Source organism: Halodurantibacterium flavum, assembly GCF_042681825.1.
In the GTDB taxonomy this organism is placed as follows: Bacteria; Pseudomonadota; Alphaproteobacteria; order Rhodobacterales; family Rhodobacteraceae; genus Halodurantibacterium; species Halodurantibacterium flavum.
The window spans coordinates 1-41,719 of record NZ_JBHUGH010000034.1 but is presented as its reverse complement, the minus strand read 5'-3'; the positions used below and the strand labels follow the sequence as shown (position 1 = coordinate 41,719).

At 64.6% G+C, this 41,719-nt stretch carries 54 protein-coding genes and 1 pseudogene; 49 read left to right on the top strand and 6 right to left on the bottom strand.

The features are described 5' to 3' along the window. Positions 1 to 480: 480 nt before the first annotated feature. From ACFSGJ_RS18280 to ACFSGJ_RS18260, 5 genes are all read right to left on the bottom strand, one after another. Entirely contained in the window at positions 481 to 1,071 is a 591-nt protein-coding gene (locus tag ACFSGJ_RS18280) for a hypothetical protein (protein WP_390265218.1), read from the bottom strand. After that, positions 1,053 to 2,072: a hypothetical protein gene (locus ACFSGJ_RS18275; protein ID WP_390265215.1), complete on the bottom strand. Its 1,020-nt coding sequence runs from the start codon at positions 2,070 to 2,072 to the stop codon at positions 1,053 to 1,055. Before ACFSGJ_RS18275 ends, ACFSGJ_RS18280 begins: the two co-directional genes overlap by 19 nt. An 86-nt stretch (positions 2,073 to 2,158) precedes the next feature. Beyond that, positions 2,159 to 2,965, bottom strand: a complete 807-nt coding sequence (locus tag ACFSGJ_RS18270) for a DNA adenine methylase (protein ID WP_390265212.1) — start codon at positions 2,963 to 2,965, stop codon at positions 2,159 to 2,161. Between the two features lie 61 nt (positions 2,966 to 3,026). Next, entirely contained in the window at positions 3,027 to 3,362 is a 336-nt protein-coding gene (locus ACFSGJ_RS18265) for a hypothetical protein (protein WP_390265209.1), read from the bottom strand. A 2-nt stretch (positions 3,363 to 3,364) separates the two neighbouring features. Continuing rightward, a complete protein-coding gene (locus ACFSGJ_RS18260) occupies positions 3,365 to 4,306 on the bottom strand; it encodes a S24 family peptidase (protein ID WP_390265207.1) in 942 nt (313 codons plus the stop codon). Positions 4,307 to 4,392: 86 nt separating this feature from the next. Here ACFSGJ_RS18260 and ACFSGJ_RS18255 point away from each other — a divergent pair, with 86 nt between their 5' ends. Further along, positions 4,393 to 4,590, top strand: a complete 198-nt coding sequence (locus ACFSGJ_RS18255) for a hypothetical protein (protein WP_390265204.1) — start codon at positions 4,393 to 4,395, stop codon at positions 4,588 to 4,590. Here the strand turns inward: ACFSGJ_RS18255 and ACFSGJ_RS18250 are convergent. After that, complete coding sequence (locus tag ACFSGJ_RS18250) at positions 4,550 to 4,798, bottom strand: hypothetical protein (RefSeq protein ID WP_390265201.1); 249 nt, start codon at positions 4,796 to 4,798, stop codon at positions 4,550 to 4,552. The genes ACFSGJ_RS18255 and ACFSGJ_RS18250 overlap by 41 nt on opposite strands. A 154-nt stretch (positions 4,799 to 4,952) precedes the next feature. Here ACFSGJ_RS18250 and ACFSGJ_RS18245 point away from each other — a divergent pair, with 154 nt between their 5' ends. From ACFSGJ_RS18245 to ACFSGJ_RS18010, 48 genes and pseudogenes are all read left to right on the top strand, one after another. Then, positions 4,953 to 5,165, top strand: coding sequence for a hypothetical protein (locus ACFSGJ_RS18245; RefSeq protein ID WP_390265198.1), 213 nt, complete (start codon positions 4,953 to 4,955; stop codon positions 5,163 to 5,165). Further along, positions 5,162 to 5,455, top strand: coding sequence for a hypothetical protein (locus ACFSGJ_RS18240; RefSeq protein ID WP_390265196.1), 294 nt, complete (start codon positions 5,162 to 5,164; stop codon positions 5,453 to 5,455). Before ACFSGJ_RS18245 ends, ACFSGJ_RS18240 begins: the two co-directional genes overlap by 4 nt. Then, positions 5,455 to 5,712, top strand: coding sequence for a hypothetical protein (locus tag ACFSGJ_RS18235; RefSeq protein WP_390265193.1), 258 nt, complete (start codon positions 5,455 to 5,457; stop codon positions 5,710 to 5,712). Before ACFSGJ_RS18240 ends, ACFSGJ_RS18235 begins: the two co-directional genes overlap by 1 nt. Next, positions 5,709 to 6,602: a ParB/RepB/Spo0J family partition protein gene (locus ACFSGJ_RS18230; RefSeq protein ID WP_390265190.1), complete on the top strand. Its 894-nt coding sequence runs from the start codon at positions 5,709 to 5,711 to the stop codon at positions 6,600 to 6,602. The genes ACFSGJ_RS18235 and ACFSGJ_RS18230 overlap by 4 nt, the downstream gene beginning before the upstream one ends. Further along, positions 6,602 to 8,731: a transposase domain-containing protein gene (locus ACFSGJ_RS18225; RefSeq protein WP_390265229.1), complete on the top strand. Its 2,130-nt coding sequence runs from the start codon at positions 6,602 to 6,604 to the stop codon at positions 8,729 to 8,731. The genes ACFSGJ_RS18230 and ACFSGJ_RS18225 overlap by 1 nt, the downstream gene beginning before the upstream one ends. A 58-nt stretch (positions 8,732 to 8,789) precedes the next feature. Then, entirely contained in the window at positions 8,790 to 9,533 is a 744-nt protein-coding gene (locus ACFSGJ_RS18220; RefSeq protein ID WP_390265187.1) for an AAA family ATPase, read from the top strand. After that, on the top strand, positions 9,530 to 10,102 hold the full coding sequence (locus ACFSGJ_RS18215; RefSeq protein ID WP_390265184.1) for a hypothetical protein: 573 nt from the start codon (positions 9,530 to 9,532) through the stop codon (positions 10,100 to 10,102). Before ACFSGJ_RS18220 ends, ACFSGJ_RS18215 begins: the two co-directional genes overlap by 4 nt. Further along, positions 10,102 to 10,467 (top strand): hypothetical protein, encoded by a 366-nt coding sequence (locus ACFSGJ_RS18210; protein WP_390265181.1) that lies wholly within the window; start codon positions 10,102 to 10,104, stop codon positions 10,465 to 10,467. The genes ACFSGJ_RS18215 and ACFSGJ_RS18210 overlap by 1 nt, the downstream gene beginning before the upstream one ends. A gap of 1 nt (position 10,468) precedes the next feature. Beyond that, complete coding sequence (locus ACFSGJ_RS18205) at positions 10,469 to 10,777, top strand: hypothetical protein (RefSeq protein ID WP_390265178.1); 309 nt, start codon at positions 10,469 to 10,471, stop codon at positions 10,775 to 10,777. Continuing rightward, the gene (locus tag ACFSGJ_RS18200) at positions 10,774 to 11,433 is read left to right on the top strand and encodes a DUF3164 family protein (RefSeq protein ID WP_390265176.1); all 660 of its coding nucleotides are present in this window, start codon (positions 10,774 to 10,776) and stop codon (positions 11,431 to 11,433) included. The genes ACFSGJ_RS18205 and ACFSGJ_RS18200 overlap by 4 nt, the downstream gene beginning before the upstream one ends. Continuing rightward, the gene (locus ACFSGJ_RS18195; protein ID WP_390265174.1) at positions 11,430 to 11,588 is read left to right on the top strand and encodes a hypothetical protein; all 159 of its coding nucleotides are present in this window, start codon (positions 11,430 to 11,432) and stop codon (positions 11,586 to 11,588) included. Before ACFSGJ_RS18200 ends, ACFSGJ_RS18195 begins: the two co-directional genes overlap by 4 nt. Then, a complete protein-coding gene (locus ACFSGJ_RS18190) occupies positions 11,585 to 11,803 on the top strand; it encodes a hypothetical protein (RefSeq protein ID WP_390265171.1) in 219 nt (72 codons plus the stop codon). Before ACFSGJ_RS18195 ends, ACFSGJ_RS18190 begins: the two co-directional genes overlap by 4 nt. Further along, the gene (locus ACFSGJ_RS18185; protein WP_390265168.1) at positions 11,800 to 12,249 is read left to right on the top strand and encodes a phage protein GemA/Gp16 family protein; all 450 of its coding nucleotides are present in this window, start codon (positions 11,800 to 11,802) and stop codon (positions 12,247 to 12,249) included. The genes ACFSGJ_RS18190 and ACFSGJ_RS18185 overlap by 4 nt, the downstream gene beginning before the upstream one ends. Beyond that, positions 12,246 to 12,506 (top strand): hypothetical protein, encoded by a 261-nt coding sequence (locus tag ACFSGJ_RS18180; protein ID WP_390265165.1) that lies wholly within the window; start codon positions 12,246 to 12,248, stop codon positions 12,504 to 12,506. Before ACFSGJ_RS18185 ends, ACFSGJ_RS18180 begins: the two co-directional genes overlap by 4 nt. Then, positions 12,503 to 12,886, top strand: coding sequence for a helix-turn-helix domain-containing protein (locus ACFSGJ_RS18175; RefSeq protein ID WP_390265162.1), 384 nt, complete (start codon positions 12,503 to 12,505; stop codon positions 12,884 to 12,886). Before ACFSGJ_RS18180 ends, ACFSGJ_RS18175 begins: the two co-directional genes overlap by 4 nt. A 98-nt stretch (positions 12,887 to 12,984) precedes the next feature. Beyond that, positions 12,985 to 13,074, top strand: a pseudogene (locus ACFSGJ_RS18170) (peptidoglycan-binding domain-containing protein); the annotation flags it as partial. Positions 13,075 to 13,155: 81 nt separating this feature from the next. Next, positions 13,156 to 13,614 carry an N-acetylmuramoyl-L-alanine amidase gene (locus ACFSGJ_RS18165; protein ID WP_390265227.1) on the top strand — a complete coding sequence of 153 codons (459 nt, stop codon included), beginning with the start codon at positions 13,156 to 13,158 and terminating at the stop codon, positions 13,612 to 13,614. Positions 13,615 to 13,629: 15 nt separating this feature from the next. Continuing rightward, positions 13,630 to 14,007 (top strand): hypothetical protein, encoded by a 378-nt coding sequence (locus ACFSGJ_RS18160; RefSeq protein WP_390265159.1) that lies wholly within the window; start codon positions 13,630 to 13,632, stop codon positions 14,005 to 14,007. An 11-nt stretch (positions 14,008 to 14,018) separates the two neighbouring features. Continuing rightward, positions 14,019 to 14,351, top strand: a complete 333-nt coding sequence (locus ACFSGJ_RS18155) for a DUF2730 family protein (protein WP_390265156.1) — start codon at positions 14,019 to 14,021, stop codon at positions 14,349 to 14,351. Then, on the top strand, positions 14,348 to 14,665 hold the full coding sequence (locus ACFSGJ_RS18150) for a VpaChn25_0724 family phage protein (protein ID WP_390265153.1): 318 nt from the start codon (positions 14,348 to 14,350) through the stop codon (positions 14,663 to 14,665). The genes ACFSGJ_RS18155 and ACFSGJ_RS18150 overlap by 4 nt, the downstream gene beginning before the upstream one ends. 4 nt (positions 14,666 to 14,669) lie before the next feature. Continuing rightward, positions 14,670 to 15,260, top strand: coding sequence for a DUF3486 family protein (locus ACFSGJ_RS18145; RefSeq protein WP_390265150.1), 591 nt, complete (start codon positions 14,670 to 14,672; stop codon positions 15,258 to 15,260). Beyond that, the gene (locus ACFSGJ_RS18140) at positions 15,260 to 16,924 is read left to right on the top strand and encodes a hypothetical protein (RefSeq protein WP_390265147.1); all 1,665 of its coding nucleotides are present in this window, start codon (positions 15,260 to 15,262) and stop codon (positions 16,922 to 16,924) included. Before ACFSGJ_RS18145 ends, ACFSGJ_RS18140 begins: the two co-directional genes overlap by 1 nt. Beyond that, a complete protein-coding gene (locus ACFSGJ_RS18135) occupies positions 16,924 to 17,109 on the top strand; it encodes an antitoxin Xre/MbcA/ParS toxin-binding domain-containing protein (RefSeq protein ID WP_390265144.1) in 186 nt (61 codons plus the stop codon). The genes ACFSGJ_RS18140 and ACFSGJ_RS18135 overlap by 1 nt, the downstream gene beginning before the upstream one ends. 10 nt (positions 17,110 to 17,119) lie before the next feature. Then, a complete protein-coding gene (locus ACFSGJ_RS18130) occupies positions 17,120 to 18,745 on the top strand; it encodes a DUF935 domain-containing protein (RefSeq protein WP_390265142.1) in 1,626 nt (541 codons plus the stop codon). Then, on the top strand, positions 18,738 to 19,907 hold the full coding sequence (locus ACFSGJ_RS18125) for a phage head morphogenesis protein (RefSeq protein ID WP_390265139.1): 1,170 nt from the start codon (positions 18,738 to 18,740) through the stop codon (positions 19,905 to 19,907). Before ACFSGJ_RS18130 ends, ACFSGJ_RS18125 begins: the two co-directional genes overlap by 8 nt. A gap of 133 nt (positions 19,908 to 20,040) precedes the next feature. Continuing rightward, positions 20,041 to 20,574, top strand: a complete 534-nt coding sequence (locus ACFSGJ_RS18120; protein WP_390265136.1) for a phage virion morphogenesis protein — start codon at positions 20,041 to 20,043, stop codon at positions 20,572 to 20,574. A 103-nt stretch (positions 20,575 to 20,677) separates the two neighbouring features. Then, positions 20,678 to 21,769 (top strand): phage protease, encoded by a 1,092-nt coding sequence (locus ACFSGJ_RS18115; protein WP_390265133.1) that lies wholly within the window; start codon positions 20,678 to 20,680, stop codon positions 21,767 to 21,769. Beyond that, positions 21,766 to 22,143 (top strand): capsid cement protein, encoded by a 378-nt coding sequence (locus ACFSGJ_RS18110; RefSeq protein ID WP_390265130.1) that lies wholly within the window; start codon positions 21,766 to 21,768, stop codon positions 22,141 to 22,143. Before ACFSGJ_RS18115 ends, ACFSGJ_RS18110 begins: the two co-directional genes overlap by 4 nt. Positions 22,144 to 22,163: 20 nt before the next feature. Further along, positions 22,164 to 23,141: a capsid protein gene (locus ACFSGJ_RS18105; RefSeq protein ID WP_390265128.1), complete on the top strand. Its 978-nt coding sequence runs from the start codon at positions 22,164 to 22,166 to the stop codon at positions 23,139 to 23,141. After that, positions 23,141 to 23,506 (top strand): hypothetical protein, encoded by a 366-nt coding sequence (locus ACFSGJ_RS18100; protein ID WP_390265125.1) that lies wholly within the window; start codon positions 23,141 to 23,143, stop codon positions 23,504 to 23,506. The genes ACFSGJ_RS18105 and ACFSGJ_RS18100 overlap by 1 nt, the downstream gene beginning before the upstream one ends. Before the next feature lie 91 nt (positions 23,507 to 23,597). Beyond that, a complete protein-coding gene (locus ACFSGJ_RS18095) occupies positions 23,598 to 23,852 on the top strand; it encodes an Acb2/Tad1 domain-containing protein (protein WP_390265123.1) in 255 nt (84 codons plus the stop codon). After that, positions 23,849 to 24,277, top strand: coding sequence for a gp436 family protein (locus tag ACFSGJ_RS18090; protein WP_390265120.1), 429 nt, complete (start codon positions 23,849 to 23,851; stop codon positions 24,275 to 24,277). Before ACFSGJ_RS18095 ends, ACFSGJ_RS18090 begins: the two co-directional genes overlap by 4 nt. After that, on the top strand, positions 24,274 to 24,708 hold the full coding sequence (locus ACFSGJ_RS18085) for a Gp37 family protein (RefSeq protein WP_390265118.1): 435 nt from the start codon (positions 24,274 to 24,276) through the stop codon (positions 24,706 to 24,708). The genes ACFSGJ_RS18090 and ACFSGJ_RS18085 overlap by 4 nt, the downstream gene beginning before the upstream one ends. Then, the gene (locus tag ACFSGJ_RS18080) at positions 24,705 to 24,893 is read left to right on the top strand and encodes a hypothetical protein (protein WP_390265115.1); all 189 of its coding nucleotides are present in this window, start codon (positions 24,705 to 24,707) and stop codon (positions 24,891 to 24,893) included. Before ACFSGJ_RS18085 ends, ACFSGJ_RS18080 begins: the two co-directional genes overlap by 4 nt. 1 nt (position 24,894) lies before the next feature. Next, positions 24,895 to 25,830, top strand: a complete 936-nt coding sequence (locus ACFSGJ_RS18075) for a hypothetical protein (protein WP_390265113.1) — start codon at positions 24,895 to 24,897, stop codon at positions 25,828 to 25,830. A 10-nt stretch (positions 25,831 to 25,840) separates the two neighbouring features. After that, the gene (locus ACFSGJ_RS18070; protein WP_390265110.1) at positions 25,841 to 26,158 is read left to right on the top strand and encodes a hypothetical protein; all 318 of its coding nucleotides are present in this window, start codon (positions 25,841 to 25,843) and stop codon (positions 26,156 to 26,158) included. Then, on the top strand, positions 26,155 to 26,514 hold the full coding sequence (locus ACFSGJ_RS18065; RefSeq protein WP_390265224.1) for a DUF1799 domain-containing protein: 360 nt from the start codon (positions 26,155 to 26,157) through the stop codon (positions 26,512 to 26,514). The genes ACFSGJ_RS18070 and ACFSGJ_RS18065 overlap by 4 nt, the downstream gene beginning before the upstream one ends. Position 26,515: 1 nt before the next feature. Then, on the top strand, positions 26,516 to 29,830 hold the full coding sequence (locus ACFSGJ_RS18060) for a tape measure protein (RefSeq protein WP_390265221.1): 3,315 nt from the start codon (positions 26,516 to 26,518) through the stop codon (positions 29,828 to 29,830). Next, entirely contained in the window at positions 29,830 to 30,480 is a 651-nt protein-coding gene (locus ACFSGJ_RS18055; protein WP_390265107.1) for a hypothetical protein, read from the top strand. The genes ACFSGJ_RS18060 and ACFSGJ_RS18055 overlap by 1 nt, the downstream gene beginning before the upstream one ends. A gap of 1 nt (position 30,481) precedes the next feature. After that, on the top strand, positions 30,482 to 31,078 hold the full coding sequence (locus ACFSGJ_RS18050; RefSeq protein ID WP_390265105.1) for a hypothetical protein: 597 nt from the start codon (positions 30,482 to 30,484) through the stop codon (positions 31,076 to 31,078). Beyond that, entirely contained in the window at positions 31,066 to 31,506 is a 441-nt protein-coding gene (locus tag ACFSGJ_RS18045) for a DUF6950 family protein (RefSeq protein ID WP_390265102.1), read from the top strand. The genes ACFSGJ_RS18050 and ACFSGJ_RS18045 overlap by 13 nt, the downstream gene beginning before the upstream one ends. Further along, positions 31,506 to 37,832: a hypothetical protein gene (locus ACFSGJ_RS18040; protein WP_390265099.1), complete on the top strand. Its 6,327-nt coding sequence runs from the start codon at positions 31,506 to 31,508 to the stop codon at positions 37,830 to 37,832. Before ACFSGJ_RS18045 ends, ACFSGJ_RS18040 begins: the two co-directional genes overlap by 1 nt. After that, positions 37,829 to 38,296, top strand: a complete 468-nt coding sequence (locus ACFSGJ_RS18035; protein ID WP_390265096.1) for a hypothetical protein — start codon at positions 37,829 to 37,831, stop codon at positions 38,294 to 38,296. Before ACFSGJ_RS18040 ends, ACFSGJ_RS18035 begins: the two co-directional genes overlap by 4 nt. After that, positions 38,293 to 39,378: a hypothetical protein gene (locus ACFSGJ_RS18030; protein ID WP_390265093.1), complete on the top strand. Its 1,086-nt coding sequence runs from the start codon at positions 38,293 to 38,295 to the stop codon at positions 39,376 to 39,378. The genes ACFSGJ_RS18035 and ACFSGJ_RS18030 overlap by 4 nt, the downstream gene beginning before the upstream one ends. 12 nt (positions 39,379 to 39,390) lie before the next feature. Then, positions 39,391 to 39,642, top strand: a complete 252-nt coding sequence (locus ACFSGJ_RS18025) for a hypothetical protein (protein WP_390265091.1) — start codon at positions 39,391 to 39,393, stop codon at positions 39,640 to 39,642. Further along, a complete protein-coding gene (locus ACFSGJ_RS18020) occupies positions 39,642 to 39,911 on the top strand; it encodes a hypothetical protein (protein ID WP_390265088.1) in 270 nt (89 codons plus the stop codon). Before ACFSGJ_RS18025 ends, ACFSGJ_RS18020 begins: the two co-directional genes overlap by 1 nt. Further along, a complete protein-coding gene (locus tag ACFSGJ_RS18015) occupies positions 39,911 to 41,164 on the top strand; it encodes a hypothetical protein (protein WP_390265085.1) in 1,254 nt (417 codons plus the stop codon). The genes ACFSGJ_RS18020 and ACFSGJ_RS18015 overlap by 1 nt, the downstream gene beginning before the upstream one ends. Next, positions 41,161 to 41,553 (top strand): hypothetical protein, encoded by a 393-nt coding sequence (locus ACFSGJ_RS18010; RefSeq protein ID WP_390265083.1) that lies wholly within the window; start codon positions 41,161 to 41,163, stop codon positions 41,551 to 41,553. The genes ACFSGJ_RS18015 and ACFSGJ_RS18010 overlap by 4 nt, the downstream gene beginning before the upstream one ends. The last annotated feature ends 166 nt before the right edge of the window (positions 41,554 to 41,719 follow it).

The following is a 41,719-nucleotide window of genomic DNA, read 5'->3' as shown; positions in this document are numbered from 1 at the left end:
GTGTTGTGTGACACCAATACCTGCAGAGATGCGGGATTATGTGGGAATAGCCGGGGAGAGGTGAAAACTCCCAACAAAACAAGGGTATCAGAGGGCTATCGAGGCCGCGCCGATAGATGCTGCGAATGTCATGCAGGAGGCGTTAAAATGGCCCTTGAAGCCCTGGAAAACGCGTGGTGCAGGTTGACGTGGAAGAATGCGTGAGAGGCCCGCGAATCCTTGGAAAAAAGGACAAACAGCGCGTTCTGGGCGTCTGGCGCGCTTCAGCTCCATCATCCGAACATGCAAATCGGGCCGCAAGCTCCTCTCGGCATTTGCATGTTGAGTAAAAGGGATGAAAATCAATGCGTTGATGTAGGTCCGGGCCTGCAGAGCGCATCGACGAACATGCAAACGATTATTGGCGATGCGGGAGAGGAACTGTGCGTTCTAGCTCTGCAGACAAGAAGCCCGACGAGGTCTTCTCTGTAGTGAGGAGCATCACTTTCCGAGTTGTTCGAGGCTTACCGACTTTCCGAAACCCTCCTTCTTCGGGAAAATTTGCTTGATCTCGGCTTCGCCGGGAGCAGCCTCCCGTATGTGCTTACGAGCCTCATAGACAGCGATGTCCCGCTTGATGGCCAAGACGCTCCTGAAAGTTTTAGGTATGCGGTATGCTTCGGAGACGGCATGGACTGCACTGGCGAAAACTACGAGCTGAACTACCCGTCGCGCGGCATCAGGAAGGTAAATAGCCTGCCCTAGCACAACAGTGTCCAAGTTCACGACCGGGGTCATGGTAAACACGAGCAAAGCAGCGAAGACGAAAGCTACATAGGCAAGTGTGCGGAAGAGGGCTGCCGTGTTCTGACGGACGTCGTCATATAGCTCGTTAATCTTCTGAACGGATCGCCCTGTGCCACTCATGCTCGTAATGGCCAATGAGACTGTAGGAAGGATGCTCGCAGAGACCAGCCCTAAAAAGGTCACAAGCATACGAACGGGCTCACCCGCAAAAAGCGCCGGTGGAATCGCTGCCCCGCTCACTGCCGCACCAGCGAGCGTCAGCCATGTCAACCCTCGAAGCGACAATCAATTTTCCCTGCAGCAGCCCATTCCTTCAGGGCGTCAACGATCTTTAACATAGCATCTTCGGGGTCCAGGAGGGAGCCTTCTGTCTTCACATCTTTCATGACCGTAAGTTTGACCATTCCTCCCTTCTCGCGGCCATCGCCCTGAAGGCCAAGATCAGCCGGATCGAAGTTTCGCAGCGCCTCGTTGACGGCGGCTCTAGGTATTCGAACCTTGCTACGCTGACTTTTGATTACGACTTTAAGAAGGCCTTCGATGCGCCCTCCTGCAGGAATTTGCTGCTCCAAGCGTTCCAAAGCCTCGTCTGGCCACCCCATCAGCTTCAAAATATCAAAAACGGTGTGCCCTTCTTCTCTTGCTTGTCCAGCCTGCCTCTCATCATCAATCACCACTGACCGATTGTCGGCAGATGCATGCTTCGGGCGCGCCGAGATTGTCAGGTCTGATATCTCCTGCAGCCCCTTTTCCCCCTGTGCGCTGAATTGCGCATTGAGGATCACCTGCTGCCCAGGCTCGAGTTCTCCTGCATTTTGGAATAGCGCAGTCAAGTATCGCTCGAGTATCTGCCCCCGGACAGTATGGCCTTCGATGAGGCCCACATGGTTTTTGTTGACCGCGAAGTAAAGAACGCCCTTCAGAACACGAGCGGCAGGTCCTACGTCAATGTTCTGAAGCACAAATTCGTCAGTATCTTCATCGAGAGATTGAAGAACCGCCTGAATGTCTGCTCCGGCCTGAAGGTGGATGAGCTGCCCGCAGAAGACCGCCCCGTCCCAAGCTTCGGGTGAGGAAACCTTGTTCAGGATCACGTAGCTGCCATCTTGGTCGAGATCGATGATCCGAAGCCGCGCGTTCTCCCCAACTGTGTGATGCTCCCTACGCCGACGGAGCACATCAACCAGCATGTCCTTCAGCTCCATCCCGCGCAGCGGGCCTTCCGCCTTTAATTCACGGTATTGGATTGTCGCCTTCTTGTTTTTAGCCAAAGTTCTCGCCCCCACGTTCCTTCCTGTCTCTCTCACCTAACGTGGCACTATCTTTAGATGATTCGCTACGAGGCCGATCTCCCGAAGGGCGTCATCCGTGATTACCGACCTGATATCAGCAGCTCGGCCCGTGCGTTTCGGCTGCCAGCCTGTTTGCCGACGGTGTACGTTGTGCTCATCTCCTCGATCCGGGCCCAGGCGAACATGGCGCGGATCTCTGGCACGTCGTTGATGGACAGGATGAACTGCCCCTTGATCGCGGCCATCGCATCCGCCAGGCGCTGAAAATCCCCGCGGCCGAACATCTGCTTGCCGTAGTCGTCCTCGCATCCCCAGTAGGGCGGATCGAGATAGAAGAGCGTGTCCGCACCATCGTAGCGCGGGATGAACTCGCCCCAGTCCAGGCACTCGATCACGACGCCGGCGAGGCGGCTGTGAAGATCCTCCAGCATGGGCTCCAACGTCGTGAGGTTGAAGCGTGCGGGGCGGTCGATGGAAACGCCGAAGTTCCGCCCCGAGACCTTGCCGCCGAAGGCGGTGCGCTGAAGGTAGATGAAGCGCGCTGCACGTTCCAGATCCGTTAGCGTATCGGGATCGACGCGCACTAGGCGCTCGAACTCCGTCCGGGTGGTCAGCTGGAACCGCAGCGTGTCGAGGAACTGGGGATAATGACGTTGGAGGATGCGGAAGAGGTTAGCCACGTCCCGCCCGCGATCGTTGATCACCTCGGCGCGCGGCCGGGATTTGCGACGCAGGAAAATACCTCCCATGCCCACGAAAGGCTCGGCATAGGTCATGTGCGGGATCGCCTCGATCTTGGCACAGATGCGCCCTGCGAGGTTTCGCTTTCCGCCTAGCCAAGGTGCCACGGGGGAGACGGGTTCAACGGGATGTAAACCGGTGTTCAAGGGCGTGTTCCTGGCGCTGCGCTGTCAGGAACAAAATACGAACATTTGCGCGGCGCAGCAATCAGTTAGGAACCAGAAGTTCGGTGTAGCAGGCGTGGACAGCTTCGTCGCGGAAATCATCTATAGAACGCTGTCGTATCTCCGGATCGGAATATCGGTGACGACCGTAGGCTTTGACGACCATACCGCGCAACAGGTCAGAAGACGAAACGGTCTCCATCATTTCGACCATGGGGACGCCGGCCTGGTGGCTGCGCATTATTATCTCCGCCCACCGCCCAAGGGTCGCGCAAAATTCGTCGTCAGACAGCTCTTCTGAATGCGCGGGGAGGGCCAAAAGTGACATGGCGAGTGCCGCGAGCGCAGGCACTAGCTGGAAAGGTCGTTGCATCTGCATGATCACTCCCTGTTTGTGTGGCCCCACCACGCTACGCGCCCGATGACAGTTACCTCAGACATCTGCTTTTTCTCAGTAGGATGAAGCTTGTTTTCTGAGATTAGAAGTAGTTCGTCCGATCCAGCCCTCTCGATCCGCTTCACCCGCGCATCTCCATCATCGACAATTGCATAGATCGGTGCTGGCCGGCGGTCATTGTATGGGCGGGCCCGCATTGGGGGCACATTTTTCGCAGTATCAATCAGAATTAGATCGCCAGCGCAAATAGTAGGCTCCATGCTGTCGCCGATTACGCGTGCCAGACGGGCCTTATTAGGGGAAATGCCAAGCTTTCGCAGCCAGTCTCGCCGGAAGGCCAAATGCTCGACAACTTCTTCAGAGGAATTGTCCGCGCCTGCACCTGCCGCCAACCAAGCTTCATGAAGCGGAATCTCGGCGTACTCCTCGTTCACGGCAGGAGATAGAGAATCTTGCTCCACCTGGCGGGGCGGGCCAACGTAAAATTCCAAGCCTAGAACATCGCACAGTGCGACCAGGTTTTCCATGGTCGGCAGGCCATACCGCTCCCTGCCCATGTTCGAGATCAAGTAGCGATTACCCACGGCGCGTTCAGACGCCTCGACGGCGCTCAAGCCCTTTGTTTTCAACTGGGCTTTGATGATCTCAAGGAGCTGGTCCTTATCCATGTTGGCAGATGTGCCAACAAACGCGCAGCAGCGCAATCCCCCGCTTGACATGTGGCACATTTGCCAACCATAAATGGTGGCATGAAAGCCAATAATGATATCGCGGCGATCGCAACCCTGACGAACGCTCTTGCGGGGCACAGGAACTGGGCGATCAACACGGTCAGCCTGCGGGCGACCGGCAAGGGGACGTATGTCGCTGATCTGACAGCGGGCCGTGTCGGCCTGACGATCAGGCGCCGTGACCGCATCATTCAATGGTTCTCCGACCATTGGCCCTCTGACCTTGAGTGGCCGCGTGGCATTCCCCGTCCCCCCAAGTCCAGAGAGAAGGAGGTTGCGTGATGGAGCGTGACGATGTGAGTTCGGTCTTCACCGGCATTCTGGGTGCTGAAGATCCGTGGGGCGCGTTCATCGCCTGGCTTGGCGAGCGGCGTGAGGAAAACCGCCGCCAGGGTGGAGATGACGAGGTGTTCCTGGGCGTGATGGTCATGCAGGCGCTCATGCTGAACCTGCCTCTCGGGGACGGAGGTCGGAAATGACCTTCAAAGCCCCCTTGGCGAGCAATTCGTTCAGGCCCGGCCGTGCTTCCTTTCCGACGGCAATGGCCTCCAGTGCCTCGATGATTGCGGCGGTGGAAACGTCTTTGCCCGAGCGGATGAGGTCGAGCACGACCGCGCCGATGACACCTCGCGCGATTTCGGGGTTTTCGCTCATCTCGTGCATCCGCAGGTGGGCACGTTCGGTCATTGCGGCCGCCTTGGCCGCAGCATCTGGTTTGGTCATTCGAACAGTCCTTGATCTGTCTGTTAGGTCTTGGGCTCAGGTGGCGGGAGGTGCGGTCAACACCTCTCGTCACCGCCATGATGACGGCGGCCCACACTCCGACAAGACACAACGGTTTGTGGGTGAAGCCACCGAAATCCGCGCAGCGTCTGCCCCCGTTGCGCGTGATCCCGTCGGCCCGCGCGTATTGCAGTCGCTGCGCGCGGGCTGGCGCCGGACGGTCCATGTCATGCGCTGGCTCGACGATCACTGGATCGGCGACCTGATCGGCGTGATTGCGCTGTTCGGCTGCCTCTATCTCTTTCTGCTTCTGACATGGGTGATTTCATGAGCGCAGACTATCGCGTGCGGCCCCTGCTTCTGGGTTGGGGTGTCATCAAGGCGGGCATCCGTGTCAGCCCCGTCTTCAAGACCCGTGGGGAGGCCGAGGGCTGGCTTGAGCGCCATCTGGCGGGCCGGGCCCCTGCAAGCCGCAGCTGCATGAGCTGCGCCGCGCCTTTCGACAGCGCGGGTCTTCATGACAGGCTTTGTCCGCGCTGCGGCCTGGCGGGTCACAACCTGCATTCCGATGCCAGCGCGACCGCCTGGCCCGGGCGTCATGAGCGCAGGGAGACTGTGTGATGGCCGAGCCGACCACTCCCAAGCGCCCCATTAGCGAAAGGCAGAGATTCACGGAGCATTTGCTGGCCGCGAGTATGAAAGCGGACGAGTTCGCGCACCGCGCCCGAATGGCTGCTGCTGAGGCAGCCAAGGATGGCGAGAGCTTCACGTTCTTACACGCGATGACCACAGAGAGCTACGAGGCTGTCCAGTTTTGGTTCCAGGCCGCTCAAAAGGCTCTGAATGAGGGCAAAAATGGTCTGGGAGACAGCAAATGAGCCGTGCTGTCCTTATCCATACAATTACCGAGCTTCCGCTTGATGCCATCGACGTCACGGATGACCGCCTGCGCCCGGTGAGCGATGTCGATGTCGAGGGAATCGCCGTTTCGATTGCCGAACACGGGTTGATCTATCCCCTCGCTGTCCGTCGCCTGCCGAAGCAGCGTTTCGAGCTGATCGATGGCGGTCATCGTCTTGCTGCACTGAAGCGGCTGGGTGTGAGCACGGCACCGGTCCGCTGCTATGAGGGTCCGGTTGCCGCGATCCGGTTAATCGAGATCGATACGAACCTCGCGCGCGCCGACCTGTCGGATCTTGATCGCGCGATTCACATGGCTGCCCGGAAGCGTGAATTTGTTGCAGAACACCCTGAGACTGCGCAGGGCAAAGCGGGCGCTGTGGCACGTTGGAATGCAACGGCCGAAATGGCCGTTGCATCGTTCGTGACCGCAACAGCCGAAAGAACGGGACTTCCTGAGCGAAAGATACGGAAGTTTGTCGAAGCGGGCTCGGCGCTGGACAAAGTGACAGCCGAGCGCCTGCGGTCTGCGCCGAAACGGATATTTCTAAACGACATTCTCGCGCTTGCGAAGGCTGAACCCGCGCGCCGTTCGGAGGCGGTTGAGGCGTTCGCATCCGGGGCGGTTCCGAAAATCTCCAAGGCCCTGAAAAAGTCCGCTGTGGCCCCTGTGAAAGACCCCGTTGACGAGCAGTTGAAGGTCCTGCTTTCGGCCTGGTCCCGGGCGGGGGCTGCGGCCCGGCGCCGGTTTACCGAGGAACGGTATGCCGATCTCGCGCCGCTGGTTTCGGATGCCAGCGCGAAGCATGGCGATACCATCGTCTATTTCCAGCCGCCCCTGCCGATGGGCGACCGGGGGGTTGCGTGATGGTGGCACCGGCCCGGGAATGGTGGACGACCGACGCGCTGGCTGCCAGCGGCTTGCCGGATGTGCCCGGTACGCGCCAAGGGGTTGACGCGCTGGCGGCCCGGCTGCAGTGGCGCGCGCATCCCGAACAGGCCCGACGCCGTGCCGGCCGCGGTGGCGGCTGGGAATATCACTGGAAGCTTTTGCCGCTGCGCGCCCAGACGGCGCTGCTGAAGGCGGCCGCGGCCCCTGCCGCGCCGGAGGTCAAAGCCGAGGCGCGCCCGTCCCGCGATGAGATCTGGGCGTGGTTCGACGGATTGCCCGAGAAGGTCAAGGAAACGGCCAGCGCGCGTCTGCGCATCGTTCAGCTGGTCGATCAGCTGACCGGACCCATGGGTCGGCACCTCGCTGTCGAGGCCGTTGCCCGGCAGGAGGGCAAAGGGACGCGCACCCTCTGGCTCTGGCTGTCGATGATCGATGGCGTGGACCCTGCCGACCGGCTGGCATATCTCGCGCCGCGCCATAGGGCGGCCAAACCCCGGCGCGAACGGGCTGAATGCAGCCAGGAGTTTCTGGACTGGCTGAAGGCGGACTATCTGCGGCTTGGTGGTCCGAGCTTCAGCAGTTGTTATGATCGCGTTGTGGCGCTTTGCGAAAGCCGTGGCGTCGGGTTTCTCGCGCCCAGGACGGCGCGCCGCTGGATCGAGGACAACATTCCGCGGGTCACGCGGATCTTCGCCCGCGAAGGAGAAAAGGGTCTGGCGCGCTGCTTTCCGCCCCAGATCCGCGACCGCAGCACGATGAGCGCCATGGAAGGCGTCAACGCGGACTGCCACAAGATCGACGTCTTCGTCCAATGGCCGGGGATCAGCAAGCCGGTGCGGCCGCAGATCGTTGCGTTCCAGGATCTTTATTCCCGCAAGATCCTGTCCTGGCGCGTCGACCTCGACCCGAACAAGGTCGCGGTCATGTCGGCCTTCGGTGAGATGATCGAGACCTGGGGCATCCCGGAGCATTGCCTGTTCGACAACGGCCGGGAGTTCGCAAACAAGTGGCTCACGGGCGGGGCGCCCACCCGGTTCCGCTTCAAGGTCCGGGATCAGGACCCGCTGGGCGTGCTGCCGATGATGGGCGTAAAGATCCACTGGGCCACCCCCGGTCACGGCCAAGCCAAGCCGATCGAGCGCGCCTTCCGCGACCTCGCTGACCGGATCGCGCTCGATCCGAGGTTTGCCGGCGCCTATGTCGGCAACCGCCCCGATGCGAAGCCCGAGGATTACGGCAGCCGGGCCATTCCCCGCGACGAATTCCTGCGCGTTCTGGACGAGGGTATCCGGGTGCATAACGCCCGGCAGGGCCGTCTGACCGAAACGGCCAAAGGGCGCAGCTTCGATGAGACATTCGCCGAGAGCTACGCGCAGAGCCGCATCCGGAAGGCCACGCCGGAACAGAACCGGCTTTGGCTGATGGGGCAGAAGGTCTGCAAGCTGCATCGCGGTCATGGCAGCCTGACCCTCTTCAAGAACGGCTACTGGGCCGACTGGATGAACGAATATGCCGGTCAGGAGGTGGTCGCGCGGTTCGACCCCGAGAACCTGCATGCGGGTATTCATGTCTATACTCTGGCCGGCGCCTATCTGGGCCAGGCCGGGTGTCGCGAGAAGGTCGGTTTTTTCGATCTGGTCGGCGCGCGGCTTCAGGCGAAAGCGGAGCGTCAACGCCGCCGCGCCGAAAAGGACATCCTCGACGCGATGCGGCCAGTCTCGGTACGGGATTACGCGGCCGAGCTCGACAAGGTCCCGGAGGCGGAGACCCCGCTTGTTGCTGCCAAGGTCGTCGATCTCGATGCCGCCCGTATCCGCCAGCCGCTGTTCTCCCGCGAGATGCCGGTGCCGGCCGCCGATCCGGTGGCAGAAGAACGGCACGAGACCTTTGTGCTGGAGTTCCGGCGTTCGGAAACCGCGTCCCCCGAGCCTGCCGAAACCGACAGCGACCGGTTCCGCCGGGCCCTTGCGATCGAAGAGCGGTCCGAGGCGGGCCAGCCGATCGGCGCGGCCGAAGCCGAATGGCTGCGCACGTATCAGATGACCCCCGAATACACCCGGCAACGGATGTTGTTCGAGGATTTCGGCGAAGCGGGACTGGGATGAACACGCCGCCCGGGCATGCAGGCCCGGACGGCGCAGATAGAAAGGCAACGAGCAAACCATGACAGATGAACGACCCCTTTTCAACAGCGTGGCGCCCTTGCGGAATGTGGGCGCCCTGGTCGAGCTGATCGACCGGGTCCAGAAGCGCGGCTATGGCCTGCCCGGCATGGCGACGTTCTATGGCCCGTCGGGTTACGGGAAGACCACTGCTGCGGTCTATGCGGCCAACCGGTTCCGCGCGTCGCTGGTGCAGGTGAAGTCCGCCTGGACGGCCCGCAAGCTCTGCGCCTCGATCCTGCAGGATCTCGGTCTGCCGGCCGCCCGCACCATTGCCGACATGATCGACGATATCGCGGCGGAGGCGGCCAAGTCGGGCCGCGTCCTGATGATCGACGAAGCCGACCACCTTGTGGCGCGCAACATGATCGAGATCGTGCGCGACATCTATGAGAGCTCCGGCGCGCCGGTCATCCTGATCGGCGAAGAGCTTCTGCCGCAGAAGCTGTCGCGCTGGGAGCGGGTCCATGGGCGGATGCTGGACTGGGTGGGCGCGCAGCCGGCGGACCTGGGCGATGTCCGGCATCTGGCGGGGATCTATTGCGGCGGCATCTCTCTCGACGAGGAATTGCTGAGCCATGTGCTGCGCGACTCGAACGCCTCGATCCGGCGCATCTGCATCAACCTCGACCGTGTGCGTGAATTCGCGCTGACCAAGAACCTCAAGGCCGTCACCCGAAAGGACTGGGGGAAGAACAGTTTCTTCACCGGCGATGCCCCCGCCCCGCGGAGGATCTCGCCATGACGGCGCGCAAGGCCGGGCGCCGGCCGGCCTCCACTCCGTCGGTCGGGCGGCAGGAGATATGGGAGGCGATCCGCCTTCAGGCCGGGGGTTTCACTGCGGCTTCACTGTCCACCGCGAGCGGCGCGAACCGGAAGACGATCGAAGACTATCTGCGCTGCCTGCATCCGGCCGGAGTGATCGAGCGGGCGGGCGAGGATGGCTGGCGGTTGGCCGACGATCGGGGCCACCATGCGCCGCGCCTGAACCGGGCCGGCAAGCCGGTCGTCCAGGGTGCGGGGACCGAAAACATGTGGCGCAGCATGCGGATGCTCGCGACCTTCAGTCCTCGTGACATCTCGGCGCATTCGTCCACGCCCGAGGTGCAGGTCACCGAACCGACCGCGAAGTCCTATTGCGGGATGCTGCTGCGCTGCGGGTATCTGCGCGTAATCCGGAAGGCATCGCCCGGTGTACGGCAGGCAACCTATCGCCTGATCCGGAACAGCGGACCCAAGCCGCCGCAGGTTCAGCGGGTCAAGCGGATCTATGATCCGAACACCGGCGAAGTGCACATGCCGGGGGAACGCTGATGGAAGGTCCGGTCGAGATCGCCCGCGCCTCCTGGGGGGCCGACATTCCGGCATGGGTTTTGCGGCTGGCGGAAGAATGTGCCCGCAGCAGCCAGAACAAGGTTGCGGCGCAGATGAACCGCTCGGCGTCGCTCGTCTCTGCGGTTCTGCGCGCGAAGTACAAGGGCGATCTGGACGCCGTGTCGGAGGTCGTTCTGGGCGTCTTCGGTGGTGCGACGGTGGACTGCCCTGCGCTCGGCACTGTCCCTGCCAACCTTTGCCGCGACTGGAGGGCGAGAAGCACCCGGTTCGAGAACGTGAACGCCCTGCGCGTGCGCATGTACCGCGCCTGCAACAGCTGCCCCAGAAACAGGAAGGAGGCCTGACGTGACCTTGCTCGACATTCTCGAAAACACGGAATTCACCGACGCGGGCACGGCTTTGTTCACGGAACTCGCCAGCAACTCCGCGACTGACGAAAGCGCACTTGTGGTGCTCGCGGCCGCGGCCGCCCTTCTTGCCCGTGGTGCGGTCAACGACGACGCGCTTCTGGTCAGCTGCTGCGAATTCGCCGAGGTCGCGGAAGAGATGCATCGCTCCCTGATCAACCGTCAGCGTCGGGCCGCCAAGGCACCCGTCCTGAGGCTTGTAGGCCGTGACGGCCATATTTCCACACCGAAAGGAAACCTCGCATGAGCACTTATCCTCCCGCGCCCATCCCCTCCGGCCGCGTCGAGATCAATGGGGTTGAGCATATGCTCGGCCCCGATGGCGCAAAGCTGCCGGTGTCCATTGTGAAGCCGCAGCATGTGCTCGAAGATGATCTGGTCCGCCAGGAAATCGGACATGCCGTGGCGCTCTCCCGGCAGATCGGCCGGTTCATCGCGCATTTCCATGAGAACCTCGGCGCCTTCGAGGCGCTGATCGCCGAGCGCTACGGAGCGAAGATCGGCGGAAAGAAGGGCAACAAGACATTGATGTCCTATGACGGCCTCTACAAGGTCACCGTCCAGGTGGCTGACAACGTGGTCTTCGGTCCGGAGCTGCAGGTCGCCAAGACGCTGGTGGACGAATGCCTGACGGACTGGAGTGCGGGAGCGAATGACGAGTTGAAGGCGGTCATCGCGCGCGCATTCAACACCGACAAGGAAGGTCAGATCAACCGCGCCGCGCTTTACAGCCTGCTGCGCCTGGAGATTTCCGATACGCGCTGGCAACAGGCGATGCAGGCCATCCGCGATGCCATGCGGGTGGTGGGATCGAAGAACTATGTGAGGTTCTACCAGCGCACAGCCGCCGACGCAGCCTGGGAGCCGATCACCATCGATCTGGCCAAGGCAGGTTCAGCATGACCGCTCGCGAATGGAAAGATCATGACTGGCCCGCGGTCCTTGCCGCCCTGCAGGACCTGCTTGACCATTCGGTTCGTGAAGAACCGGGTGCCCGGATGTTTCACATCGCGCTGCAGGAGGTCATCGACGGTCTGCCTGAGGAGGCCTTCCAATGAAACTCCGCGCTGACATGCCGGTATGGAAGCGGGTCGCGATCATTGAGGAGGCGCTGGCCGATGTGCTGGACCGTGGCGAGACGATGGAGGTGGGCGGTGGCCCAGAAGGCGCGGCGGATCGCTGCGTCTATGTGATCGCCGGGATCTATTCGGACCATCGCGTCGGCCACAGCCTGACCGAGATGGCCAGGGAACTGGAGGCCCTGCTGTCATGACGGCCGTCCGGTCCCTGCAACGCACCGTGCATCTCGCCTGCCGCCAGCTCGGCCTTGATGCCGACATGCGCCGGGATCTGCAGCTGGCCGTAACAGGCCGTGCCAGCATGGCCGACATGACCGAGGCGGATCTGAAAAAGGTGATCGAGGCCCTCGTGAAACGGGGCTTCAAGCCCTCGTTCAAGCCCGGCGCGCGCGGCCGCCATGCCCCCGCACCGCGTGCCGATCTGCGATACGTGCATGTGCTCTGGCGGCAACTCGGTGCCGCCGGTGCCTTGAAGCGTCCCGATCGGGGCGGCCTCAACGCCTTTGTGCGGTCCCGGTTCGAGGGCAAGTGGCAGTCGGTGCCGATCGACATCGACGCGCTGCGCGATGCGGGGCAGATCAACGATGTAATCCGGGCGCTGAAGGACATGTGCGTCCGCGCGGGGATAAGCCTCCCATGAAGCGCCCGCGTCCCCACGTCACGGATCACGCGATGCTCCGCTATCTGGAGCGTGTGGTCGGGATCGACGTCACAGCGCATCGGCGCGATATCGAACGCCTGGTGGCGCAGGCAGTGGAATTGCAGGCCACCGCCCTCACCAAGGATGGCTACCGGTATGTTATCAACGATTTCCGCGTCACGACTGTCATGCCGGCGCATTCCGAACTGCGGATCATGCGTCCCTTTCGTCACCGGGACGGCTGGGGGGATGGATGAGCAGACTGCCGCGCCCGCCAGCCCATGTGGAACCTTATGTTCGGATTCTCGGTCATGAGACTGCCGTTGCATTTCTGATGTATTTCGGCGGGGGCGAGCTTTATCTGCCGCGCAAGTCGGGCGGTAAATCACCTGTAGAACCCGTTCTCGGGAAAGAGGCCGCCAGCGCGCTTGCGCAGGCGGCCGATCGTCTTCCCAAGCGGGTTCCCACCGCCAAGCCGTGGTTGGCCGAAGTGATGCGCGCCGAGGGCTTGTCTGCCACCGAAATCGCCCGCAGACTGCATGTCACGGATGTGGCCGTTCGGCGCTGGCTGAAAGCCGCGGACCGACGTTCCGGGCCGTCCGGCGCCCGCGATCCGCGGCAATTACCCCTCATCTGATTTTCCCCGCAAACCGTTGTGCCTAGTCGCTTTGCGGCTATCGCGCGACGATCGGTCATCATGTTCGGGGGACGGCCCCGACCAGCCGGGGACCTGCGATGACCGCGAAACCGATCACTCTCATTCAGTCGGGCCTGAGCGCCCTGGGATATGATCCCGGCCCGTCGGACGGACTCTTTGGTCCGCGCACGCGGGCAGCTGCCGAGGCATGGCTCTCTGCGGGCGGGAAGCCTCTCACGCCGGCTGCCGCCGAGCCCGCAAGCACCGCGATGATCTACCAGGGGGCGGCGCGTCATCCGGTAACCGCGATCGTCATACATTGCGCTGCGACACGTCCCGCGTGGATGGACGACCGCCCGTTCGCGGAGCAGGTCGCCGAGATCCGGCGCTGGCATGTCACCGACAACAAATGGCGCGACATCGGGTATCACTGGTTGATCGGCCGTGGCGGCGAAATTCGGCCCGGCCGCGCCGAGACCGAAGTTGGCGCGGGCGTTGCGGGCTACAACAGCGGCGTCATCCATATTTGCCTGATCGGCGGCCATGGCTCGTCGGGAAGCGATACGTTCTCCGCTCATTTCACGGCGGCGCAGGATGTCAGCCTGCGCCAGCTCATCCAGGGCATCTCAATGCGCACGCGGATCACCCGGATCAGCGGCCATAACGAGCATGCCGCGAAAGCCTGTCCGGGCTTTCACATCCCCACCTGGCTGCGGCAGGCAGCCTGACCCCGAGGTAAAACAATGTCGTCATCCTTCTGGGTAGCGTTGCTGCCCCATCTCATGGAACTCATCGGCGCGCTCGCGACGATGGTGCTGGTCTGGCTCACGGCGGAAATCCGTCGCCGCTGGGGGATCGAGATTGAGGCGCGCCATCGCGAGGCGCTGCATTCAGCGCTGATGACCGGCATCCGCGCCGCGCTTTTCCGCGGGCTGACGGGGCCAGACGTTGTCCAGGCGGCGATCGAATATGCCGGCGAAAGTGTGCCTGACGCGCTCCGGCGGCTCCGTCCGGCGCCTCATGTCCTGAACGATCTGACTTCGGCGAAGCTGCGCGAGTTGCTCGATGGCCCGCGCTGGGTCGAGCTTGATGCTGGTGACACCGGTGAGCCCGCCCGCTGATGGAAGCTGAAGTGCTCAATATCAGCCCGCTCGTCGTCTGGACGGTGGCCCTGTCGCAACTGCTGACCTTCGGGCTCACCGTCTGGAACCTGCTGGCCTCCGGCAGCCGGGCAAATGCGCGCACCCTCGATCTGCACGGGGAGACGCTGCGGGCGCTGGAGGGGCGCCTGAGTGCGGTCGAGTTGTCCTTGCGGGAAATCCCGACCCGCAGCGACCTGCACGCGCTGGACAAACAGATGACCGAACTGGGTGGCGCACTCAAAGTGATGGCCGAACGGCTTCGACCGGTCGAATCAATCAGCGAGCGCCTGCAGGAGGTGTTGCTGCAGGAGGGACGGAAATGAAGGAACAGCTGTCGAGCCGCATGGATCAGCTCATCCGGGAAGATGCGCGCCTGATCATCCTGCGCGCGCTTGCCGATCAGACGGATGAAACGCTGCACAGCGGCTACCTGGTCGAGGAACTGCGCAGGTTCGGCATCCGCCGGGACCGCGGCTGGGTGCATGATGAACTGGCCTGGCTCTCCGAGCGGGGAGCGGTAACGACGATCTCGGCAGGTTCGGTCGTGGTCGCTACACTGGCAGAGCGCGGCGCGCGTCATCTCGAACGCGAAATCGCCCTCGACGGAATCAAGCGCCCGTCGCGACCGGGGGGCTGACGCGATGTCCAGGCGCCCCGGGCGGGGCCGGCTTTCGTCGATCGAGCTCCTGCCCCCCGAATGCGACGCGATCATCCAATGGGCCGCCTCGGAGCTTTCGGCCCGGGAGAAGCCGCAGACGGAGATTTATGCCGAATTCGTCAGCCGCTGCGAACGCCTGATGGCGGAGCATCGGGGCGAGCTTGAGTTCACGATCCCGGCCTTCAGTTCGTTCAACCGCTTCTCGATCCGGCAGGCGCGTCTGACCCGGCGGCTTGACCAGACCCGCGCCATTGTCTCGACGCTGGCCGACAAGTTCGACCCGGCCGATGCCGATAACCTGACGATCATGGCGGCCGAGACCGTGAAGGCGCTTGTGCTGCAGATGCTCGCCGAAGCGGACGAAGACACTATCGATCCCAAGAGCGTCATGCAGCTGGCCGCTGCTTTCCGGCAAGCGGTCCAGGCGCAGAGCATCAGCTCGGACCGGCGCCGCAAGGTCGAAGCGGATTTTGAGGCCAAGGTCGACAAGGCTGTCACTACCGTGGCCCGCACGCGCGGCATAACGGCCGAGACGGCCGAGGCGATCAAGGCGCAGATCCTGGGGGTCGGATAATGTCCGCCCCGATTACGGAAAAGGAATGGGCCCGGCTGCGCCGCGAGTCTGTCGATGCGATGGCATCGGTGGTCGGTCAGGTGGGCCTGCCTAACGTGCTCCTGCCCTATCAGGCGCAGACGGTATCGCTGCTGGATTCCGTGCGCGATTGTTCGGCGCTGTTCGTCGAAAAGTCCCGCCGGGTCGGACTGACCTGGGGGCTTGCGGCCTATGCCGTTCTGCGGGCCGGGCGTGAACGCGCGGCCGGTGGCATGGACGTTATGTATATTTCCTATTCCAGGGAGATGACGCGCGAGTTCATCGACGCCTGCGCCATGTGGGCCCGGGCCTTCAACGTTGCGGCGATGGCGGTCGAGGAATGCCTCTTCGACCAGGGCGACGACGATGGCGACAAATCGATCCAGACGTTCCGCATCCGCTTCGCCTCAGGCTTCGAGCTGCTGGCGCTGTCTTCGGCGCCGCGCGGTCTGCGCGGCAAGCAGGGCGTGGTGATCATCGACGAGGCCGCCTTTGTCGACAGCCTCGCCGAGCTGATCAAGGCCGCCATGGCCTTCCTGATGTGGGGTGGCCAGGTGGTGGTTTGCTCGACCCATGACGGTGTCGACAACCCCTTCAACCAGACCATTCAGGAGATCCATGCCGGACGGGTGCCATACCGGCATCTGCGCATCGATTTCGATCAGGCGTTGCGGGACGGGCTTTATCAGCGCATCTGCCTGGTCAAGGGCGAGGACTGGGCCCCCGAGGCCGAAGCCGGGTGGCGGCAAAAGATCATCGCCTTTTATGGCGAAGGCGCGGATGAGGAACTCTTCTGTGTGCCTTCAGCCTCATCGGGTTCCTGGTTGCCCGGGCCTCTGATCGAGGCCCGCATGACCGAGACCCTGCCCGAACTGCGCCTGGAACTGCCGGGCGACTATCTGCATCTGCCCGCGCAGGATCAGGCGCGGCTGGTAGACCCGTTCATGGCGCAGCTGCAAGAGGCGCTGCGGCCCCTCGATCCCGACCTGCAATATGCGTTCGGGTTCGACTTCGGGCGGGTGGCCGACCTTTCAACCGGCTGTTTGCTGGCCATTGAAAGGCGCCTTAAACGCCGGGAGGTGCTCTGGTTCGAACTGCGCAATGTTCCCGGCGACGAACAGAAGGCGATCGTCAGAGCTGTGCTGGAACATGTCAGGACCCGTCTGGTCGGGGCGGCCTTCGATGCGACCGGGATGGGCTGGACCGTCGCGGAGGATATGGGGCGCCAGTTCGGCCTGCGCGAAAGCGAAGACGATCCGGGCCTGATCTGGGCGATCAAGTTCTCGGAGGAATGGTATCGCCTGCAGATGCCCCCGTTGAAGGATGCGTTCGAGAGCGACCTGATCGCGATCGACGCGGATGTGGAGCACCTCTCGGATCTGCGGCTCGTCAAGATGATCCGCGGCATGGCGCGCGTGCCGGAGATACGGACCGGTGAGAAAGGCAAGCGCCGACATGGGGACTATGCCATCGCGCTGGCGCTGGCGCATTTCGCCTCTCGCATGCGCTGGGTCGAGTACGGCTATCGGGCCGTCGCGGCGCAATCACGCGACATCGGCCACAATGGTGGGCCGCCGATGTTCGAGGAAGAGGCGCGCGGCTGGTGGAGCCCGCCCCTCGGCACGGGTTTGCGGGGGTTCCTCTGATGCAGGATCGCCGCCCCGTCCGACAGCGCCTGACCGCCCATTACACCTCCGAGGAAATCGCGGTCTGGATGCATCGCGCCCATCCGCAACTGGGTGACCAGTCGCCTCGTCATCTGATCCATCAGGGGCGCGCGGAGGAGGTCCACCGGGTAATCGACCGTCTCGATGACGGGGCCTATATTTAAGGAAGCGGACATGGCCAAGACACCGGGAATTCTTGATCGCTGGGGGCGCCCGATCCGGCGCGAAGCGATGACGGAGGAATTTTCCGCAGCGACGATCGGTGGGGTGCGCTCGCCCCTGACCAGCTATCCCGGTGACGGGCTGAACCCGATCCGGCTGGCGCAGATCCTGCGCGAGGCCGATCATGGCGATCCGGTGCGCTACCTGGAACTGGCCGAAACCGTGGAAGAGCGCGACCCCCACTATCTGGGCGTCTTGGGCACCCGGCGGCGGGCCGTCAGCCAGATCGATATCACGGTCGAGGCCGCCTCGGACGATCAGGCCGATGTCAGGATCGCCGATATGGTGCGCGACTGGGTCGGCCGGGATGAGCTGAGCGACGAGATGTTCGATATTCTCGACTGTATCGGCAAAGGGTTCTCCTTCACCGAGATCATCTGGGACACCTCGGAGGGACAATGGCAGCCGGCGCGGCTCGAATATCGCGATCCGCGGTGGTTTCGCTTCGACCGGCGCGATCTCACGACGCCGCTGCGGCTCGATGACAGCGGGCGCGAACTGCCCCTTGAGCCGGGCAAGTACATCAACGCGCGTATCCGGGCAAAATCCGGTGTGCCGCTGCGCAGCGGGCTCGCGCGTCTCGCGCTCTGGGGCTGGATGTTCAAGGCCTTCACGCTGCGGGACTGGGCCATATTCGTGCAGACCTATGGCCAGCCGCTGCGCCTGGGCAAATGGTCCGCCGGCGCGAGCGAAAAGGACAAGGACACGCTCTTTCGGGCTGTCGCCAATATCGCCGGGGATTGCGCCGCGATCATCCCGGAGTCGATGTCGATCGAGTTCATCGACACCGGGCAGGTCTCGGCCTCGGGTGATCTCTATCTCAGCCGCGCCGACTGGCTCGACCGTCAGATATCGAAAGCGGTTCTGGGTCAGACGGCGACCACGGATGCGATCGCCGGCGGTCATGCCGTCGGGCGCGAACACCGGCTGGTGCAGGAGGATATCGAGACGTCCGATGCACGGGCGATCAGCGCGGTCCTCAACCGCGACCTGATACACCCTTGGGTGCAGCTCGAATTCGGGCCGCAGAAGCGCTATCCCCGATTGCTGATCGCACGGCCCAAAGCCGAGGACCTGGCGGGGCTGACAAGCGCGCTAGACAAGCTGGTGCCGCTGGGGCTGCGTGTCGAGCAATCGGTCATCCGGGACAAGCTGGGGCTGCCGGAACCTGCGCCCGGCGCAGAAATCCTCAGCGTATCCGCCCCGCAGGTGTCGCCCCCGGGCCCCGGTTCGATTTTTGAACGGTTTTCCGGCGATTTTGAAGGGGGTGCGGCCCGTCCGGCACCTGCGACCGCCCTGAACGCGGAACGGCCCTCAGCGGCTCGCACAGAGCCGCCCGCCCCGGAGGCCATCCTGGCAGATCGCATGGGCGCGGAAGTCCAGCCGGAAATGGGCCGGATGCTGGAGACGATCGAGGCGATGCTGACTGCGGCCGGTTCGCTGGAGGAATTCCGGGAGATGCTGCTGGCCGCGTTCCCGACGCTCGACAGCGGGGGTCTTGCTGCGCGGCTGGCTCAGGGGATGATGGCCGCACATCTGGCCGGCCGTATCGCGCTGAACGAGGAAAGCGATGGCTGACCCGGCCCTGCGCGCCGTCATGGCGCGCCCCTTTGCCGAACAGGTCGCAGCCTATCGGCTCCGGCTCGGCAACCTGGTGCCGACCGCAAGATGGGATGACATCAGCCGCAGCGCCCACGACCGGGCGTTCATGGTCGCCGGCGCCGCCAAGGCCGATCTGCTGGCGGATCTCGCGATGGCCGTGGACAAGGCGATCTCGGAGGGGCGCGGGCTTGACGAGTTCAGGCGCGACTTCCGCGGCATCGTCGAGCGTCGGGGATGGCACGGCTGGACTGGCGAAGGCACCGCCGGCGGCGAGGCCTGGCGCACACGCACGATCTACCGGACCAATGCCTCGACCACCTATGCCGCCGGCCGCAGCGCCCAGCTGCGCGAGGGCGGCTACGAGTTCTGGGTCTACAAGCACGGCGGATCGCGCGACCCGCGCCCCGAGCATCTGGCCCTCGACGGGGTGACGCAGCCGCCTGATCACGAGTTCTGGCAGAAATTCGCACCGCCGAACGGCTGGGGCTGCAGCTGCTACGTTCTGGGGGCGCGGTCGGCACGCATGGCGCGGCGGCTGGGCGGCGATCCCGAAAAAGCGCTTCCCGAAGGCTGGGACCGGATCGACGCCCGGACAGGAGCGCCCCGGGGGATTGACCGGGGCTGGGATTATGCGCCCGGGCTGAGTGCCGTGGACGCGATCCGCGATCTGCGTCCCAAGCTGGATCACCTTCCTGATCGCCCGTCGATCGATCTGATCCAGGACTGGCTGGAGAGACCCGCCTTTGCCGATTGGCTGCGCGATCCGGACGGGAACTGGCCGCTCGTCCGGATACCGGAGGCAGACGTGAAGGCACTGGGGCTCGCCCCCTCGGTCAGGGTTGCCGACATGTCATCGGAAACCGTCCGCAAGCAGCTGAGGGAGCATCCGGAACTGACCCCGCGCGACTACGCGCAAGCCCAGCAGGTCGTATCCGATCCGAGCCACAGGGTTCAGGATGGACCGAGATCGATGGTCTATATCAAGGAAATTGCCGACGCGGAAACAGGCGGCTACGTTCTCGTGGTCAAGGCGACAGGTACAGGCCGGGGTCTTTTCCTGACCAGCTTCCGGCGCCTGAGCCGCGACGCGGCCGAGCGGGACCGCACGATCCGCCGTCATCTGCGCAAGGGCGTGTGATGCAGGTGGCTGGGACGCAGGCGGCGGGGCCCCCCACCCGGCGAACCGGAAACCCCGCATGGCGCTCCGATCCGAAGATCGTGCTACGGCCGGGAGAATATTACCGTGTCGCACCTGCAAGGAAAACATAGCCATGATCGCATTCGATATCAATGAGCGTGAGGTCGAGGCCGCTCTGAAGCGTATCGGGGAGGCACTGACGGACATGACCCCGGTTATGCAGGACATCGGCGAATTGCTGGTGTTTTCGACGAAAGAGCGGTTCGTCGCAGGGGTCTCGCCGGACGGTGAGCCTTGGGCACCGAAATCCCAGACCACGCTCGACGCCTATGCGCGGCGCCGCGATCCCGAGGACCCGCGGCCGCTCTTCGGCCCAAGCCGCCGCCTCTCATCGGAAATCCATTACAGCGCCAGTGCGGACAGCGTGGAATGGGGCTCGTCGCTGATCTATGCGGCGGTTCAGCAGTTCGGAGCCGAGCAGGGCGCCTTCGGGGCCCGGATGGGGCGCACACAGCCTTCGGAAAAACGTCCGAACCCACAGGACTATTTCTTCCCGATACCTTGGGGCGACATCCCCGCCCGACCGTTCCTGGGCCTCTCGGAGGACGATCAGGCCGGCATCCTTGATACAGTCTCGGAATGGATCGAACGGCTGGCTGGGGCTTGACCGGCGCCGGCCTGCGGCTCAGGGTGCCGGAATATCCCCTGCCGAGGCTCCCCACAAACCGTAGTGCCTAGAACGGTTTCGCGCATCGGGCGACTTTCGCCCCATGAGCAAGACGTGTTCCAATATCGCCCTGATGCAGGTCATGCCGGTGCCCGATGCCCCCGAGGCGCAGGCACCGGACTGGATACACCTGCTGCCCGCCGGCGAGACGATCGCCACCCATGACGGGCGCGGGCCCTATCGCATGACCGATGCGCAGGCGGTGATCGCCGCCTCGCTCCAGGGATCGGCCAAGCTGCCGATCGACGAAAATCATGCCATCGATCTCGCTGCCCCTCGCGGCGAACCCGCGCCCGCCCGCGGCCATATTGTCGACCTGCAGGCGCGGGCCGACGGTATCTGGGGGCGCGTGGAATGGACCCCGACCGGCCGGACACTGATGGCAGAGCGCGCCTATTCCGGCATCTCGCCGGCCATCGCGCATGACCGCCAGATGCGGGTCATCGGCGTGTTGCGTGCATCGCTGGTCAATCGCCCCAATCTGCGCGGCCTGACCGCGCTTCATCAGGAGGAAAACATGTCCCTGACCCGACGCCTGGCCGAATTGCTCGGTCTGGACGCGGAGGTCGGCGAGGATGCGCTGGTCCAGCGCATCACCGCGCTCCATCAGCAATCCGCCGCGCCCGCGCCCGAACTCACCGCGCTGCAATCGCGCATGGGTGAAATCGGCGTCGCCCTGGGCGTGCCCCAGGATGCCGATCCCGAGGCGATCGTGGCGGCCGTGCGCAAGGTCGCCGGCGGCGATGGCGATGCGATCACCGCCCTGCAGGCAGAGCTCACCAGCGCGACCACTGCCCTCAACGCCGTGCGGGACGCCTATGCCCGCGACAAGGCGGAAGCCTGGGTGGATGGCGAGATCCGCAAGGGCCGGGTCGGCATCAAGCCGCGGCGCGACTACTACATCTCGCTGCACATGAGGAACACCCAGGAAGCGATCGAGGTGGTGGATGCCCTGCCGCTCATGACGCTCGGCGGGCATCCGGTGCCCGAGGTGCAGCCCGAGATCTCGACCTCGCTGCAGAGCCAGCAGGATCTCATCACCCGTGCCCGTGCCTACCAGGCGAAGCTTGAGGCGGCAGGCATGTCCATCGACTGGCCTTCGGCCGTCGTCGCAGTCCGGGAGGGCAAGCAGTGATCCCCGTCTTTATCCGCGCATATCACGCGGCAACCGCAATCCTCGGCTGCCGCATCGTGGCCTTTTCGGCGCCAACCACCAGCCAGAGCATCCGGCAAGCCAATGCCGCCTCCGGCCCGCTCCTCGGCGTATCTGACCGGATGGGTGCCGATGCCGGAGGCATGTGCGATGTGCATCGGTCGGGCCTCGCCGCGGTGCAGCTCGGGGGAACGGTGGCTGCGGGCGATCCGCTGACCACCGATGCGGACGGTCGCGCGATCAAGGCCGTCAAGCCCGGCACGGGCGCGGTCCAGGTCATCGGCTCGGCCGATCAGCCGGGCGTCGCGGGCGACATCATCGATGTCTGGCTCTCGCAGTCGGTCATCCATTCCTAAGTTCTGAAAGGTCAGGTTTCATGTCGAGCCCAAATCGTCCCTTCGTCGTTGATCCGGTCCTGACCGCGATTTCGGTCGGATACCGGAATACGACAGCCATGCGGATCGCCGACCAGGTGCTGCCGCGCCGCCCGGTCTCGGGCGAGAAGTTCAAATGGACCGAGTACCCGATCTCGGAGGCGTTCAACACGCCGGATGCCCGCGTCGGACGTCGCGGCCGCGTCCAGCAGCTCGAATTCGGGGGCAAGGAGCAGACCTCTTCGGTCGAGGATTTCGGCCTGGAGACCCCGATCCCGTATTCCGACATCGAGGCGGCCGCCACCGCCCGGGCCCAGAACCTCTCGGCCTATGATCCCGAGGCCCATTCGGTCTCGATGCTCACCGATACGCTCGAAAACATCCGCGAAGTGCGGGTGGCCCAGATCGTGCACGACCGTGAGACCTATGCGCCGGACAAGCGCATCGTCCTGTCGGGCGGGTCCCGCTTCTCGGATTACGCGAACTCCGATCCCATCTCGGTTCTGAAGGCCGGCATGGAAGGCACCCTGATCTTTGCCCCCAACACGCTGGTCATGGGGCGGCAGGTCTGGTCGAAGCTCTCGTCGCACCCGGTGATCGTCAATGCGGCCAAAGGCAACCTCACCAACCAGGGCATCGTCTCGATCGAGCAGTTCATCGAGATCTTCTCGGGCGAGGGCCTGCGCCGCGTGCTGATCGGCGATGCCTGGCACAATACCGCCCGCCCGGGCCAGCCGGTCTCGCTGCAACGCGCCTGGGGCAAGCACATCGCCATGCTGCACCTCAACGACACGGCCATGGTCGAGGGGGGCGGCATCACGTTCGGGCTCACCGCCGAATACGGCTCGCGGGTTTCGGGACGAATTCCCGATCCCGATGTCGGCCTGCAGGGCGGTGTGCGCGTGCGGACCGGCGAACGGGTGAAGGAGCTCGTCGTCGCGCGCGACGTAGGCTACTTCATCGAGAACGCGGTGGCCTGATGGGACGCGCACCGAAATCCAAGGATACCGAGGCCGTCAAGGATGCCGCCGCGCCGACCGAAGGCGCGACGGCCAAGACGGCGCAACAGCCGGACGTTGCAGGGCCGGCTGCGGCCGGGGGGCAGGAAACGTCCCCCGGACCCGATCCGCGTCCCGCTCCGAAACCTGATCCAGACCTCGGCTCTGGCGACGCGCCCGCCGCCCCCGGCCGCCGCCTGTTCACGGCCACGACGACCATCCTGCATGACGGCGAGCTCGTCCTGGCCGGAACGTCCGTCGGCCTGACCGCGGAAGAGCATGGCGCGCTTCGGACGGCCCGCGCCGTGGAAGGCGACTGGGACGACGCGGAACCTCTGCCCGAATAGCCCGGTCGATCCTCCCCGTACCGTGCTTTCGCCCCCTCGGGGCCTGCCCGGCGGCGGTTATCGCCGCCGGGACCATCCAGAGGACGATGCCATGACCAGATCCGATGTCACACCGATACCAGGTTATCGCGCCCAGTCCGAGGCAGCACTGCAGCTCGTGCGGGCGAACAAGGAACTCGAAGAGCGGGTTCTCCGGCTGCTCGACATGCTCCGCGACGATCCGGCGGTGAAAGTGGACCCGCGCTGGCTGGCCCTCGGGCGGAGCGGCATCGAACAGGGGTTCATGGCCGTCAACCGCGCCATCATGCAGCCGGGCCGCGTCGAACTATCCGGGGATGACGTATGACTTACGCCACGCTTCAGGGGCTCACGGATCGCTATGGGCAGGATCTGATCGTCATGTTGACGGATCGGTCAGACCCGCCCGCGGGAACGGTGGATGCCGATGCCGTCACCCGAGCTCTCCTGGACACGGACGGCGTCATCGACGGCTATCTGCGGGCGCGATACGTCACGCCCCTGCCGGAGGTGCCGCCCCAGATCACGGACATCGCGCTTTCGATCGCGGTCTACAAGCTCCACCGGTACTCGCCGGAGGCCAAGATCAAGGATGACTACGAGGGCGCGATCCGGGCCCTGCGCGAGATCGCGGCCGGCACCATCGTGCTCACCGCCGCGACAACCGAACCCACGCCATCCGGCGGCACCGGTGCGCGCATCACCGATCGGGAGCGCCCGCTGAGCGCCGAGAACCTCAAGGGCTTCATATGATCGAGGCTGTCGTTCAACGTCTGGATGCCCGGGTGCCGCAGCTGCGGGGCCGGGTGAAAGGCGCTGCGGATTTCGCGCGGCTCATGGCCAGCAACACGTTCCGCGACGCCCAGGGCGGCGCCTATGTGCTGCCAATGTCCCTGCGGGGTGGTGCGCCACAGGCCGCAACGGGTGCCTTCGTTCAGCCCCTCGACGAAACCCTGACGGTGGTTCTCGTGCGACCCTCGGTCGATCCGCGCGGCCCGCGCGAGCCGGGCGAACTGTCGCAACTGATCGAAAGCGTGATGGAAGCGCTCGCCGGTTTCCGCCCGCCGCATGTGCCCGGACCTTTGCGGGTGACGCAGGGACGCATGCTGAACGTCGGTGCCGGCGTCCTTGTCTACCAGCTCGATTTTGCCGTCACCCGCCATCTGAGGATCAGCCCGACATGAGCAAGCCCAAATCCGAAGCCCCGCCTGCCCCGACACACCCCCGCGAAGGCGGCAGCTATGTGCGCCTGCCCGACGGCACCCTGACCCGGCCGCAGGCCCGGGGGCAGGAACACCCTGTCAGACCGGGCGCCGCGCCCGCACCCGCCGGAAAGCCGGCATTGAAGACCCCTTTGAAGGACGACTGATATGGCCATTTTCTGGAACGAGAAGGTGTTTCTCTGCGCCATCGAACCCGGCTACGGGCAGGCGCCGGTGCTGAGCGCCTCGGACGCGATCCTTGCGACCAACATCCGACTGACCCCGATGGAAGGTCAGGATGTGAGCCGGGATCTGGAACTTCCCTTCATGGGCGCAGAAGGCACGATCCCGGCCGATATCCATGTCCGGATGCAGTTCAACGTCGAGCTGGTGGCGAGCGGCGCCGCCGGTCAGGCGCCGGCGGCCGGCAAGATCCTGCGGGCCTGCGGATGCGCCGAGGTGATCGTCGACAATACCTCGGTTACCTACACGCCCGTGTCCCGGGCGCACGAGAGCGCCGCCATCCATCTCTGGATTGGCGACACGCGCTACGTCCTGAAGGGCAGCCGCGGCACGGCCGTCCTGCGCGTCAACGCGTCGGGCGTCCCGATGGCCGAGATCGACATGACGGGCCTCTTTGTCATGCCGAGCGAAGTGCAGCCGGTCGTGCCGGATCTCGATGACCAGATCGATGCGGATGTCCAGGTTGCCACCAGCGCGAACACGCCCGTCTTCACCATCGGCGGGGCCCCCTTCGTCATGCGCAGCTTCGCGCTCAACCTCGGCAACCGTGTCGAGACCCGGTTCCTGATCGGTTCCGAGAGCGTTTTGATCACCGGCCGGTCTGAAATGATCGAGACCACGGTCGAGGCCGTGCCTCTCACCACCTTCAACCCCTTCGCGCAGGCGCAGACCCGGGCAAAGCTGCCTGTCGCGCTGCAGCACGGGACCGCCGCCGGCCACCGAGTCGGCATCACGGTCCCGCGCGCGCAGATGCAGCGACTGGCGGGGCTGGAGGAACAGCAGGGCATCAAGGAATGGCCGTTGCGCCTCGTGCCACTGCACGACGAGGGCAACGACCAGTTCGCGATCACCTTCACCTGAGAGGACCATCATGCTCAAGATCAGCAAAAATCCCGAATTCACCCATAAGGTCCGGGTCCGCGTTCCCGTGGACGGCGGGTATTCCGACCAGGAGTTCAAGGCCCGTTTCCGGGTGTTGCCCTGGGACGAGGTCGAGAAGCTGGACCGGAACCCGACCGAGCAACTGCGCCAGATCTGGATCGGCTGGGAAGATATCGCGGACGATCAGGGCGTGCCGGTGCCCTATTCGGATGCAGTGCGCGACCAGCTGGCGGCCCTTCTCTATGTCCGGGTCGCTCTTCTCTCGGCTTATAGCGACGCAATTTCGGGCGCGCGCCGGGGAAACTGATCCATGCGGGCCGGCTTTGGGCAAGGGGCGATCTCGGCCGGGACGATGAGCGCCCGGGCGAAGCCGAACGGGATGCCCTGCGCTGGGGCCTGCCGCGCATCCCGGGCCGCAGGAGACCACCCGAGCCGGACGGGCTCTGGCCGGACCATGTCGATGCCGCATTGGCCTTTCTCGCGATCTCCGGGCAGTGGCGTGGCCTCGCCCTTGCCGACGGATCGGTCCGCTGGATCGGCCTTGACTACACCGCCGCACAGGCCGGGCTCGCGCTCGCCGGCCTGACGGTAACCCCGGAACTCTGGTCTGAAATCCGCCTGATCGAGGCAGGCGCTGTCGAGGAACTGAACCGTCGTGGCTGAAATGCGGCTCTCGCTCGTACTGAACGCCCAGGCCGAACAGGCCCGCCGCGAACTGGCTGCCACGGCGCAGGCGGTCGCGGGCGTCAGGACGCAGGCCGAAGGCGCGAGCGGAGGCATTGCCTCGGTCGGCAGCGCCGCAAGCTCTGCGGCTGCCGGTCTCGGCACGATGGCCGCCGCGAACGACAATCTCGGCCGCGCCACAACCTTCAGCCGTCAGGGTGCCATTGGCCTCGGCGAGGCGATGCGCGAGACCGGTCGCGCGGCGCAGGACAGCATGGCGGGCGGCGCGGACGTGGCCGCCGAGGCCATGAACGAACTGACTGCCGCAATCCGGGCGCAGATCGAGGCGCTGCGTGCCCAGGGAACGGCCGCCACGGGCGGGGTGGGCGATCTGACTCGGCTGGCGCGCTCGGCCGCGACGGCCGGCGCCGCCATTCTGGCAGGCCTCGGCATCGGGCGGATGCGGGACATGGCCGATAACTGGTCGGACCTGCAATCCCGGATCGGGGCGGCGATCCGGGACATGGAGGCCGCGCCGGAGCTGATGCAGGACATGCTGCGTCTGGCCAACGACACCTATTCAAGCCTCGATCAGACCGTTTCCGGCTTCGCGTCGAATGTCGGCATCATGCGTGACCTGGGCTACAGCACCGCCCAGACACGGGATTTCACCGAGGCGCTCAACCACAGCCTCGTCATCACCGCGACAAAGGGGCAGCAAGCCGCATCGGTCCAGATGGCGCTGTCGCGCGCGATGGCGACGGGGCGGCTGCAGGCGGACGGGCTTGAGACCGTGCTTGCCAATGGCGGCAGGGTGGCAGAGGCGCTGGCAACCGAGCTTGGCACCACCGTCAGCGGCCTGCGCGATCTGGCCTCGCAAGGGCGCATCACCGGCGACGTGATCGCCCGCGCCATGCTGGGCGCCCTTTCCGATGTCCGTCGCGAGGCGGGCGAGATGCCCAGCACCGTCGCCGACGGCTTCCTGCGCCTGCGCAACAGCATCACCGCCCTGGTCGGCACGGTCGATCAGGCCCTTGGCGCCTCGGCGGCGGCCGCCGATCTGCTGAACCGGATCGCGGAAGGCATCGGCGAACTCGCGCAGGCGGATTTCGAGGGGCTGATGCTCAGCATGGCGACCGGCGGCGAAACGCTCGCGCAGGTCCTGCTGGTCGTTTCCGCCACGCGCATTCCGGCCACGGTTGCCGCGATCCGGGCGCTCAACGTCTCGACCATGCTGATGACGACGCAGTTCACGGCCGGCGCGATCGCGTCCCGCGGCCTGACCGCCGCCCTGGCCGCAAAGGCGGTAACGGCCCGGGCGCTCGCCGGCGCCATGGCGATGCTCGGGGGGCCGATCGGACTGGCCGCAGCCGGCGTGACCGCGCTTGGCCTCGCCCTCTGGAACACGCGGTCGCGCGCGGGCGAGGTAGCGCAGTCGATTGCCGAACTGGCGGGCACCCAAGGCGAGCTCAACCGGGCTACGGACGAGTTTTATCGCAGCATGAACCAGCAGAGCCTTGACGCCATGGCAAGGCTGGCACAGGCGAATGTCGCGCAGATCAGACAGGCGTTGGAGGCGGCTCAGAGAGAGCTCGAGAACGCCAGTTTCTACACGAACTTTTTTGGCCTTTCGCTCGGCGAAACCGATCGGATGCGTGAGGCGAGGGAAAACGTTGCGGCCCTATCTGTTCAAATGGCTGACGCGGAAGCCCGCTCTTCGGCGGCCGAGCATGCAGCTGCCAACTTCAGCCATCGCATGTCGGATGCCGCCGACTCGGCGCGGGTTCTGTCGGCCGAGCAGCAGAAGGCGCTTTCGACATCGAATGAGATGCTCACCTCCTACCAGCGCCGGGCGGAACTGGCGCGGATCGAGCTTGATCACGGCCGCTCAAGCGTCGCCTGGCAGATCACCCAGATGAGCCATGAGCGCGAGGCGCTGGCCGCGCGTCTCGATGCGCTCGACATCACCCGCCAGCAGCGCGCGGCCGTCCTCAATGCCTGGGAAGCGGCGCTGCGGGCTGAAGGGGGAACCCGCGCCTGGGATGCCGCCATGGCGACGCTGCTGGAACGGACCCGCGAAACCTATAACGAACTGCGGGATATCGAGGCGGGCGAACCCGGTGGTGGCTGGCTGGACCGGGCGATCAGCAAGGCCCAGACCCTCGCAGGTGCTCTCTGGGAAGGCGTGTCCGCCCTGGGAGCGCTTGCGGATGTCGAGCTCGATGACGCCGGGAACCCGCTGCCGGACGGCATAAGCCGGCGCAATCGCCCCCGCCGGGCGCCGGTCGGGATCGGGGGCATCGACTGGGGAACCGCGCGCAGTCAGCGCGGCGGCCGCGGCAAGAGCGAAGCCGAGCAGCAACGCGAGGCGGTCCGCGACCTGGTCGCAAGCCTCCGGCAAGAACTGGATGTCCTGCGCGAGCTTGACCCGGTGCGCCAGGAAATGATCCGGCACCGGGACACCCTCGCCGCCGCCACGGGACGGGAAAAGGAAGAAATCGAGGGTCTGATCCGGACGCGGCTGGAGGAAGCCGCAGCACTCGAAGATGTCCAGCGGCGCATGGAAGACGTCCGCGATCTCGGCCACGACGCGATCGGCGGTCTCATCCGGGACATGCGCGCGGGGGTCAACGCGGGCAACATGCTGTCGAACGTTCTCGACCGCATCGCGGACAAGCTGGCGGATGTGGCGGCCACCGATCTTTCCAATCTGCTGTTCGGCGCGAGGGGCGCAACGAATGGCGGATCGGGGCTGTTCGGCGGGTTCCTGGGCAGCCTCTTCGGGATCAGGATGAATGCGCTTGGGGATGTGATCGGCGCGCCGACGCTCTTCGCCTATGGCGACAGGCCTGGCCAGTTGGGCGTGATGGGCGAGGCGGGTGCCGAGGCGATCATGCCGCTTACCCATGCCATGGGCGCAGGCGTGGGTGCGCTGGTCGGCAACCGGGAAACAACATTGCCACTGACGCGCCTGGCCTCCGGCAAGCTCGGCGTCAGCCTGCCTCCGGAGATGGCCGCACCGACCCCGTTCGCGCGCGGCGGCGCCTTCGGCTATGTGCCGCCGCCCCCGCTCGGGCGCCCGCTATCCGGTCCGGCTTCCGGCGCACAAGGCGACCTGACGCGACGCGACACGATCGAGTTGCGCATCAGCGTCGACGACGATCTGCGCCTGCGTGCTGCCGTCGAGCGCACCAGCGCCAGCGTCGCGGCCGCGGTCGTTCAGGACGGGGTTTCCGAGGCGTTTTCGCATTACGACCGCAACATCCTTCCGGAGCGCGTTCATCAGATTTCCTCAGATCCCTGGAGGGTCGGCTGATGCTGACATTTCCGCTTTCCACCGATGACTTCCTGCGGCGGCTGCCGATCTCCCGCATGACCTTCGAACTGCAGGAGGCGATGGAGTTTTCCGAGACCGATCAGGGGGACCTGATCACGGCGGATCTAGGAACCCGCCTCTGGCAGGGCGAAATCACCCTGGGCAGGATCACCAGCGACGAGGCCGCCGACGCGATCACGCTGATCGACGTCCTGCGTTCTGCCGGTCGCAGCTTTGCGGCGTTTGACACAAACCGGCCCGGTCCGCGCAACGATCCCGACGGTGCGCAGCTTGGCACGGCGACAGTAACGGTCTCGGCACTCTCAGCCCGCGAGTTGCGGTTGAGCGGCCTGCCGGCGGGATATGTGCTGCGTCGGGGTGACTATCTGGGCTGGGATTACGGCAGCAACCCAGTCCGTCGCGCCCTGCACAAGGTCGTCGATCTGGCGGCCATGGCAGACCCGGCTGGAACCGTCTCGTTCGAGGTCGTCCCGCATCTGCGGGCAGGCGCCACATCACTAGGCCCGGTCCGGCTGCTGCGTCCGTGGTGCACGGCCATCATCCTTCCGGGCTCGACCAATCCGGGAACCGTCAGTTCGACGATCACTGAAGGCGCGTCGTTCAGATGGCGTCAGACCTTGAGGTACTGACATGCCGACATTGTTCACCCCTGAAACGCAGCAGTATTTCGCGACCCGACGCGCGATTATGGCGCGGGTTCTTATCTGGATCGAGGCACTCAATCGCGAAACGGGTGTTCAGGAAGCCCTTGGCCTTTGGAACGGGGACGATCACCGCGACTTCGTGATCGGCGGCCAGGTCCGGACCTATTACGGCGCGGGCGCACTGCTCGCCGTCGATCCGATCACCAGCCGCACGGGGCTCCAGGTGCGCCTGCATCGTGTGGTTCTTTCGCCGCTGGCCCCGGAAGTGCGGCAGGTAATCCGAGGATATGATCCGCGTTTCGCGCCGGTTGAAATTCACAGGGCGGTCTTCGACGCGGAAACGCATGGCCTGGTGGATGAGCCGCATCGACGTCTCAAGGGCTATATCGACAAGATCTCGGTCTCGACGCCTCCCAAGGGATCGGGGGCAAGGGTGGAGCTTCAGATCGCGTCGGCCGCGCGGGCCCTGACGATACCGGTTTCGCGCAAGCGCTCGCATGAAGCCCTCAAGGCGCGACGCGACGATGATTTCAGACGCTTCTCGGCCATGGCCGGCACCATCGAAACGAGATGGGGGCGCTGATGGAGGGCTCGGCACTCCCACGGTTGCCCGACTGGCAGGCCCGACTGACGGCGTTCGTCATGGCCTGTCGCACCGAAGAACTGGTCCCTGGCCGCTTCGACTGCATGCTGTTCGCCGCCGGCGCGGTGATGGCGGTGACCGGTGTGGATCTCGCAGCTCCCTGGCGCCGTCGCTACTCGACCTTCAGGGGTGGGCAGCGCATCCTGCGCCGCGCCGGTCATGCCGATCATGTCGCCTTGCTCGACGCACATCTGCCCGTAATCCATCCATCCCGCGCTGTTCCGGGGGATCTGGCTGCGGTGCCGGGCACTGACGGTCTTCCTGCCATCGGCGTGATCCAGGGGGCGGCCATTTTCGTCCTGGGTGAAGAGGGCGGTCTGGCACTTGCCCCGCTGCTTTCCGCGCGCTCTGCCTGGAAGGTCGGCTGATGGCAGCGGCGGCAGGCTTCATCCTTGGGGCAGTCGGCTTCGGGGCGCCGGCACTCGGATCGGCCATGTTCGGCGGCTGGGCCGTGGGTGCGGCGTTTGCCTCGACCGCGCTTGGCGGGATCGCCGTCAAGTTGATGACCTCCGTGGCGGTATCGGCCCTGTCGAATGCACTCCGGTCCCAGCAGCGTCAGATGCAGGCGGGGATCACCACCTCTACCACACTGACGGGAGAGGAACATCCGGAGTCGATCATACTCGGGTGGACCGCGACCGCGGGCTCGGCCGTCTGCCCGCCAATGTCCCATGGCCGCGATAACCGTTTCCTGACGCATGTGATCGAAATTTGTTCGGCGCCGGGCGCCGCACTGTCGCGCCTGATCGTCAATGGCGACTATGTCGAACTTGGCACTCAGCCTCATCCGGAGTTCGGGTTGCCGGTGCTGGGCCAGTACAACGGCCTTATCTGGATACGCTTCTACGACGGCAACCAGACCGCGGCGGACCCGATGCTGCTGGCGAAATACGGCAATCATCCGGATCGGCCATGGGACCACAAGATGGTCGGCCACGGCATTTGCTACGCCATCCTGACCTTCTGCTATCATCGCGAACGGCTGACGCAGGTGCCGCGCTACCTCATCGAGGTCGACGGAATCCCGCTCTATGACCCGCGGCAGGACAGCTCAGTTGGGGGGCTGGGGCCGCAGCGCTGGAACAACCCGGACGGCTGGACGCGAACCCGCAACAACGCGGTAATTGCCTATAACATCATGCGCGGCATCCGGTTGCCAGGCGGCGATGTCTGGGGCGGGTCGATCGATCCGCAGGACCTGCCACTCGATAACTGGTTTGCGGCGATGAATGCCTGCGATCTGCCGGTCGCCCGTGGAGATGGTACGGCCGAACCACAGTTTCGCTGCGGTGTGGAGGTCGCACTGTCGGAGGTGCCGGCCGAAGCCCTGGAGAAGGTGCTACGGGGCTGTTCCGGGCGCATCGCCGATATCGCCGGAATATGGAAAATCCGCGTCGGCGCGCCCGGTCTGCCGATCATGCAAATGACGGACGGCGACATCGTTGTCAGCCGCGAACAGACCCACGATCCGTTCCCTGACCTCGACAGCACCCATAACGGCATCGAGGCGCAATACCCTGATCCCGACGCGCTCTGGCAGGTCCGGGATGCCCCGGCGCGCTACAACGCGAACTGGGAGGCGGCGGACCGGTTCGGCCGCAAGGTGGCCAGCGTTCAGCTCCCCGCGACGCCCTATCCCCTGCAGGTCCAGCGCCTGATGCGTGCCTGGATCGAGGATGAACGTCGCTTTCGTGTACATGGGCATGTGCTGCCCCCTTCTGCCCAGTCGATCGAACCCCTCGACTGTCTCACCTGGTCTTCGCTGCGGCATGGCTATGAAGACAAGCTCTTCGAGGTGGCGGAGGTCGTCGACGATCTCATGACATGCTGCGTCGGACACTCGATCCGCGAGGTCGACAACAGCGACTATGACTGGGCACCCGAGTTCGAACTGCCTTCAATACCGCCTTCAACCGGCATTACACCGCCCGATCCCGAGATCGTCGCAGGATGGAACCTGCTGCCCGAAGTCCTGCGCGACAACAATGGCGCCGATCGCCGCCCTGCGCTTCGTCTGGTCTGGAACAGCGATATCATCGCCGACGGAATCGAGTGGGAAATCCGTGTCGCAGGTGCCTCCGACCTGCGCAGCGGCTCCACGATGGCAGTCGCTTCGGGCGGCCTTGTCCTGGCAGACGGCATCTTGCCGCAAACACCCTATGAAGGGCGTAGTCGGCTCATTCTGACCGGGCGAACCGCAGTCTGGAGCGAGTGGGTCGGTGCAGTGTCGCCCGATCTCCGCCTTGCCGAGCAGGACATCCTCCCGGAAATAATCGACCGGATAGAAGCCGCCGTTGAAGCGGCCCGCCTCGCGAGCGAAGAGGCCGAGGCGGTTCGCGACCAGATGCAGACCCTTGTGGACGGTCTGCAGGAAGACATGGCCGGGCTGATCGTCGATTACGATGCGGCGCGCGCGGCCGCAGACATGGCGCTAGCCGCGCGCGATCTTGCGCAGACGGCATCCGAGGCTGCCAGCGACGATCTCGATGCGCTGCGCGTCTTGGCAGCCGCGGCCTCTGTGCGCAATGAAGCGTCCAACTTTGTCGCGCTTACATATCGGGATGCAGCCCGCGAGGCCCGTGATGGCTCTCTGGCGTTCAAGGAGGCAAGCGAGGCCGCCGCAGAAGCCGCCGCCCTCGCGCGGTTACAGGCGCTGGATATCCTGTCGGATGCCGAGGCGGCGCGCGACGGCAGCGAAACCTATCAACAGGCTGCATCTGCGGCTGCAGCCGCAGCGCAGGCAGCGCGGATTGAGGCGCAGGAAGCCGCATCGTCTGCAGATGGTTCAGCTGTCGCGGCCGCAGGGTCCGCACAGGCCGCGGGCGCCCGGGCAGATGAGGCCGGATCTTCTGCGGAAGCCGCCACCGCCGCCGTCACTGCCGCCGAGGCCGCCCGCGACGAGGCAGACATCCGCGCCGTCGCAGCCGCTGAAAGTGCAACCGCCGCCGCTGCCAGCGCCTCCGATGCGGAAGTCAGCGCCGCCGTGACACAGTCGGAACGACTGGCCGCGGAGACGGCACGATCGAGTGCGGAAGCCGCCAGCACATCGGCTGCCCTCGCCCGGGATGACGCTGAAGGCGCTGCCGCGGTGGCAACCGAAAAGGCAGGGGTAGCTGCGGTGGCGGCTAATGATGCCACAGGGCAAGCCCAGGCAGCGTTGAATTCCGCCGTGGCCGCGCAGGCGCATGTCGATGATGCCGCGGCTGCGGCGGCCGCGGCACAGGGGGAACGGCTGAGCGCAGAAACGGCCCGTGCCGCGGCCGAGAGCGCGAGCACCTCGGCTGCGTCCGCAAGGGAAGATGCTGCCGCAGCGGCGTCCCAGGCCTCAAGCTCAGCATCCGACGCAGCTACGGCCGCGACCGCAGCAGGCGACAAGGCCGATGCTGCCGCCGACAGTGCCGCGCTCGCCTCTGCGCGGGCCGATGATGCAGGTGTCGCGGCTACTGCGGCGCAACAGGACCGCGTTCTGGCTCAGGCGGCATTGTCAGGTGCCGAGGATGCGGCAACCGCATCATCGACCTCGGCCGTCGCAGCCGCGGCACACGCCAGCGCGGCGGCACAAGATGCCGCCTTGGTGGCAGTTGATCGTCAGGCCGCCGAAACCGCCCGCACCGGCGCAGAGGCGGCCCGCGAAATCGCGGTTACAGCACGCGAGACGGCCGAGAGCGCGATGGCTGCGGCAACTGATCAGGCGCTTCTTGCAACCGAAGCCGCCGGTCAGGCTGCCACCTCGGCACAGGTGTCACAGGACGCGGCGGCGCTGTCTGTGGAGACGGCAGAGGGTGCTCTCTCTCAGGCAGCCCTCATCGCAGGCGTGGCGACGGAGGCCGTATCGGCTGTTCAGCAGACAAGCACCCAGGTGAGCGACACAGCCGAGACGGTCGATGTGCTTGCTGCCGCGCAAGAGGTCCGTAATCAGGCGCAACAGCTGCTGAACGGTGTCTTCACATCGGAAGCTGCAGCCCACCGATCAGCGGCAGCAACATCCGAGGCGAACGCTGATGAAGCTCGCGCAGGAGCTGAACTGGCCCAGATTGCCGCTGCACAATCCGCAAACTCGGCCGGAAACGCGGCTGCCGCTGCTGCACAATCGGCCCAGACCGCAGGAACATATTCCAGCGAGGCGGGTGCTTCTGCCGAGGCTGCCCAGATCTCGGCTGCGCAAGCCGCGACCGAGCGCGCCCAGGCCGGGCTGCGGGCAGAGGACGCCGCTGAAGCGCGGCAAGACGCAGAAGACGCCGCCGCCAGCGCATCATCATCCGCAGCACTCGCAGCAGAGGCCCGGACGGATGCAGAACTCGCAGCCAACGCCGCACTTGCCAGCAGTCAGACGGCCGCGGCCAGTGCAAACGAAGCCGCACAGGAAGCCTTGGCATCGACGGCACAACGTCTGGTCGCGGAAACCGCGCGCGCGGGGGCCCAGACCGCCGAGACAGGGGCGGTGGCCGCGCGCCAGGACGCAGAAGGATCGGCCGCGGCAGCCTCAACGGCAGCCACGCTCGCGGCCGATGCGGCGACGGCGGCCGGACATGGGGCTTCCGCTGCCGCATCGAGTGCAACGGTCGCCGATGTGCGGGCGACCGAGGCGGAACAGGCTGCAACGATTGCGAGCCAACAGCGGCAGGAGGCCACCACAGCGGCAGGCCAGGCATCCCTGTCCGCGTCTGCGGCAGCCGTCAGCGCCACCGCGGCCGATGGCTCGGCGCAGATCGCGGCCGGATACGAGCAATCCGTCCGATCGAGCTTGATGCGCGCCGCTCAGCCCTCCGAATGGTCGCAGGGCGCGATCTACTGGACCGCCGGGGCCTCGGGTCGGCCCGAAACAGTCGGTGCGCCGAATGCGGCATGGTCTTATGTCGATGGGCACGCCTATGTCACGACCACCGGAGCGAATTCGCAAGCGATCCGCACGCGCGGGGTGGTGGATGCGGTTGAGGGCGATCCGGTGCGGGTGAATATCCGTGCCCGCCTGGTCTCGGGGACCGCCGCTCAGCCGGACTTCTTTCGGATCTACTGGTCGTGGCTCGACGAGAACTATGGCCTCATCACCACGACCACTACGGACCTGGAAGCGGGGGACCGGACAGCGCTGCGCAATGCCCCGGCCGGATCATGCTATTGCCGGGTGGGCCTTGCGGTCATCGGGGCACGCATATCAAATCCGGCCACGGCACGGATCGAACGCCTGGGCGTCCAAAGCAGCGCCGTCGAGGCGCTGATCCTCAACCAGGTCTACACCCGCGCCCAGACCGACAGTGCCATCGCCAGCGCCACGACCGGTCTCTCTGCACAGCTTGGCGACGTGACGGCCGCAGTTACCCAGCAGGCAACTGCCATCGCCACGCTTGAGGATAATGCCTCGGCGATGATCGCGTTTCGCGCGCAGGCCGGCTCACAGGCGGCGGCCCTGGAGCTGGTCGCTGCGAATGATCCAACGGGCCCCGTTTCGGTGGCCCGCATATCCGCCGAGAATATCCTTCTGGACGGGTCGGTTGCGATGCAGCATCTGGTCGTGACGGATCTTTCCGGCAACCTGATCCCCAATGGCGATCTCTCCTGGGGCGACCTGCGCGGCTGGACACCGATCAGCAATGCCCAGGGGATCGAGGTCCGTGATACGTCAATCTTTGGCGCCGGGATCTACACGAACGCGCCGACGCGGTATGTTCTCTATGTTCCGCAGGCGGCAGCGGCGCAGGAGATGTCGCCGGGCGTCTTTGCGGTTAAAGGCGGCGACCGGATCGCGGTCAGTTATTGGCACGCGGTTCAGTCCGGTGGGGCGGCATCGTTCAGTCTGACCTGCGTCTGGCTTGATCGCAGCGGTGCGATCATCTCGACCTCGTCGACAACCGTGAATTCCTCCTCGAATACGTGGGCGCGCTATGAGGGCGTGTTCACGGCCCCTGCAGCAGCTGTCCGTTGCAGCCTGCGGTTCGCCCGGATCGCTGGCACAGGCTTCCTCCTGGTCGCAGCCTTCGAGGCGCGGCGACAGCAGGAGGGTACAACCCTGATCCGCCCCGGCAGCATCACGACCGGTGAAATCAACACCACCTCCTTCCAGGCAGCCGGTCTTTCTGTGTTCGGCGGGGCCATCCAGTCGAACAACTGGCTGCCGGGAGTGAGCGGCTGGCGGATCACCGAGGCAGGATCTGCGGAAATCAACGATCTGTCCGTGCGGCAGGACATGATCGTCTCCGGTGCCGTCAGCAGGCGTGCCTATGCGGATGTGCTGGCAAACCTGGTCGTTCCTGCAGAAAGCTCGGTGTCCAACCCCAGGTGGGTGTTCTGGGACGACAACGGTGATATCGACATCCTGTTCGAGGCTGCGCCTTACGAAGTAGGAGGGAGCTCCGGGTACAGGAACCTCTCGATCATCAGCTTCAGCGGTGAATTCTCCAGCAACCAGTCCGGCGCAGTCCTCTATCTGGCGATCTGGGGCAAGCGCACCCTTGCCGATCCAACATGGACTAAGCTCGACGCTGCCGACGTCTATGGCTGGTCGAGGCGCTTCATTGCCGGCCCTTCCGGGACGAACAATCTGTCGTTCCGCGCCCTCGACCGCCTCCGTCACGCTGATCCGGCCAATCTTCCCTATGGCGGATACAGGTACTTCCGCCTCGGAGCCTATACCGGCGGAAATTACAGCGCCTCGATGCTCAACCCCACCATCGTAATAGAGCAGTTGAACCGATGAAGCATCTTGCCATTCTTGCCCTCGCTCTTGCCGCACCGGCCGAGGCCGCGCCGGACCACGTGTCTGTTTTGACGGGCTCGTGGCATGTGAGCGCGACCACCGAATTCACCGAGTTCAATCCCGGTGTCTTCCTCACATGGGATCAAGACCCGGTTCATTGGTCAGTCGGCGCGTACCGCAACAGCTACGGCCGCCTCTCGACGGCGGTTCTGGCGGGCGTTCCGCTGCTAATCGAGGATGCATTCGAGGTCCATCTGGTCGGAGGCGTAGCGCTTTATCCCCGGGACGGCCGATCCTTTGCTGTCCACGCAGGTGACTTCGTTCCCTTGGGCGGCCTGCAGATCCGCTACGGCGCCACATTGATCAACATCTTTCCGTCGGACGGGACGTTCGCCGATGCGGTGGTGAGCATGGGCTTTTTCTGGACGGCAAATCCGCCAGCCGCATCAAGGAGGCCGAAATGACGACGCTTTGTCACGTCACCGATCGTCTGGAAGCACCCGACGGCAGCCCTCTGCCAGGTGCACGTCTCGATCTGATCCGCGTGCCGGCAGAGATTGAACCCAGCGCCACCGGCACCACGACCGTTCCCGCCCCGGTGAGCGTGCGTGCTGATCCCGCAGCGCAGATATCTGTACACATCAAGCCGGGCAGATATGCGGCCAAGCTGGCAGACGCGCAGGCCAGACCTTATCGAAGCTTCATGATCACGGTCCCTGATGCGCCACATGCCATCCTCGGCCAGCTGATCGACGCGCCCCCGCCGCCTCCGGAACCGGATGCAATGGAACTCGCAGTGCGCGCCGCACAGAACGCCCGAGACGAGGCAAATGGGCACATGGTGGCAGCTGGCCAGAGCAACACATCTGCAGCCCTCTATGCCGCAACCGCGGAAGTGGCCGCTGCAGCCGCGCTGCTTTCGGAGGCCATGTCGGCCGAGATCCGCGCCGAAGTCCAGGCATCCAAGGACGTGATGGATGCCCAGCTGCTTGAAGCTGCGAATGCCGCGGAAATCGCGTCTGATGCCGCTGAAACAGCCCTTCAGGCGTCCTCGGCCGTCTCAGTTGCCGAGCTGAGGGTTCACGCGTCAAAAGAACTCTGCGAAACCGCCGCCGCGAACGCGGAAGCTGCTGCTGTGCAGTCCCATTCTGCAAGAGATGCCACACTTCTGGCACGCGATGCGACCCTTCCCGCCGCCGCCGCCGCACAAGAGGCGGCGGGAAGTGCTTCCTTGGCCGCATCCTCGGCCGAGGGATCAGCCTCGATCGCGTCTGAGGGCGCAACACAAGCTACCGCGGGCGCATCGGATGCGGCTCAATCTGCCGGGAATGCAAATGCATCAGCTCTGATCGCCACCTCAGCGCGAGACATCGCCACATCTGCCTCCGTCGCGGCCGAAACTGCGTCCGTCATGGCTCAAGCGGCCGCTGAAGAGGCGCGCGGCTACGCGGATGCCACTGAAACCATAAGGCTGGCGATGATCATTATGGCCGTCAGCTTCACCAATTCACAAACCAGGTTCGTTGAAGCCTGCGCCTTTGAGTAAAGGAGAACAGGAATGTCAGTAGAGAATGAAATCGCGGCACTGACACAGGCCGTCGACGCACTGGCCTCAGCGGTCAACGTCAAGCGGGCCGTTCTGGATGCAGCCGCCGATCGGGCCGAGTTCTGGGGAAGCAAGGCGCATGTCGGGGCGGTGGTGTACCTCGACAGTATGGCCGATTACCCGGCTGACCCGGACCCCGAGGTCTTCTACGTGGTCGCCGTCGAGCCTTACGCGGGCGTTGTCGTCCAAGGGGGCGGCGAGTAATGGCCCGGCTGGTCAACATACCGCCCGTTGCCCGGGTCTTCTTCGATGGCAAGGAAGTCGTGCAGATGTTCTTGGGCAACCAAGACATCATGGGGTTTTCGCGCTATCGCATGAGCGATGGCCACGACCCCTCCTTCGTCGCAGACTTCGATGTTGACGTCTATGGGGCGACCGGGGCGGCCACTTTTGCCCTCAACTACGCGAGTAATGAACTCGGCCAGCCGAGCATGATCGCGGACTTCAACAACGACGTTTATGGAGCAGTCTGATGCCCACCTTGGTCCGTCCTAACCGCAAAAACCTCCTCGACCTCGTGCAGGACGAACGTACCACACCGGGTTGGGTGTACGCGCGTAACGGCGACATCGTTCAGGTACCCGCTGGCGTGCCGCGTCGGTCCTTCAGTTTCCGCCACAAGCGTGTTGGACTGCTTCGGGAGCGTGCCTACACCAATCTTCTTACGCGGGCCATTGCCCGCACCAACAATATCCGGACGGCGGGCGGTGGTCCTACAGGGCTTGCGGTGAGCGACCCGCAGCTGAACCGCCCTGTTTGCAACTTGTTTCCGGGCGTACGGGCCTACGCTAACAGCACAACGGAATGGCACGGTGTTATCTTCAACGATGCGCCCACACCGGTTCTTGCGGGTCAACCCTATGCCGTGACGCTCGTTTTCCGTTTCGGCACGGCTAATTCGCCCCGCCTCGCCATGCGCCAGCAGGGGGCCGGGTCTGGTCAGGGTAGGGTGTTCCGCATCAATCGGGACGGCAGTTTCGGTACGATTGGTGGTTTCATGCCAACTGGCACGGTCGCCAACCTTGAGGCTACCCCCATGGACGACATGGAGACGTGGCGTGTACAGTTCATTTACACCCCGGATGCTGATGAAGACATCAACATCCAATTTGGTCCGGGGGCTGTCGGTACAGACGTGATTGTGTGTGGTGCTCAGATTGTGCCCGGCACCTACCACCCGGTGTTCATTCCTAACGATGGGTCGATCATCAACAAGCTTGGTGACCTTCCTTTCGTTCCGGTTGGAGACTGGCTTCCGTTGGTCGACTACAGCCTGCTTTTTGACTTCGTGCACAACAGGGTCGGGGACCAACAGGCGGCCATTCTTACCGGGTACGCGCCGGTAACGAGTACCAACTTCAGCTTCTTCGTCGTGTTCAGCGGGGTCATCCAGTTCCGCACTCAGATCGACGGAGATTCTGGGTCTTCGTCCGGAAACGCCGGCACTCTCGTCAAGGGGCAGCGTAGTGTTGTCGCGGCAAGGTGTTCCGATAACACCCGTCGTGCATACCTTAACGGTGGCACTGGCACCGCACCGGGCAGTGGACCGTTCCCGCGTGGCCTTGAGAAGATTTACCTCGGCGGCAACAACAACGCAGGGAACGCCCTTGATGGCCACGTCTTCAAGTTCATTGCATGGACTCCGAAAGCGAATGGCGAGGGGGTGCCGACGCCCGCGTCCAACAACGAACTCGCGTACCTTTCAATGCTGGAGAACTGGCCATGACTATCGCGAAACCGATCCTCACGACCGTGTACTACAAGTTCGCGGACATCGAGGACTACCGCCGGATCTTCGATCAAGAAGAGGTCCTTTTTGCCCACACGCTGTTTCCGAACCTCGGGCGTCCTTCGTACCCCACAGGCGTGATCCTGACGAACGAAGACGGGGACGAGTACGACGAAATGCGGCGGCCCGTCGCGTATTACGCCATGGCCGGATACGACGAGGCCAACGGCCAGCAAGAACCGGAAGAAGCGGCGCAGTACCGGTTCCCCGAAGAAGCCGAGCGCACAGAAGAAGACCGGATCGTGTGGGAGCGGCGCATGTTCTTTGCCGGCCATACCCCCGAGGACTGGCAGCGCTACTACGACAGCTTGGACGGCGACGACTGATGTCGATCACATTCCCCCTTAGTCTTTCGGATTTCCTGATGACTTTCACGAAGTCAGGTATCGGGTTTGACGAGCCCTTGAAGGCGGATTGAAGTCCGCCTTCATAAAATCGCTCTGCTGCAACTTTTGCTGTCACACGCTGCAAAAATTCGTGTCACGCTACATC

What these genes read in the sequence shown, in the direction of transcription:
- ACFSGJ_RS18265 (WP_390265209.1), bottom strand. Translation starts at nt 3,362, where the DNA reads ATGCAGATGCAACGACCTTTCCAGCTAGTGCCTGCGCTCGCGGCACTC.
- ACFSGJ_RS18255 (WP_390265204.1), top strand. Translation starts at nt 4,393, where the DNA reads ATGGAGCGTGACGATGTGAGTTCGGTCTTCACCGGCATTCTGGGTGCT.
- ACFSGJ_RS18250 (WP_390265201.1), bottom strand. Translation starts at nt 4,798, where the DNA reads ATGACCGAACGTGCCCACCTGCGGATGCACGAGATGAGCGAAAACCCC.
- ACFSGJ_RS18240 (WP_390265196.1), top strand. Translation starts at nt 5,162, where the DNA reads ATGAGCGCAGACTATCGCGTGCGGCCCCTGCTTCTGGGTTGGGGTGTC.
- ACFSGJ_RS18235 (WP_390265193.1), top strand. Translation starts at nt 5,455, where the DNA reads ATGGCCGAGCCGACCACTCCCAAGCGCCCCATTAGCGAAAGGCAGAGA.
- ACFSGJ_RS18230 (WP_390265190.1), top strand. Translation starts at nt 5,709, where the DNA reads ATGAGCCGTGCTGTCCTTATCCATACAATTACCGAGCTTCCGCTTGAT.
- ACFSGJ_RS18225 (WP_390265229.1), top strand. Translation starts at nt 6,602, where the DNA reads ATGGTGGCACCGGCCCGGGAATGGTGGACGACCGACGCGCTGGCTGCC.
- ACFSGJ_RS18220 (WP_390265187.1), top strand. Translation starts at nt 8,790, where the DNA reads ATGACAGATGAACGACCCCTTTTCAACAGCGTGGCGCCCTTGCGGAAT.
- ACFSGJ_RS18215 (WP_390265184.1), top strand. Translation starts at nt 9,530, where the DNA reads ATGACGGCGCGCAAGGCCGGGCGCCGGCCGGCCTCCACTCCGTCGGTC.
- ACFSGJ_RS18210 (WP_390265181.1), top strand. Translation starts at nt 10,102, where the DNA reads ATGGAAGGTCCGGTCGAGATCGCCCGCGCCTCCTGGGGGGCCGACATT.
- ACFSGJ_RS18200 (WP_390265176.1), top strand. Translation starts at nt 10,774, where the DNA reads ATGAGCACTTATCCTCCCGCGCCCATCCCCTCCGGCCGCGTCGAGATC.
- ACFSGJ_RS18195 (WP_390265174.1), top strand. Translation starts at nt 11,430, where the DNA reads ATGACCGCTCGCGAATGGAAAGATCATGACTGGCCCGCGGTCCTTGCC.
- ACFSGJ_RS18190 (WP_390265171.1), top strand. Translation starts at nt 11,585, where the DNA reads ATGAAACTCCGCGCTGACATGCCGGTATGGAAGCGGGTCGCGATCATT.
- ACFSGJ_RS18185 (WP_390265168.1), top strand. Translation starts at nt 11,800, where the DNA reads ATGACGGCCGTCCGGTCCCTGCAACGCACCGTGCATCTCGCCTGCCGC.
- ACFSGJ_RS18180 (WP_390265165.1), top strand. Translation starts at nt 12,246, where the DNA reads ATGAAGCGCCCGCGTCCCCACGTCACGGATCACGCGATGCTCCGCTAT.
- ACFSGJ_RS18175 (WP_390265162.1), top strand. Translation starts at nt 12,503, where the DNA reads ATGAGCAGACTGCCGCGCCCGCCAGCCCATGTGGAACCTTATGTTCGG.
- ACFSGJ_RS18165 (WP_390265227.1), top strand. Translation starts at nt 13,156, where the DNA reads ATGATCTACCAGGGGGCGGCGCGTCATCCGGTAACCGCGATCGTCATA.
- ACFSGJ_RS18160 (WP_390265159.1), top strand. Translation starts at nt 13,630, where the DNA reads ATGTCGTCATCCTTCTGGGTAGCGTTGCTGCCCCATCTCATGGAACTC.
- ACFSGJ_RS18150 (WP_390265153.1), top strand. Translation starts at nt 14,348, where the DNA reads ATGAAGGAACAGCTGTCGAGCCGCATGGATCAGCTCATCCGGGAAGAT.
- ACFSGJ_RS18145 (WP_390265150.1), top strand. Translation starts at nt 14,670, where the DNA reads ATGTCCAGGCGCCCCGGGCGGGGCCGGCTTTCGTCGATCGAGCTCCTG.
- ACFSGJ_RS18140 (WP_390265147.1), top strand. Translation starts at nt 15,260, where the DNA reads ATGTCCGCCCCGATTACGGAAAAGGAATGGGCCCGGCTGCGCCGCGAG.
- ACFSGJ_RS18135 (WP_390265144.1), top strand. Translation starts at nt 16,924, where the DNA reads ATGCAGGATCGCCGCCCCGTCCGACAGCGCCTGACCGCCCATTACACC.
- ACFSGJ_RS18130 (WP_390265142.1), top strand. Translation starts at nt 17,120, where the DNA reads ATGGCCAAGACACCGGGAATTCTTGATCGCTGGGGGCGCCCGATCCGG.
- ACFSGJ_RS18125 (WP_390265139.1), top strand. Translation starts at nt 18,738, where the DNA reads ATGGCTGACCCGGCCCTGCGCGCCGTCATGGCGCGCCCCTTTGCCGAA.
- ACFSGJ_RS18120 (WP_390265136.1), top strand. Translation starts at nt 20,041, where the DNA reads ATGATCGCATTCGATATCAATGAGCGTGAGGTCGAGGCCGCTCTGAAG.
- ACFSGJ_RS18115 (WP_390265133.1), top strand. Translation starts at nt 20,678, where the DNA reads ATGAGCAAGACGTGTTCCAATATCGCCCTGATGCAGGTCATGCCGGTG.
- ACFSGJ_RS18105 (WP_390265128.1), top strand. Translation starts at nt 22,164, where the DNA reads ATGTCGAGCCCAAATCGTCCCTTCGTCGTTGATCCGGTCCTGACCGCG.
- ACFSGJ_RS18100 (WP_390265125.1), top strand. Translation starts at nt 23,141, where the DNA reads ATGGGACGCGCACCGAAATCCAAGGATACCGAGGCCGTCAAGGATGCC.
- ACFSGJ_RS18095 (WP_390265123.1), top strand. Translation starts at nt 23,598, where the DNA reads ATGACCAGATCCGATGTCACACCGATACCAGGTTATCGCGCCCAGTCC.
- ACFSGJ_RS18090 (WP_390265120.1), top strand. Translation starts at nt 23,849, where the DNA reads ATGACTTACGCCACGCTTCAGGGGCTCACGGATCGCTATGGGCAGGAT.
- ACFSGJ_RS18085 (WP_390265118.1), top strand. Translation starts at nt 24,274, where the DNA reads ATGATCGAGGCTGTCGTTCAACGTCTGGATGCCCGGGTGCCGCAGCTG.
- ACFSGJ_RS18080 (WP_390265115.1), top strand. Translation starts at nt 24,705, where the DNA reads ATGAGCAAGCCCAAATCCGAAGCCCCGCCTGCCCCGACACACCCCCGC.
- ACFSGJ_RS18075 (WP_390265113.1), top strand. Translation starts at nt 24,895, where the DNA reads ATGGCCATTTTCTGGAACGAGAAGGTGTTTCTCTGCGCCATCGAACCC.
- ACFSGJ_RS18070 (WP_390265110.1), top strand. Translation starts at nt 25,841, where the DNA reads ATGCTCAAGATCAGCAAAAATCCCGAATTCACCCATAAGGTCCGGGTC.
- ACFSGJ_RS18060 (WP_390265221.1), top strand. Translation starts at nt 26,516, where the DNA reads ATGCGGCTCTCGCTCGTACTGAACGCCCAGGCCGAACAGGCCCGCCGC.
- ACFSGJ_RS18055 (WP_390265107.1), top strand. Translation starts at nt 29,830, where the DNA reads ATGCTGACATTTCCGCTTTCCACCGATGACTTCCTGCGGCGGCTGCCG.
- ACFSGJ_RS18050 (WP_390265105.1), top strand. Translation starts at nt 30,482, where the DNA reads ATGCCGACATTGTTCACCCCTGAAACGCAGCAGTATTTCGCGACCCGA.
- ACFSGJ_RS18045 (WP_390265102.1), top strand. Translation starts at nt 31,066, where the DNA reads ATGGGGGCGCTGATGGAGGGCTCGGCACTCCCACGGTTGCCCGACTGG.
- ACFSGJ_RS18040 (WP_390265099.1), top strand. Translation starts at nt 31,506, where the DNA reads ATGGCAGCGGCGGCAGGCTTCATCCTTGGGGCAGTCGGCTTCGGGGCG.
- ACFSGJ_RS18035 (WP_390265096.1), top strand. Translation starts at nt 37,829, where the DNA reads ATGAAGCATCTTGCCATTCTTGCCCTCGCTCTTGCCGCACCGGCCGAG.
- ACFSGJ_RS18030 (WP_390265093.1), top strand. Translation starts at nt 38,293, where the DNA reads ATGACGACGCTTTGTCACGTCACCGATCGTCTGGAAGCACCCGACGGC.
- ACFSGJ_RS18025 (WP_390265091.1), top strand. Translation starts at nt 39,391, where the DNA reads ATGTCAGTAGAGAATGAAATCGCGGCACTGACACAGGCCGTCGACGCA.
- ACFSGJ_RS18020 (WP_390265088.1), top strand. Translation starts at nt 39,642, where the DNA reads ATGGCCCGGCTGGTCAACATACCGCCCGTTGCCCGGGTCTTCTTCGAT.
- ACFSGJ_RS18015 (WP_390265085.1), top strand. Translation starts at nt 39,911, where the DNA reads ATGCCCACCTTGGTCCGTCCTAACCGCAAAAACCTCCTCGACCTCGTG.
- ACFSGJ_RS18010 (WP_390265083.1), top strand. Translation starts at nt 41,161, where the DNA reads ATGACTATCGCGAAACCGATCCTCACGACCGTGTACTACAAGTTCGCG.